Consider the following 52,718-nt stretch of genomic DNA (forward strand, 5'->3'; position numbering starts at 1 on the left):
GAAGTACTGACGGCCGAACGCGGCGCGCGGGGCTGTTGCTGTCCGGCTAAACCGCGCCCCGTCTCCCCTCGTCCTCTTCGCGATAGTTGCCCCCGAACCGGAGGAATACGTAGATGAGGCCGAGCACGGCGAGCATCGTCGAGACGAGCGCGATGCCGAGGGTCTTCGCGCTATCCGGAAGTATCGACTCGACCGGGCCCGCTGCGGCCGCACCTCCCTCCCGGACCTCGACCGACCCGACCATTCCGGCTCCCTCGTGCGGGATGCAGAAGTACTCGTACGTCCCGAGCTCCTCGAACGTGTGCTGGTAGCGTTCGCCGCTGGCGACCTCCCCTTTCGGGTAGTTGTTCCGTGCGGCAGCTTCGAACCTGAAGCCTCCGCTGGCGAAGTACACCGCCGTCTCCGGGATGCGTTTCTCGTAGGCGGTGACGCTGTGGCCGACGTTCCCGACGTTGACCCACCTGACGGTGTCTCTCGGTGCCACGACGAGCTCCTTCGGCTCGAACACGAGCGTATCGGTCATCTCCACGGTGTGGGTGGTCCCCTCTTGCGCGACGACGGGGCGGACGACCCCCGTTCCGGCGAGGCCGGCGCCTCCGAGCGCGATGCCGCGACAGAAGCCGCGTCGCGTCGGCTCCGTCCAGTAGTGCATACCCGAACAGAGGCGCCCGAGAAGATTCAGGCTCTCGCGCCGTCAGCGCGAGCCAGTGCCGAGGCTCGTCGCGTGTTCGTCGCGGATGTCTGCACGGTTCGCACCGCCGCCGAACGCCTTCTTCTCCGTCAGGAGCAACGCGGCCGCGACGAGGTTTGCCACGAGCGGAACGACCGCAGTCGCACCGCTGTCGATTGCCAGGAGGCCGTTCAGAGCCGCGGCCAGGAGGAACGTGAGGATGCCGACCGGTCTGGCCCAGGTGTGGAGCTGGAACAGTGCGCCCGCGAGGAACAGGCGGAACAGTCCGAACGCGACGGAGACCGTGACGAACGCGAGTCCGGCCGCCGACTGCGTGCTGACGACGAGCGCACCGAGCAGCCCACTCACGACGAGCCCCCACAGCCCCCCGACCGCGGCGATACAGGCGGCAACCGTCACTCCACCCGAGTGATGTGTACTTCGTCCCATGCGAGAATAGTCCGAACCGAGTACATTATAATTTTCCAACTAGTCCGGTTAATTCCCCTTTATGACTGGCTCGAAAGGAGGATTCCGCCCCTGGCCTCAGGGGCGCTCCGCTGCGACCCGCCGAATCGCTTCGGAGAGAACGTCGACGCCGATGGGGAGGCTCCGTTCGTCGACGTCGAAGGTGCTGGTGTGATGACCGCCGGGGTGGTCGGTGCCCACGCCGACGTAGCTGGCCAGTCCGCCGCGCTTCTGGACGGCCTGCATCAGGAACGTCGCGTCCTCGCTGCCGCCGAGAGCGTCGCGCTCGAGGAGCGAGTCGACGTCCACGTGCTCGTCGGCGATGGCACCGACGAGGTCGACGAGGTCCTGGTCGCTCGTGGCGCTCGGGGCTTCGCCGCCGACCTCGATGCTGGCCTCACAGCCGTGCATCTCGGCCGCGGAGTGGATGACCTGGGCTGCCCGTTCGTCCATGTAGTCCTTGAGCTGGGTCGTCTCGCCACGGACCTCACACTCCATGTGGGCGTGTTCGGGGACGATGTTCGAGGCGGTGCCCGCTTCGAGTTTTCCGGCGTTCACCCTTGTCGCCCCGTCGGAGTGACGCGAGATGCCGTAGAGGTTCTGGACGGCGGTCGCGAGCGCCTGCGCCGCGTTGCGGCCTTCCTCGGGCTTCGCACCCGCGTGGGCCGGGGCGCCGGTGATGTCGACGTCGAGGTGCTTGACCGCGAGGAAGTCGTCGATGCCGGCGACTATCTCGCCGGTCGGGTGGTCGAGACCGAGGTGGACGGCGAAGAGGTAGTCCACGTCGTTGAGGTGGCCAGATTCGGCTATCGCCTTGCCGCCGCCGACGACCTCCTCGGCTGGCTGGAAGAACACCTTGAGCGTCCCGGAGAAGTCGCTCTCCTTCACGGCGGCGAGCGTCCCGAGCCCCAGGGTCGCGTGTCCGTCGTGGCCACAGGCGTGCATGTAGCCCTCGTTCTCCGAAGCGAAGTCCTCCGCGGCGGGGTGATGGACGTCCGCGTCGTCGGATTCGAGGATGGGTAGCCCGTCGATGTCGACCCGGAGACCGACCGTCGGACCGGGGCCGCAGTCGACGACGGCGATAGCGCCGGTGTAACCACCTTCCAGCTGTTCGAGCACGTCCTCGCGGGCGCCAGCCTCGCGGGCCCGCTCGAACCACGTCTCCAGCTCGTCGTCGTCCGGCACCGCCATCCGGGCATCCGCCGCGAGGGCTTCCGGTCCTACGTACAGCTCGTCTACACCGAGTCGTTCCAGTTCATCGACGACGCGACACGTCGTCCAGAACTCTCGCCAGGCGGGCTCCGGACGGCGGTGGAACTCGCGTCGCAACTCGGTCAGCCAGTCGTGATCGACCATGCGCGGAACCACGTGCCGGATGCACTTAACCGACCCCAGAGCGGATGGACGGCGAGTCCTGCCGGTTACGGACACGGGCAGTGCTTATCGTGGCAGCAGTGCTAGAGATAGGGTGAACTCCAGCCGCCTTCGCTCGGTCGTCCGTGGCGTCCGCCACGAGATACGCGCCGAGAACCTCACGTTCATGGCGGGCAGCATCGCCTACCACGCGTTCATCTCGCTGCTCCCGTTCATGCTGGTCCTGCTGGCCGTCGTGACCGCCATCGGTGGGAAAGAGCTCGCCCTTGATGTGGTCGGGAGCATTGGCTCCTACCTCGCGCCCGATTCTGATAGACTGTTCACAGACATCGTCGAACGGGCGACGGCCAGTGCGAGCGTCTCGCTCGTCGGTATCGTCGCATTGGTCTGGGGTACCCTGAAGATATTCAGGAGCCTCGACACGGCGTTCTCCGACATCTACGAATCCGAAGCGGAGAACACGCTCACCGACCAGCTCTCCGACGGACTGGTCGTCTTCGTCGCCGTCGGACTCGCCGCCGCTATCGCAGCAGGGATGGGGACGCTCGTCTCGGTCGACGGGTCGTTGACCGGACAGATACTCGGGTTCGTCCTGCTCGTCGCCGGACTGACGCTCGTCTTCCTGCCGATGTATTACATCTTCCCGGACGAGGACGTGACGGTCCGTGAGGTGGTTCCGGGCGCTCTCTTCGCGGCGACCGGCTGGGCGACGCTCGAGTCGCTGTTCCAGTTCTACGTCGCACTCGCGGGCAAGTCCGACGCCTACGGTGTCGTCGGGACCATCCTCCTACTGGTCACGTGGCTCTACTTCTCCGGGCTCGTGATGCTCGTTGGAGCAGCACTGAACGCCGTACTCGCCGGTCGGTCGAGCGACGTGGAGGAGCTGGAATGGAACGTTCCGTTCGCCTCCGACGCCGAACTCGACGCTCTCGACGCCGACCTCGGGCGGCTGGACGAGGCCTTGAAATCTGGCGAGCCGGTGACCGTGACGGTCGGCGATACCGAGGTGACCCTGCCCTCTCCCGCCGTCGCGGAAGCGCAAAGCGACTACGTCAGCCGGCCCAGACTACTCGGCGGGTCGGAGCGAGGCGGGCACATCATCCTGCGCTGGCAACGGAAGAGTTGATGCGGCGCTCGTCGCGCCAGACCGACCGTCTGCGTGAGGTGGATAGGCCGGCGTTTTTCATCCACGGGATGCCGAGATAGCGCCATGTTCGGGTCCGGTGGACGTCTCGCCAGCGTCTGCCGAGGCGTCTATCGCGAGATTCGCGCCGAACGCGTCTCGTTCAAGGCCGGGAGCATCGCCTACCACGCCTTCATCTCGCTCGTGCCGTTCCTGCTCGTCGTCGTCAGCGTGTTCCACCACATCGGCCAGCCGACGTTCGGTCACACGGTCGTCACGACGGTCGCGTCGTACATCTCGCCGACGCAGGCGCACCTCCTCTCGCTCGCGGTGACGAACGCCACCGACGATACCGGAATCACGCTCCTCGGTTCGGTCACCCTCCTCTGGGGACTGTTCCAGGTGTTCAGCGTCCTCGATACCGTGTTCTCCGACGTCTACCACGATGAGGCCCAGAGCGGACTCGTCGGTCACGTCGTCGACGGGCTCACCGTCCTGTTGGCCGTTGGGCTCGCGGTCGTCGTGGCGGCAGCAGCGGGGGCCGTCATCCCGGCCGGGTCGGCCACCCGGTACGACCCTCTGGTCGACTACCTCGCGGTCGCCGGTGGCGTCTCGCTCGCGCTCTTCCCGATGTACTACGTCTTCCCCGACACCGACCTGACCGTCCGGGAGGTGTTGCCCGGCACGGTCTTCGCCGCCGTCGGCTGGGTCGTAGCCGAGGCCGTGTTCACCTACTACACCACCGTCGCAGCCTCGCGAGCCTACGGTATCGTCGGGAGCGTCCTCCTGTTACTCATCTGGCTGTACGTCTCGGGGCTGTTCCTGCTCGTCGGGGCGATACTCAACGCGGTGCTCGCGGGCCGTGCGGAGACGGCGAAGACGATCGTCTGGCAGGACTCCACGGTCCCGACGACGAACTGGGACCGTCTCGTCGACGAGCTGGAGACGCTCGACGGCGCCATCCAGGCGGAGACGCGACTGGTGGTCGAGACCGAGTCCGAGACCGTGACACTCCCGCCGCCAGGCGACGCGCGCATCCGGACTCGACACGTCTCGCGCCCCGGCCCACTCGGCGGTGAGAAACACGATGCCGTGGTTCAGCTTCGCTGGAAACGCCACGGTGACGGCGAGGCGCCGGCAAAAGAGGGAGAGAAGAGCCGGTAGCGGCGCAGACGACGCTGCTTCGATTACGAGCCCATCGAGCGGATCTGTTCGACCTCGACCTCGACGTGGATGGAGTCGGGGAACTCACGGTGCGCGATGGCGCTCGCCAGCTCGTCGTGCCCGACGATCTCTATCTCGCGGCTGTAGACCGGATAGCTCCAGTCGTCGAAGCTCTCCTCGTCGCCGGTGCCCGGGCGCTTGTAGCACGGGACACGCAGGCGTTCCGGGGGCGAGGAGTGCGGGCCCTTCATCTCGGCGCCTTTCCGCGAAACCGTGGCCTTGATGTCGTCTACCACCGAGTCGAGGACGGCTCGGTCCCCGCTCTGGAGTGTGAGGCGTGTTGTGAAACTCATGGTCGTTACTACGTTGTGTGGCTCTTGAGCGTCAAAAAGCCATTGAGATGCGTCTGAAGACTGGCGGTAGACGCGCCGGCCCATGGGGCCTGACGGACGCTCCGATATTCTCTTAACTGGGGATGCTTTACCAAGGGGTAATGGCAGTCGAAGCTACGAGCGCAGGTGCCATCCTCTTTCGGGACACGCGGGGCCGGCGCGAGTACTTACTGCTGAAAAGCCGCCCGGGCGACTGGGAGTTTCCGAAGGGCGGTGTCGAAGGGGACGAAGAACTCCAACAGACGGCGATCCGAGAAGTGAAAGAGGAAGCAGGCATCCACGACTTCCGTCTCATCGACGGATTCAGAGAGGACTACAACTACGTCTTCGAGGCGAACGGGAAGACCATCCACAAGACGGTCCACCTGTTCATCGCGAAGTCGTACGAGGCGTCTGCTGAACTATCGAAAGAACATCGCGACATGCAGTGGCGCGACTACGAACAGGCGATAAACACCGTCACGCAGGACGGCCCGCGCGAGATACTCGAAGACGCGCACCAGTTCCTAGACGAACTGGAGAAGAACGGCGGCATCTGAGCCGCCACCGGCCCCGCGGCCGTCTGTCAGTTTCGTTCCCCCTTTCTACACGTCACGGAGCGACGGTGCTACGATTTCTACACGATCACTCTGGCGCGCGCTGGCGGCAGTCCCGAGCAGTATCGAGGTTCGGAGCGAGCGTGAGCGAGTGAGAACCTCGAAGGCGAGGGGCTGTCGGTGAAAGCGCGCGAGGGATGAGCCGAACGAGCGGAGCGAGCGAGGCGAATCGGCTGGGGAGGAGAGCGAGGCGACGCAGTCGCCTCGTGAGCAGTGGTGGAGGAGCTGTAGCGGTCTCGCTTCAATCGCGATTCGGGAACTGCTACTTCGAAGTCTGGCCACAGACGATGGCCCGAACAGAGTGACCGGGAGATACCGACCACCGAAACTCCTTCAACGAACCCCCACCCACACACAGCCATGCTACCCGGCGAGGACACCGAGTTCGGCTTCGAGTTGCGTGTCTGCCGCTGGGCGGAGCGCGAGTGGCCGCCGGAGGGGTCTTCGAGCGACGGCGACACCACCATCCTCGTCGCGCGTCAGCTCGGCACCCGTCGCCGCCGCTGGGACACCATCGTCCTCGAGTGCGACCCCGACGGCCTGCGCCAGCGGGCGAACTTCGGCCTCGACGCGCTCGACTCCGACCTCCTCCACGTCGTCCGGAACGCGCCCGAGGACTGGACCTACTACCGGGACGCGCTTCCACATCCGGGCTATCCGTGGCGGTACGTCCGCGAGGCCATCCACCAGGCTGCGGACCGGGACGTCGTCGAGCAACGGAAGAACGGCAACCGCATCGAGATTCGCCGGAAGTGGGCCTACCCGGAGTGGGTCCGCCGGATTGTCGCCATTGAGAACAAACCGGACCTCGACGCGAGCGCCGCCCGCGAGCTCGTCCCGCAGGTCGAGTACGACGTAGCACTCTCGCTCGCCGACGAGGCCTGGGTCGCGACGCGCGAGACGGGCGCGCGAATCGAGCCGGTCCTGCTGGAGGGGATGCCCGTCCAGGCGGGTATCCTCACCGTCTCAGGCCCGGACGAGCGGGGGAACACGGCCGCGTCGGTCGCGTGGCACGCGGGTCGGCTCGCGGTCGACGACCCCGGGACGCGTATCCTCGACCGACCAGACGGCGGCGAGTTCGACGCCTCGGCGGCGAGCTTCGAGTACGCGGACCCCGAGTGGAAGGCGAGCAAGCGGCTCCAGATCGCGGAGCGTGCCTACGAGCGCGGCTGGCGGTCGTTCGCCGACACGATGCGGCCAGACTGTCGGCACTTCGAGCTGCGCGAAGACGGGCCGCTCCTTCCCTGGTGCGCGGCGAAGGGACGGTGCCAGACGGCGGGCGAGTGCTCGTACCGATGCTCGGCGTTCGAGCCGGAGCCCCCGGCGTGGCGGACGAAGGGCTGGCCCATCGAGGGGGGACCGGGGACACGGCTGAAGAAGCTGCTCGCGGCGAGGCGGGAGCGGCGACGGCCGGGGCTGGAGGAGTAGAAGTGACGGCCCGGTATTCGGCTCCTCGCCCGGTTGGTCGCGCCGTCAGTCCTCGACTAGCTCGCCGAACTCGTCGGCGGTCAGGTCGCAGACCACGGCCGGCTTTCGCGTCAGGCCCGCCTTGTCGGCCCGCGCGCCGCTGTCGGGGTCGTGCGCGGGCCGGACGACCCGGAATCGGCGCGCGAACTCGTCGTCGAGGTAGTAGCCCCGCCGGTCGCCGCCGAAAGCGGAGAAGACGCTCAGCCGAGGCCCTGCGCGGTCGAACAGGGCACCGTCGTCGCCGTCGACCATGACGATTCTGCGGCCGTTCCGGTACGGAACGCCGTCGACGGCCCGCTTCGCGTGGGCGTTCTCCGGATGCCTGGCGAGCTTCTCTCGTTTCGTCTCGGAATCGTCGTCGGGGTCGATAATCGTCTTCGTCGCCACGCGGAACCACCCGATGAGGTACCGGTGCAGTCGCCCGTCCTCGTCCTCCAGCCCGGTGTAGAAGCCGACGGCGTCCGTTCCGGGCGTCAGTTCGGCGAGCCGGGCGGTGTACGCGGGGCGGTGCTCGCCGTAGGTCGGCGCGTCGAAGTTCGGGTCGTGGTGGGGTGGGTAGCTCGCGATGGCGTCGGGGTCCGTCATCCGCCCGCCGTCGCCGTCCGGGTCGGGTGTCAGGCTGGCGATGGCGTCGGCCATCGACCCGTCGGTGTGGCGGAGCCGGAGGTCACCGTAGCTCTTCGATTCGGTCGTCTCCCGGGTCTTCTCCGGGATGGGGACATACTCGAAGCGGCCAGCGGCGTCGATTCGCGGGACCCGGGAGTCGTGGAAGGAGACGTTCGTGGTGTCCGCGCCGACTCCGCAGAGGACGACGGTCATCGGCCTGTATCGGTCATCTGCTCGCTACGAGGCGATGCTGACCTCGACCGAGTCCCGCTCGACGGCGAGCCGGAACGTCGGGACGGTCGTGTAGACGACCTCGACGACGCCCTTGCGCCGGAGGGACTGGAGCCCCGAGCGTACCTCGTCGGCGTCGGTCTCATCGCCGAACTCGTCGCGAACGGCGTGGAGGACGCTCACGACGCTCCTGCCGTCCTCTTCGGGCGCAGGGAGTACCGAGATGATGTGCGCCTGGAGCTCGGGAACGCTCACGGCACTGGGCGTCCCGTCGCCGTCCTCGTCGGCCTGGACACCGGGTTCGACGTCGACCAGTTCGGCGGCCTCGGCCGTGGCTCGGATGAGGCTGTTGTCGTCGCGGAAGTAGTACTCCTTGAGTTCGCTTTCGAGGTACTGGTGGACCTCGCTCCCGCTCTCCAGCCCCCACCGCTCCTGGAGTTCGCTGTTCTTCGTCGGCTGCAGTTCGACGATGTCTGCCAGCCGCTCGCGGGCCTCGTCCGAGAGAGTCATGAGCGGCGGATACGCACGACCGCTATTTGGTAGTTCTGTCTGACCGCGACGAGCGACGTGACCGATTTCGGGCACGACGCGCCACGCCAGTCAAGGTGACTGGCGACGTATAGTAGTCCATGACACAACAGGTCAAACTGAACGACCTCGAACGGGTGCTGTCGGGGCTCTCGTATCCGGTGTTCAGGGACGAAGCTGCCACCGAGCTGTCGGACGTCACACTGCAACTGGCCGACGGCGAGGCGAACCTCGGCGACATCGTCTCCCGCGCCGAGACCGAGTCGTTCGCCACGGCCGACGAACTTCACCTGGAGCTACAGGAGCACATGCCCATCGAGGCGGTCGGCGAGCCGGGCCAGTCGGAAGGCGAGGGGTAATCGCGAGATTGTGGCGCTGGACTCGACACCCACACCACGCCCGCGTGAGGTGAAGCGGGTACCTTAAGTTCACCGCGCAGGTTACTCAGGGCTAGTAATGGAGTTCTGTGACGAATGCGGTTCGATGATGAAGACCGAGGGGGATAACTGGGTCTGCGGCAGCTGTGGCTACGAGAAGGCCCGCGATGCCGTCTCCGAGGCGTCGATGACGACCACGCAGAAACAGGAGAAGAGCGAGATCGTCGACGTGAGCGACGCCGAGGACAAGGGCCTCGCCAAGACCAACACCATCTGCCCGAAGTGTGAGAACGACGAGGCGTACTGGTACATGCAACAGATTCGCTCCGCCGACGAGTCCGAGACGCGCTTCTTCATCTGCACGGAGTGCGAGCACAAGTGGCGCGAAGACGACCACTGAACTGACAGCCGTCTTTCTCTCGTTCTCGATTCACTCGACCGGTCGGTCCCGGTAGGCCACCCAGATGGCGGGGAGACCGGCGACGAACACCGACGCGAGCGCCAGCCCCGTCCAGCTGAACACGTCGAGGCCGAGTTCGAAGTTCGTCACCGGGCCGGCGACGAGCAGGACGACGCCCAGCAGCGCTGGTGCGACGGTCGCCAGTGCCCGCTGTCCGTGGCGGCCGACCCACGCGATAGCGAGGAGACAGAACCCGTAGCCCACGGCGGTCCCCTGGACGATTCGAGCGACGGGTGCGGCTCCCGGGTCCGCGGCCGCGGTCTGGAGGAGGAAGAGCGGACTGGCGACGAAGACGACGCCGAGCAGGCCCGACACCGCCGCGAAAACGCGCCCGACGGTCTGGAAATCGAGGTCAGGCGACCCGGGGTCGCGAGTTTCGCGAGAGCGGTCACTCATTGGCGAGTCGTCACTCCGTCGAAAGAAAGGCGTTTCCGTCCGCTACTGCGAGTGTGCCGCCCGCCACTCGCCGTGTTTGACGCCGATGGCGAGGCAGACGAGTCCGTAGACGAGCATCGACGGCGCGACCATCATCAGGATGGTGCTGGTCTCCATCGGGACTGGCGATGCGATGAGGCCGGCGACGCCCAGGACGACGAGTCCGACGAGTGCCGCGACGGTCTTCGGGAGGTCGAATTCCATGCGGACCTGTTGGGACTGCAACGAGAAAACGGCGACGGAGCCGGTAGGGGAGCGTCAGTCGGTCGGCCGGACGACCTCCGACAGCGACACGAGCACGCCGACCAGCCAGCCGAGCGGGACCGAGACGCCCAGCCACACCAGGATGTACGCGATTCCCGTCAGGTCGTACTGGGTGCGGAGGTAGTCGTTGATGCCGCCGACGGCGACGACGTTGTCGAGGAACCAGATGGCGAGCGACTCGCTCTCGGTGAAGACGACCTTCCCGAGAGTCGGCGAGTAGAACGCCGCGACGACGGGCGGGAGGAACACTGCCGTCATCGCGAGCGGGTAGGCGAGGAGTATCGAGGTTCCCCTGCCGCCGACGCGAGAGAACAGCACCGCGAGCCCTGCGGAGACGGTCGCCACGACGGCGGCCGCGGCGACTGCGAGAAAGCCAGCGAAGGAGAACTGGAACCGTGCCAGCGCCGACAGGGCACCCCACGCGAGCGCGACGAACAGGACCGAGCCCACGAGGCCGAGATACTCCGAGAAGTCGTCGAGATTGTACGCCACGTACCGGGCGACGACGCCCGTGAGCGCGAACGGGTAGAGCAGAGCGACGACGAGGACGCCGACTGCGCCCCAGCCGCGGTAGGCGACCTTTCCGCTCGCGGTCGACGGTTTCCACTTGCCGAGGACGGAGTTGCCGCCCAGCCGCTGTCTGGGGAACAGGAGCTCCATCCACGTCTCGTGCAGCCGCTGGAGGTCGAATCGTATCTCGCCGACGAGACCGGTCATTGCAGAAGACAGCGCGACGTCGGGGGAAAATCTCTTCGCCATCCGGTCGGGAGTGGGACGACCGGCGGAAGAATCGAGAAAGGAACTGTCAGCCTATCGGGAGGCGAAGTCGGTGCCGGCCTACCAGGGCGCGAAGTCGGGGTCGACCTGCCGCTCGGTCTCACCGATGCTGTCGATGGTCTCGACGTCCTCGTCGTCGAGGTCGACCTGGAGCGACTCCCAGTTGTCGCGGATGTGCTCCTCGCCAGTCGCCTTCGGGATGGCGGTCACACCCTTCTCGCGGAGCCAGGCGAGTGCGACCTGCGCCGGGGAAGCGTCGTGCTCGTCGGCGACCTCCTGTATCTCCGGCAGGTCGAAGACCTCGCCGCGAGCGAGCGGGGAGTAGCCGACTATCTGCACGTCGTGTTCCTCGCCGTACTCGCGGAGTTCGTCCTGCGGAAGTAGCGGGTGACACTCGACCTGGTTGGCGAAGACCGGCGCGTCGAGTACCTCACGTGCCTCGTCGAGGTGTTCCGGCTCGAAGTTCGAGACGCCGATGTGCTCGATGGTGCCTTCGTCGTACAGCTCTTCGAACGCGGGCAGGGTCTCTTCGGCGTCGTACTCGCCAGACGGCCAGTGGACGTAGAGCAGGTCGACGTAGTCGACGCCGAGCCGGTCGAGGCTCTCGCGTGTTGACTCCAGGACGTCGTCGTGACCGAGCTTGTCTATCCAGACCTTCGTGGCGAGGAAGATATCGTCGCGGTCGACGTCGGCTTGCTCGATGCCCTGGCCGACGGCCTCCTCGTTCTCGTAGACCTGTGCGGTGTCGATGTGACGGTAGCCCATCTCCAGCGCCGTGGCGACGCTCTCGGCACACTGTTCGGGGTCGTCGTTCTGCCACGTTCCGAGACCGAGGACTGGCATACCGTTCGCGAGCGGGGCGCTCTTCGGCGACTCCTGTTGCTGGTCAGACATCGTGGTTCGACGTTGGGGAGGGACGTGAAAATGGGTTGTGGATGCGGCGAGGCAGGACGGCGGCTCCTGGCGCGAGACGGGTGGCGAACCCGGTTCACGCCGACGCGCGTGTTCAGCTGATGAACTTGTTGTCGCGCCAGTTCACGCCGTTGCTGGCTGCCTTGCTCTCCTGACGACCCTCGACGACCTCGATGGTGGCGGGACGGTCCTCACCGTCGACGATGCGCGTCGCCTCCAGCTCGCCGTCACGCGCGGTGATGGCGGTGAGGGTACCCTTCTCCGCCTGCCGGGCGATGTTGCAGAGTACCTGGAACATCTCGTACTGCAGGAGCGAGTTCTGCAGCACGGTCTCTCGGTCGCCCTTGAACGCGGCGAACTCGACGAGTTCGGACGGAATCTCCTCTTCTTCCTCTTCGCCCCAGCGGGGCCCACGGCGGTCGTCGGGCTCTTCTTCGTAGACGCGGTTCTCCGTCACGCTCGCTTTCAGCTGTGCCGTCGGCGTGTACTTGCTGACGTTGCTGTTGGAGCCGACCGCCTTGAGAATCAGGGTGTTGTTACGTCGGGTCACGTCGACCGCATCGATTCCATCGGGAAGTTCTGGATCCCCATCGAGATAGTCTCGAACCGTCTCGAGGGGTAGTTCAAGTGTCGAATGCAACCGATAGACGTGGCCGGATTTATCTGCTGACATGGTGAAGGGGGTGTCACGGTGCGTGGAGTCGCCAGCCGCTTACCCCACAGTAGGGGCGTAGAGTTTAAATGACCTGCTGTTTATTTCGTAGGGAAAATGAATAAGAGCCGGTAACTCTCAGCCGTTGAGTGTCTCGTCGAGCTCGCCTCGCTCGTCGAGTTCGGCGAGGATGTCGCTCCCTCCGACGAACTCTCCCTTGACGTAGGTCTGGGGGATGGTCTCCCAGCCGCTGTACTCCTCGAGCGCCGCACGGAACTCGCCGAGCGACTGGAGCACGTCGACCGTCTCGTAGTCGTCCCGATACTGGCGGATGAGTCCCAGTGCGCGGTCGGAGTAGCCACACTGGGGCATCATCTCGGTCCCTTTCATGAACAGGACGACGTCGTTCGATTCGATGGTCTCGCGCACGAGGTCGTCGACCTCCTCTTGCGGGAGGCTCTGGTTGGGGTCGAACGTCATGGGACGGCGTAGGGTACCGTCGCAGAAAGGCGTTACGAGGGGTAGTGTCCGCCTATTCAGTCGTCCGACCCGACCGTGATGACCTGCAGGAGCGAGTAGACGGGGACGCCCTCGACCTCGTCGAGACCCTGCTTGTCGACGAGAACGCAGGCGGCGACCGGGTTACCGCCCTGGTCGCGGATGGCCTCGATGGTCTCGGTCATCGTCGTCCCGCTCGTGATGGTGTCGTCGACCACGAAGCAGTCGCGGCCGCGAATCTGCGCGAAGTTCCGGGAGAACGACCCGCCGAGGTCCTCCAGGTCGCCCTCGTCCCACTGGTGCTTGCGTGGGGCGTAGGTCGCGAGGTCGGTGTCGAGGTCGCGCGCGATGTGGGTCGCGATGGGTGCACCTGCCTTCTCGATGCCGATGGTGAGGTCGACGTCCTCGCCCTCGCTGTTCAACAGGTCGGCCATCGCGGAGGTGACGGCTTCGAGACGGAAGCTGTCGCGACCGATGGCGGACCAGTCGACGTGGATGTCGTGCGGGCCGCCGGCGGGGGCCGTCGTCGTTCCGGAGTCGCTCTCATCTGCAGCCGCACCGGACCGCTCTACCAGCCAGGAGGCGGTCTCGCGGGAGACGTTCAGCTCGTCAGCAATCTCGCCCTTGGAGAGCCCTCGCTGGGCCAGCTCCGCTGCACTCTCGATCAGGTCGTCGACGTTCTTCATATACGGTGGAATTCGACGGCCGTTTTTATAGTGCTATCGTCGTCGGCGAAGGCGGCGTCGAGTTCGTCCACGCCGTAGACGCCGGTGACCAGTTCGTCGAGGAACCACTCCGGAAGCGTCTCGAGCCGGTCGACGGCCGCCCGGAAGTGCCCGACGTTGGAGTTGACGCTCCCGACGAGCGCTTTGTTGTGCAGGACGAACTCGCGGTGTAGCCGCCCGCCGTCGACCTCGAACTCCCAGTCGCCGGGCACGCCGAGCAGCGCGCCGACCCCGTTCGGCGCGAGCGCCTCGATGGTGTCGAAGGCGTGTTTCGCGTAGCCGGTCGCCTCGTAGACGAAGTCCATGTCCTCGTAAGCGCCCGGAATCTCGGCGACGGGTGTCTCCCGCGAGTCGATGTACGTCCCGCCGAGCTCCTCGATGACGTCGATGCTCGGGTCCGGTCGACTCCGCCGACCGAGGCAGTAGAGCCGCTCGAAGGAGTCGCCGGCCGAGAGCATCGCGAGCGTGATGAGCCCGAGGCTCCCGTTCCCGAGGACCAGCGCGGACTCCGGTTCCCAGTCGAACGCGGAGCGCGAGGCGAACGCGTGCTCGAACGCCTTCTCGGAGATGCTGATGGGCTCGACCAGGAAGCCGAGGTGGGCACGCTCACGCGAGAGGGAGACCAGACAGTCGGCCGGGCTGGTGAAGTACTCGCTCATGAAGCCGTGTGCGCCGACGATGCCGCGCTCGACGTACTCGCCGTCCGGAGCCATGTCGGGCTCGCCGCGCTCGAAGTACTGGTTCGTTCCGTTCGGTGGGCGGCGGACGGTCGGGACGACCACGTCGCCTTCCTCCCACTCGGTCCCGTTCGGGTCCGTGACGACGCCGACCGCCTCGTGTCCGAGGACGATGTGGTCGTCGTCGTTCGGGAAGCGGCCGTGGCCGCCCGAGATGACTTCGTGGTCCGTGCCGTCGATGCCGACCCGAAGCGTCCGGACGAGTACCTCACCCTCGTCGGGTTCGGGCCGTGGCTTCTCGATGACCACGGGTTCGTCCTCGCCCCGACGGACTGCGATAGCGTTCATACACGTGTCGACGGCCCCCACCGACAAAAGATTTATTCTATTTCGAGTAAACGATTCTGTTGGCGGTGGCCCGTCGAGCTCGGGTCGTTCCTCGGCCACAAGGACCACTCGCTCGTCGTGGTGTCCACGCTCTCACCCGTGGGGTCGACACCAGCCACCGTTTTAGTCGCGGCGTGAGAACTGGTGACCAACATGGAACGATACGACCTCCTCTACCGACTGTACGACGACTTCGACACCGAGACGCTCCGCGACTACCAGGAGTTCGTGGACGTGTTCCCGCCCGTGGACTCCCGCGTCGCGCTCGAACACTGGCAGGGCGCGAGCGAGGAGCTGGAGACCCGGAAGGGTGAGGTGCGCGACGCCTTCGCCGCGGGGGAGACGTTCGCCGAGGTCGCCTCGCACGCCACCCGCGACCAGGCCTTCACTGCGCTCGACCTCTACTCGAAGTACGGCCGCGCCGTCAACGTCCTCGTCCTCGACGTCGACGAGACCCTCCGGTCGGCCGGGAACACGGACAACGAGATTCCGCGAGAGACGCTCCACCTGCTGACCGAGTTCTACGAGGACGGCGTTCCAATCGTCATATGCACCGGCCAGACCCTGGAGAACGTCAAGGGCTTCATGATCCAGGGGCTCGGCAGCGAGGTCGTCCACTCCGGCGAACTCAGTATCGTCTACGAGGCCGGTAACGGCGTCTTCACGCCGGGCCACGGCGCGGAGACGAAGCAGCTCCTGTACGAGGACCTCGACGAGTCGGTCAGAAGCGTGTTCGACGACGTTCGCGCACGCGTGCTCACGGACGCACCCGAGTCCATTCGGCACGGCTGTCACCTCCAGGGAAACGAGTTCAACGTGACGCTGAAGCCGAACTTCGAGACGGGGAGCAAGCGCGCCCGCGAGGTCATCGACGAGGGGCTGGTCTACCAGCTCGACCTCGTCGGCGAGGCGGTCGCCCGCGCGACCGACGAGGACGCCGCGGCGGCCGCCGAGTGGTCTCGTGCCTACTACGCGAAGGCCGACCCGGAGATCCGGGGGGTGCTCGAGCGCAAGGGGGGCTTCCCGGAGGTAGACCTGGAGGAGATTCCGACCCCCGTCCGCGAGACCTTCGACCGCATCGACGTCGCCTACTACGAGGCGGACGCGGCCGAGGTCACGAGCCTCGAGCTCGACAAGGTCGCAGGCGTCGAGGCCGCATTCGATGTGCTCGGCGTCGACGACCCGTTCTCGCTCGTGATGGGCGACTCGAAGTCCGACCTGCGGGTGATGCGCTGGGCCGCCGAAAACGACTCGGGTATCGGGGCCGCCCCGGAACACGCCTCCAGCGACGTGCTGGACCACGTCCTCTCGACGGACGAGCTGGTCTTCGACCGGGGAAAGAGCGCGGAGATGCTGCGGACGGTCTACGCCCTGAACCGGCTGGCGAGTCTGCAGTGAGGGGAGCCGTCCGACGGGTGGGCTGTACGGCGACGAATGCAACAGCCGGGACAAGAATTAACTCGGACCTGGGTAATCTCCACGTATGAGCGACAACGCACCCGCACCCGGCAGCGACGACCCGCTCGGCGTCCACGGCGTCGTCCCGCCGACGGTGACAGCGTTCCACGAGGACGAATCGGTCGACTACGAACAGACCGCGGCCCACGCCCGCTACGTCGTCGACCGCGGCGCACACGGGGTGTTCCCGCTCGGGACCAACGGCGAGTTCCCGCTGCTCTCGGCCGAGGAGCGCGACGGCGTCGTCGAGGCCGTCGTCGACGAGGTCGGCGGCGAGGTCCCCGTCATCGCCGGCGTCGGTTCGCCGAGCACGACGGAGACCATCGACCGAGCACGGGCGGCCGAGGACGCCGGTGCCGACGGCGCCGTCGTCGTCACGCCGTACTACTTCCCGCTCGACCACGACGCCGCGGTCCGGCACTACAGCCGGGTCTGTGACGCGGTCGACCTTCCGGTCTACGTCTACCACATCCCGTCGAAGACCGGCAACAGCCTCGCGCTGGAGACGGTCGACGAACTCGCAGCTATCGAGAATCTGGTGGGCCTCAAGGACTCGAGCAAGAACGTCCCGTGGCTCGGACAGGCCATCGATTCCCACCCTGAACTGACCTTCCTCGCCGGCTCCGACTCGCTACTGTTCCCCGGCCTCGAAGTGGGCTGTTCGGGCATGGTCTCGGCGGTCGCGAACGTCTTCCCGGAGCTCGTGGTCGACCTGTTCGACGCCTACGACGAGGGCGACGAGGAACGAGCACAGGAGCTCCAGAGCGAGGTGTACGACGTCCGCGACGCGCTCAAGCGCGGCCCGTACATGGCCGGGGTGAAGACGGCGCTCTCCCTGCGCGGTTTCGACGCGGGCGACCTCCGCGACCCGCTACGGACCATGGACGAGTCCGACCGCGACGCCCTCGAAGACGACCTGCGTGACCTGGACCTGCTGTAGGCGGTCGACTCCACGCTACGCAGCCACAGCCCGTCATTCAGCCGCACCTTTCCTACACAGCCGCACCTTCCCTACGCAGCCGCACCTTCCCTACGCAGCCGCAGTTGCGGAATCGACCCTCACGATCTCGATAGCGTTGACCATCGGGTGGTTCGCCGGGCCGTGGCGGAACTCCAGGTCGATGGTGTCGTCCGCCGGTGTGACCCTGAACGAGACCATCGCGGCGGTGTCGTCGCCGAACCGTTCGACGACGTCGAGGTCGGCGAGGACCACCTCCCCCTCGGCGAGCACGTCGAAGACGCGGTCGCCGGGCAGGCTGGTCCGGAAGTAGCTGTCGTAGACGTACAGTCGCACCTCGTAGGTCTCGCCTGCCTGGGCCGCGAAGCGCCACTGCATCTCCGGCGCGCTCCCCGGGTCCCAGCGCTCGCTCGTCCAGATGCCCGCGGGCGTCCCGTCCGGAACCGAACCGTGGACCGACCCGGGCAGGGGCTTGCCGGTGGAGGTGGACCCGCCCGCGACGAGGTGCGGGCTCGGCGACGCGGTCGTGTCGGCTCCCCACGCCGGGCCACCATCGTTCGCGGCGATCACCGGGCCGGCCGCGTTCACGCGAGAGAGTACCGTCTCCTGGCTCGGGGCGTCTGCGACCGTCACGACCTCGATGGCGTTGACCATCGGATGGTTCGCCGGACCGTGTCGGAACTCGATATCGAGACTGGCGTCGGCGGCCGTGACGGTGAACGAGACCATCGCGGCGGTGTCGTCGCCGAACCGTTCGACGACGTCGAGGTCGGCGAGGACCACCTCCCCCTCGGCGAGTACGTCGAAGACGCGGTCGCCGGGCAGGCTGGTCCGGAAGTAGCTGTCGTAGACGTAGAGTCTGACCTCGTAGGTCGTCCCTGCTTCGACCGGAAATTCGTAGCGCATCTCGGGGGCAGCGCCGGGGTCCCAGCGCTCGCTCGCCCAGATGTCAGCAGGCGTGCCAGCCGGGACCGAGCCGTCGGTAGCACTGGGCTGGCTGAGGCCGGTGGATGCGGAGCCGCCGGCAACGAGGTACTGGCTCGGCGCGTTCGCCGCGTCGGTGCTCCAGGCCGGACCGCCGTCGGTCGCGGCGACGGTGGGCCCGGCCGCGTTGACCCGGTGGACCACTTCGCCGTCGGTCGGCGCATCTGCGACCGTCACGACCTCGATGGCGTTGACCTGCGGGTGGTTCGCCGGGCCGTGGCGGAACTCGACGCCGAGACTGGCGTCGGTGGCCGTGACCGTGAACGACTCGACGGCACCGGTGTCGTCGCCGTGGGTCCCGATGAGGTCGAAGCCGGTGAGGACGGGCTGGCCCTCGGCGAGCACGTCGAAGACGCGGTCGCCGGGCAGGCTGGTCCGGAAGTAACTGTCGTAGACGTAGAGTCTGACCTCGTAGGTCGCGCCGGGCTGGACGGGGAACTCGTAGCGCATCTCGGGCGCGGCGCCGGGGTCCCAGCGCTCGCTCGCCCAGATGCCAGCAGGCGTCCCGGCCGGGACCGAGCCGTCGATGGTAGCCGGCTGGCTGAGGCCGGCGGAGACGGAGCCGCCGGCGGCCAGGTACTGGCTCGGCGCGTTCGCCGTGTCGGCGCTCCAGGCCGGGCCGCCGTCGGTCGCGGCAACGGTCGACCCACCGGCGTTGACCCGGTGGACGACCTCGCCGTCGCCTGGTGGTGCCGCCGCGACCGCCACGACCGACAGCCTGTCCCAGGAGGCCGAGAACGTCTCGGTGGCTCCGCTCGCGGTGCTGATGAGGCCGACCGCGGTTCCCTGCGTGGTACTGCTGAACCACGCTGCCGGCGCACCGAACGTCTGCCCGAAAGTGACGCGCTGGCCGCCGTCGATAGCGTACGAGGCGGTCACAGCCACGTGGTCGACGCCGTCGCCGGGCGTCGGGTCCGTCTTCGGGTCGACCGTCAGGAACAGGTCGATGGTCTGGCCGCTCCCGATGACGCCCGGTTCTGACAGCGTGGTCGTCTCCGCCACGCCGCCGACCTCGCGTACGACCTGTACCCCGCCGGTCGGGTTCCCCGCCGAGTCGGTCGCCGTCGCGGAGAGGCTGAGGTAGTTGTCCTGGTCACCCGCGCCCAGCTGGATGCCGACCGCCTGGCCGTTCTGGGGGGTCATGTCGTTCGAGAACGGCGTGACGACGGTCCCCCGAACCTCGAACGGTTCGTCCGGGGTGTCGACGCCGTACTGGAACGCGTACGTCAGCGAGTTCGCGGCCCCGAGGGCGGTCCCGAACGGGACCTCGTCGATGGACATCTTCTCCGCCGCACCGCCCGCCCGGACCTTCGAGCCGTCGTACAGTGCCGAGTAGGGCTGGTCCCCGTTCGTCATGACCCCTGTGAACCCGAGCCCGAACAGGGAGTCCGGGTGCTGTCCTGGCTGGAACTGGCGGTCGGCCGGGAGCGTGGTGCCGAGTCCGTTCTGGGGGTCGATGGCGAACGGGTCCACCGTGTCGTCGAGCCCGTCGTTGTCGTCGTCGTCGTCGAGCGAATCCGGCGAACCGTCCTGGTCCCGGTCCGCGGGCTTCGAGGCCTGCGAGCAGGGGTCCGTCCCGACGGCGTTCTCGTCCGCGTTGGTATAGCCGTCGCCATCGGCGTCGCCGAGGGGCTCGTAGGTCGGTGAGTCGGGGTCGGCCGTCGTGCAGTCGACGCCAGGGCCGCCGCCGTAGTCGTTCGGTTCGAACACGGTTATCTCGCTGCTCCCGTAGGTCGCCGCCCAGACGGTACCGGGGAAGACGTCGTCGTCGCCCTGTGCGGTGACGTCGAGGGGGTTCGCGCCGGTGTGTTCGAGGAGTGGTTCGGACGAGAGGACGGCCGTCCCGGTCACGTCGAGGTCGACGCGCTGGACGCTCCCCGTGTTCCACATCGCGAGCAGGAGGTCGCCCTGGAGCTTCCCGCCGAAGTTCGAGGCGGTGTAGACGGTCATCCCCTGCGGCGACGGACCGTACGTTTCGAGCGCGGCGCTCTCCGAGTCGCCGCCAGGTTCGCGGTAGTCGCAGTTGGCCGGGTCGTGTAGGCCGTTCTCGACTGCGGCACCGAACGTGCTGGCCGGGTTGCCACGGGTCGGGTTCGGGTGGCCGTAATAGCCACCCGCGTCGACGAGATACAGTCCCGGCGGCGAGAACTCGTCCTGTTCGTTCTGCTCGTTCGTACACGTGCCAGCGGGCCCCTCTCCGACGACGATGCCGCCCCAGCCGGGGTTGGCGCTGTTGTCTGTCGCGTAGAGCGTCCCGTCCGGTGCGAGTGCGACGTCGTACGGGTTCCGGAAACCGGAGGCGTAGACGTCGACCGGGCTACCGGCCGTCCACGTGGCCATGTTCGCGCCGTCCCGTCCGCCGAACGGTGTAGGGGTCCCGCCGAGGGTCGGAAGGTCGTACAGGTAGGTGGCGGTCGTGTGCGCGGCGTCCTTCTCGGCCATCGTGGCGAGCTGTCCGAGGTCGATACTGAGAATCGCGGCCGAGAGCGCGTACTCGGGCGTCAGCGCGAAGTTGTCGGACGGTGCGCCCTTGTTGGTGTGGCCACCCTGTCCGACGTAGAGGACGTCGTTCGCGGCGTCGTACACGAGGTCGTTGGTCGCGTGGTTCAGCTCCGAACGGGGGAGGCCACGCACGAGCATGACGTGGTCCCAGCTGCCGTCTGCCTGTCGGGTCAGTCGCGAGACGACCCCCGAGTTGGTGTCGAGGCCGCTGTCGGCCTGGCTCGAGCCGGCACCGACCCGCGAATCGCTCGACGTGACGTAGATGACGGGCGTCGAGGCGGTCCCCTCGACGGTGATTCCGGTCACCTGCCGGGTGGTGACGTTCGGATTGTACGAGCCGTCGTCGTCGTGGTTCGGAATCTCGTGGACGGCGGTGATGACCTCGGTGTCGGTCACGCTGTAGTCGTTCTCGCCGTTTCTGACGATGTCGAACGCCAGTATCTCTCCCGTCATCTGCGTGACGTACAGCCGACCGTCGGGGCCGAAGTCGAGCGACGTCGGGTTGCTGAGGGTGACGCCGGAGAGTCCGGCGGCACCGAAGCCAATCGGCGCGGTGAGCGACCCCGTCCCGGTCAGCCCGACGGACATCGGCGCATTGGAGCCGCTGTGTCCGATCTGGAGCGTCCCGGTGGCAGTGGTCGCGCTCGTCGGTGAGTAGGTCACCGGGACGTCGGTCGACTCACCTGGTGCGAGCGAGATGCCTCCTGCGAACCCGGTGGAGAACGCGGAATCGCCGGCGACGGTCGTACCGTCGACCGTGATGGCCGGGTCCCCTACCGTACCGAGGTTGGTGACGGTGAGCTGTCGCGTCTCGCTGTCGCCGGTGACGACCGTCCCGAAGTCGACGCTCGACCGACCGCCGAGTCTGTTCGGCTGCGGCTCGACCGACGCGACCTCGATGGCGGCGAGCTGGGGATTCTCGACGAGAGTCGAGAACCGGACGTCGACGGTGCCGTCGCTCGTGACGTCGAACGACAGCATCCCACCGGTCTGGTCACCGTAGCGTTCGATGATGTCGAAGCTCGGGACGGTCTGGTCCTCGACGTGAACGTCGAAGACGCGGTCACCGACCAGGCTCGTCCCGGAGTAGGAGTCGTAGAAGTAGAGCCGCACCTCGACGCGCTGGCCAGCCTGGACGTCGAACTCGTAGCGCATCTCCTCGCCGCCGGTCGGGTCCCAGCGCTGGTACTGCCAGATTCCCGCTGGAACCCAGCTCGGAACCGACGGGTGCAGCTGGGCCGGTGGACTGGGCGTGCTCGTCTGTTCGCCCCCTGCGACGAGGAACGGCGTATCCGGGTCCCACGCTGGACCGGTTCCCGTCGCCTCGATGGCCGGCCCGCCGACGTTCACACGGTACAGGACCGACCCTGCATCGTGTGCCGCGGCCGTGGCCGATGTCTCGGTCGACGCGGCGAGGCCGGGACCCGGAACACTGATCCCGTCGTCGAGAGCCGCGAACGCCGGCTGTGAAGCGGCGAACGGGCCGGCGAATCCCGACGCGACCAGTAGTACCGTCATCGTTACTGCACCGATTCGAACCGCTATCTGTCGTGTCATCTTCTGCGACCCGCCGGCTTCCTCCCAACAGGCAATAATTATCAATCATCGGTCACTGACGTAGCTATTATCCTGTTACAGGGGAGCGCAACTGTTTCACCGGGCCCGTTCGGGCGGTAACGAGTCGCTTCCCACCTGGTTCGTCTTCGATGGAGTTCTCGTCTCGCGGGGTCGCCCCGTTCCGTCGTGAACCGCGTCCGGGCCGTATTCGGGCTCTCTGGCCGCGTCCGGCGTCTCTGTGGCTGGTCGAACCGTCCTACCGCTGTCCGCAACCTTCTGCTCAGTGGGTCAGTCCGCAATCGCGTCACGAACCTGTGCGGCCGGTAGCTGGGAACCGGCGTGACGAGGACCCGAACAGTGATTTTCCCTCCTCACGACCCTCGAGTATGAGCGACCTCATCGGCCACCTCCTCGGGTTCAGAAAGCTCATCGGCCTCGTCGTCGGCTCCGGTCTCTGCCTCGCAGCGCTCCTCTCGACCGTCGCTCTCAACGAGACGGGGACCCTCCTCGTCTACCTGCTCGTCGGGTTCGTCGTCGTCTGCGGTGCAATCGGCTACATCTACCTCAGAATCATCACGAAAGAGAGCGAATCCGTGCGAGACCCTCCGTCGAACTGGGAACGGGAGCGCTGACCCGCCACCGAGGTTCCTCAATCCAGCGGCTCGACCACGTCACCGGGACGGATCGTCCCTCCTTCGACGATGTCCGCCCGAAGCCCGCCCCGATGCAACAACGCGTCCAGGACGCCGTCTTCGGTCTTGCGTTGGAGGTAGTCACATGGCTCACAGAGACGGTCGCCGCGGCAAACGACCTCGCCCACGCGAAAGCGCTTCCCGACGAGGTGGTTGAGGGCGACGTCTCGCGTCTCGACGTTCCGACGGTGCTCGCCGGGTTCCAGGGCGATGTCGGCCTCTCTCTCGATGGCGGCTACCGCCTCTGTCTCGATGAGCGTGAGGTCGTAGCCCGCGGGTCGTTCGTCCTCGTCGTCCCAGCTTGCGAACGTCCCGTCGCCGACGAAGTAGCGGTCCCCCCGGAGCCCGCGTCGCGCGACCGCTTCGGCGGCTTCGACCGCCTGGACCGGGTCGCCAGCCTCGCCGGCGATGTAGACCGCCTCGACCGTGCCAGTTCCCTGCATGGCGACCACTGCGGATGCTGACGATATAACTCCCTCCCTCGTCTTCGGCTCCTCGCAGAAACAGCGATGTCGGCCCGTTCGGCGCTGGTGTTTCGTGTCAGCGCAGTGCTCATTCAGTACTTGTTCAGTACTCGTTCAGTGCCCGTTCGTGATGCGCGTGTGCGCGCCGATGAGGGCGCCCGAGAGGTCGAGATTGTCGAGGTGCGTCTTCTCGTCGATGATGGAGTCGTGGATCTCCGTCTCGGTGATGGTCGCCTCGGGGAAGATGACGGAGTCCTCGATGTGGCTGTCGACGATCTCGGTGTTCGCCATCACGTGAACGTTGTCTCCCAGCGTGCTGTTCTCGACGGTCGCCGTCTCGTGGACGTAGTTCTCGCCGTCGAGGTGCCACGCGACCGCTTCGAGGTAGGACTCGGGCGTGCCGATGTCGAACCACGCGCCCTCGAAGGTGTAGGCGAACGTCGCCTCGCGGTTCTGGAGCCACTGGACGAACCAGCCGGGCTCGTCGGGATTGTTGTCGCCGGCGAGGTACTCTTCGAGCAGACCGACAGTGTCGGCGGTGAAGGCGTAGCAGGCGATGGAGACGAGCGTGCTGTTCGGGTCGTCGGGTTTCTCCTGGAAGTCGACGATGCGGTCCCCCTCGAGCTCGACGAGTCCGTAGGACTTCGCGAGCTGTCTCGACCCGACGTCGTACGCGGCCAACGTCGGCGCATCCTTGGCCTCGAAGAAGTCGATGAAGTCGGAGACGTCGAAGCTGATGAGGTTGTCACCCGCGATGACCAGGAGGTCCTCGTCGACGCCTTCGCGGTCGACGAGCTGGGCGAGCGCGCCGACGACGCCGAACTTCTCGTCCTCGGCGCTCGTGTCTTCGATGGAGAGCTTCGGCTTCTCGAACTCGCTCTCGGCGAGGTGGCGCTCGAACTCGGGGGCGAACTTCTCGTTCGTGCTGACGAAGACCTCGTCGATTCGGGCGTCCTCTTCCAGTTCCGCGAAGATCTGGTCGATGACTGTCGAGTCGCCGATGGGGAGAAACATCTTGGGCCGGTCCTTCGTAATCGGCCACAGACGGGTCGCATATCCTCCGGCGAGAACGACGGCTTTCATACTCGCGGGTTCAATACCCGATACTAAGTCCTTTATCCTTTATGTCGGCCAGATGCACAGCCCCCCGACCGTTCGGCCGAATACGATTTCGACCCGTTCGTCCCCGACAGACGTCGAAACCGTCGGAATCGTTTCCACGACCCTTCCGCTACCGTTCCGGTTCGCCACCAGTGTTCCGCTTCGCCACCAGTCTCGGTCGCGACACGTCTACCAGCCGGACTCGACCGGGGAGGGAACCACCCACTCACAGCTGGGAAGGCGGCTGTTCGCGGTCGAAACGAGTCACCCCGACCGGAACAAGAGGTTTACCCGTTCGCGTCCCACGTTCGACCATGCGCCAGGCAGACGAGACCACCCGCCAGCGTATCACCGAGCGACTCAGGGCAGGGGCGGAGACGCCCAGCGGACTGGCGTCCGAATTCGACGTGACCGCAGGAACCGCCCTCCGGCACGTCGAACACATCTCGCGGTCGCTCGACCCGACCGACGAGGAACTCCTCGTCGCACCGCCGGAGTGCCGCGAGTGCGGGTTCACGGACTTCGACGACCTCCTCAACCGGCCCTCGCGGTGTCCGGAGTGTAAGAGCGAGTCGGTCGAGGAGCCGGCGTTCGTCGTCGAGTGAGCGTGGGGGACGGCCTATCGCCGTCAGACGCCGTCGAACCCGATTCGGCCGCCGCCTGAGGACAGGTCGACGTCGCTCGCGGGACCGACGTGGTCGAACCGGTAGTCCTCGTCGGTGAGGTAGACGTCGCCGTCGTCGACGGTCACGTCGACAGCTTCCAGCACGGCGCCTTCACAAGGGCCGAACGTACAGACACCGTCGTCCTTCCGGAACGTCGCCGCGTGACGGGTGCAGACCAGCTCGCCGTCGCGAACCTCGGCACCGGAGCCCTTGTCGATGCGGACGTCCGTCCAGTGCTGACAGTAGTTGAGCCAGGCTGCGACGCTTCCGTCGTCGAGTCTCGTGAGGACGACCTCCTGCTCGTCGAATCCCTCCATCGCGGTGAAGAGGAAGGTTCCCTCCTCGGGGACCTCCTCGACGGCCGTGATGCGGCTTCCCTCGTCCATGGTCCGCGTTACGTGCCAGACGGTTTGAACGCCACGGTCGTTCGTCGCGAGCGAACCGTATGCCGCCTCGTCACCGGTGCCGGCTCGGAGACCGCCTCGTCACCGGTGCCGGCTCGGAGACCGCCTCGTGAGGACCTACGTTTATATCTCGTCCGTGAGGGGTCACAGACATGGCAAACCTCCTCGTCTATGGGTCCTACGGCTACACCGGTCGCCTCGTCGCAGAGAAGGCCGTCGCCGAGGGACTCGACCCGATCCTCGCCGGTCGGGACGCAGAAGCGGTCCTCGACCAGGCCGACGACCTCGACTGTCGGTCTCGCGTGTTCACCACGGAACACGCGAAGACCGTCGCCGACTTCCTCGAGGACGTCGACGTCGTCCTGAACTGTGCCGGTCCGTTCGCCCACACCGCCGACACGATGATCGACGGTTGCCTCGACGTCGGTACACACTACCTCGACGTGACAGGCGAGTGGCGGGTCTTCGACGCCATCCAGCAGCGTGGCGAGGCAGCTCGCGACGCCGGCGTCATGCTGCTCCCCGGCGTCGGTTTCGACGTGGTTCCCTCCGACTGCCTCGCGGCACACCTCCACGACCGTCTTCCGTCGGCCAACCACCTGCGGCTCGCGCTCTCCACTCCCGGGGGAATGTCCCGCGGCACCGCCCTGACGATGGTCGAGAATCTCGGGAAAGGTGGCGTGATTCGGGAGGACGGGGTCCTGGTCGACGTGCCGCTCGCGGCCCGCGAACGCGAGGTCGCCTTCAGCCACGGCGACCGGACCGTGATGAGCATCCCGTGGGGCGACGTCGTGACGGCGCATCGCTCGACCGGCATCCCCAACATCGAGGTCTACGCGGAGACGAATCCCAAGACCGTCTCGCGACTCCGCAAACTCAGGAAGCTCTCGCCCGTTCTCGGGAGCTCACCCGTACAGGCCATCCTCAAGAAGTACGTGAACTGGCGCATCTCCGGCCCAGACGAGGAGACGCTCGAGGCCGGCCGCGGCGAACTCTGGGGCGAGGTCTCGGACGGGGTGAGACGGAAGGTCTCGCGCCTGCACACCCCGAACCCATACGCCCTCACCAGGGACACGGCCGTCCTCACCGCGAAGAAGGCGCAGCGGGGCGACGTGACGCCGGGGTTCCAGACGCCGTCGACGGCGTACGGGACGGACCTGGTCCTCGAACTCGACGGGGTCGAGCGCGTCGACGTCGGTGGAGTTTAAGTAGGAATCCGCGGCCAGACGGGACGTGCACTGACCAGTGCCGCGTCCGGTCCAGCGGGTGTGCGACGCAGCCGGGTGCGGAGGGACGCGTCGCCTGTTCGCCATTCTCGTCCGAGCAACTGCGCTGATGACCCCATCACTCGTCGTCAGCTTTGCGCACGTCGTCGGCTCTGCGCACCGAGTCCGCGCCGTCATCTGCCTCCGACTCCAGTCGCTCCCCGTCGTAGTGGCGACGCTCGACGAGCTCGTCGAACCGGTTCTGGAGCAGTGCGGTCACGGGGCCGCCGCCGACTTCCAGTCCGTCGACTTTCGAGACCGGCCGGACCTCCCAGGTCGAGTTCGTCAGGAACGCCTCGTCCGCCGTCCGTACGTCCTCCGGGGAGTACCGCCCCTGCCACACGGGAATTCCCTCCTCGCGAGCGAGGTCGAGCACGACCGACCGGGTGATGCCCGGCAACAGCGGTAGCTCCGCAGTCGGCGTGTGCAGCCCGGACTCGTTCACGAAGAACACGTTGCTCGTCGCGCCCTCGCAGACGGTGCCCTCCTGGTCGCGAAGGAGTGCTTCGTCCGCGCCCGCGACGAGCTCGTTCTTCGCCAGGATTCCGTTCAGGTAGTTGTGGGTCTTCGCTCCCGGCGGGAGGGAGTTGGCCGGCGGCTTGCGGGTCTTCGTCGTCTGGAGGACGGCCGGGCCGTCCCAGACCCGATCGGCTCCCATCCCGCCGCGCGCGAGCGGTTTGACGATGACGACGACCGTCGGCGACACCTCGGGTGACGGGGTCAGTTTGCCCGGCTGGACCCCGCGGGTCACGGAGAGCTTGACGTAGGCGTCGTCGAGGTCGTTGGCAGCGAGCGTCTCGTCGATTCGCCGCTGGAGTTCGTCGTCGGAGAAGCCGTGCTCGAACCCGAGCGCGTCGCAGGAGCGGCGCAACCGGTCGGCGTGAGCTTGCCACTCGAACACCGAACCGCCGTAGGCTCGCATCGTCTCGAAGCAGGCGTCGCCGTACTGGAACCCGCGGTCCTCGACGCTGACGCGGGCCTCGTCGGCCGGCACCAGCTCGCCATCTACGTGGTACTGCATCCCTCGACGAAGTTCTGGACGAGGCGCTTGCCCACTCGGAGGGAGAGGTGTGCGCCGGACTCCGGTTCGCTCACGTCGCCCGTGAGGATGCTCTCGGGATGGAACTGCACGCCGATGTGTGGTTTCTCCCGATGGCGAACCGCCATCAGCACGTCGCGTTCGTCCGCCGTGGTCGCGGTCTCCTCGAGCGAGTCGGGGAGGGCCTCGCGCTCGACGGAGAGGGAGTGGTACCGCCCGACGCGGATGGTCGGCGGCAGGCCAGCGAAGATACCCTCGCCGTCGTGGTCGATGACGGATGGTTTGCCGTGGACGACGTCGGGCGCGTGGACCACGGGTGCGCCGTTGGCCAGGCAGAGCGCCTGGTGGCCGAGACAGACCCCGAGCGTCGGATAGTCGAGGTCGCGGAAGACGGGAACCGAGACGCCAGCCTCCCCTGGCGTGCCCGGCCCCGGCGAGACGACGATGCCGTCGGGGTCCAGCGTCCGAATCCCCGCGACGTCGATGGCGTCGTTCCGTCGGACGACGACCTCGTCCGCGTACTCTCCGAGGTACTGCACGAGGTTGTACGCGAAGGAGTCGTAGTTGTCGACGACCAGTATCTCAGTCATCGCTCACCTCCCCGACGGTCAGCCCGGCACGGTCCCCGAGTGCGTCGTCGACGGCGTTGACGAGGGCTCTCGCCTTGTCGAGTGTCTCCTCGTACTCCCGTTCGGGCACGGAGTCGTGGACGATGCCTGCACCGACGCGCAGGTGGTACTCGTCGCGGTACCGGACGAGGGTCCTGATGACGATGTTGAGGGTCGCCCGGTCGTCGAAGCCGAAGATACCAATACTGCCGGTGTAGGGGCCACGGCGGGTGGCTTCGAGCTCGTCGATGATCTCCATCGTCCGGGGCTTGGGGGCGCCGGTGATGGTCCCGCCGGGGAACACCGCCGCTATCGCGTCGGCCAGGGTCTCTCCGTCGCGGAGCCGCCCGGTAACGTCCGAGACGAGGTGCATCACTTCGGAGTAGCGGTCGACCCGACGGTACTCCGCGACCTCGACGCTCCCGTACTCGCTGACCTTCCCGAGGTCGTTCCGTTCGAGGTCGACGAGCATCGCGTGTTCTGCACGCTCTTTCTCGTCGCTGGTGAGGTCGGCGGCGAGCGCGTCGTCTTCCTCGGGTGTCTGCCCCCGGGGGCGGGTTCCGGCGATGGGTTCGGTCCGGATGTCGTGCCCGTTGCGGTCGAGCAGAAGCTCGGGACTCGCGCTGACGAGGTCGACACCCGGGAACTCCAGTAGCCCGGAGTACGGCGCTGGATTGACGGTTCGGAGGGCGTCGTACGCGGCGACCGGATGGACCGCTGCTGGTGCGACGAGCCGCTGCGAGATGTTCGCCTGGAAGGTGTCGCCGTCGCGAACGTACTCCTTGACCCTCCTGACGCGGTCGGCGTACGCCTCCGGACCGCAGTCGCTCTCGAACGTCGCGTCGTGCGTGTCGGCGGGGGGCGGCCCGATGGACGGGTCGCCGGTCTCGATACGGGTGACGAGGTCGAGCGCCCGTTCGACCCCACGGTCGTACGCTGCGGCGAGGTCGTCTCCGAGAATGGGGCACGCGACGATTCGGAGCGTCGTCCGGCCGTCGTCGGCCGGTGCCTCCCAGGCTGCAAGCCGGTCGAAGACGGCCGCCTGCAGGGTCGGGAGGGAACGGTCGTCGACCGCGTTCGCCGGGAGCGTCTCCAGCTCTCGTGCGATATCGTAGGAGAGCCAGCCGACCGCTCCGCACGGGTAGGGAACGTCACAGTCGCCGCGGACGAGCGTTCCCGAATCGACGACGGTTTGCAGGGCTTCCAGCGTTGGTGAACCCGAATCGGCTTCGAGCAGTTCCGAGTCGGCGTCGGCTTCGACGGTCAGTGTCTCGACGGGGTCGACGCCGAAGTAGCTCCAGCCCGGCTGTCCGCCGGTCGTTTCCAGGTAGGCGTTCCACTCGCCATCGCGAGCTCGGCGGTACGCCTCGAACGGGTCATCGACGGTGACGGTGACCTCGACGGGCACGCGGGCCCCCGCCGGCGCGTCCGACGCCGTCGCCTCGAATCGGCGGCGACTGGTCTCGACGCGGGGGTCTGTCATGCTCGGAGGGAGGAGAAGGGGACGTAACCGTTTTGCGGTTCTCTCGACTACCGGCGTGCTCGAGCGCGCTTGATCCAGCCGTCGATTCGGGTCTCCGCGATATCCGTTCCCTCGGCGACCTCCGCCGGGTCCGCATCCGCGAGGTCTGAGACGGTCGTGATGCCGAGGCCTTCCAGACGCTCGGCGTAGGCGGGACCGATACCCTTGATGTCCTGCACCGGCGTTCCCTCGTCCTCCGGTTCCGCCGCTTCAGAGGGTGCCGTCTCGTCTTCGTCGATCTCCGGCTCCTCGTCGGTCTCCGGTCTGTCAGAGGTGGCCGACTCCTCGGGCTCTGCCTCCTCGACGGCCGTCACGGTGTCGCTTTCCGTGCTGTCGTCTGGGGTGGCGCCGTCGTCGGCGCTCTCGTCCGCTTCGGCCTCGTCCGCTTCGGCCTCCACTATCTCGTCGGTGACCGACTCCTCGGCATCGTCTTCGACGCTCATCTCGGCCGACGTTTCGGCTGTCTCGCCCGTCTCGGTCTCGGATTCCGTTTCCACCGCACCCTCGCGCTTGGACGGCGACTCCGATTCTCGCCGCTCTTTCTCCACGGTGACACCCACGTCACGCGTGGACTGCGACTTCGAGTCGTCGCCGAGCCCAAGCAGCGACTTCAACTTCTTGAACAGTGCCATTACAGGGGGATATCGGGTGATGGCACTTAAACCCGCTACCTGTGGCTCCGGAGTCGTGCGCGCAGCGTGTCGTTCATCGCATCGATCGGGGCGTCCAACCCGGTCCAGCGCTCGAACGCCTCAGCACCCTGATAGAGAAGCATCCAGGCGCCGTCGACCGTGGTCGCGCCGGCGGCATCCGCGTCCCGCAACAGTCGCGTTTCGAGCGGCGCGTAGACGGCGTCGAGAACGACGAGTCCGTCGTGAAGGTCGTCCGCGGGAACGGGGGAGACGTCCTCTTCCATCCCGACGCTGGTCGCGTTGACGAGCACGTCCGCTGCCGGAACGAGCTCCGAGAGGGCGTCGAGCCCGTGTCCGGTGGCTCCCGGGACGGCCTCAGCGAGTTCCGCGGCTTTCGGCACGGTCCGGTTGACGACGTGGACGGTGCTTCCCGCGTCGGCGAGGGCGAACGCGACTGCCCGGCCGGCACCGCCCGCACCGACGACGACTGCGGTGGAACCGTGGAGGGTCGCGTTCCCCTGCTCCTCCAGGGCACGTCGGGCACCGCCGGCGTCTGTGTTGTGACCGGTCGGCCGGTCTCCGGAGAAGTCGACGGTGTTCACGGCACCGATTCGCTCGGCGAGGTCGTCTGGCTCGACCAGGTCGAGGACGTCCTGTTTGAACGGAATGGTGACGTTGAGCCCACGGATCCCGAGGGCGTCCGCGCCCTCGATTGCGGTTCGGAGAGCCTTCGGCTCGGGTTCGAAGGTTACGTACCGCGCATCCAGTTCGTGGGTTTCGTAGGCCGCCTCGTGCATCGGGGGCGAGAGCGAGTGTCCGACGGGATTGCCGACGAGTCCGTAGACCTGCATCACCCGAGTGATCGGTGGCACCGGTGAAAAGTCGTCCGCAGGCTGGGAATCTTGCGCCGGCCCGTGTCAGGACGCCGGGTGGACGACGAGGACGGGAGCTTCTGCGGTCCGGAGGACGCGGCTGGTGGTGCCTCCGAGTAGTTGTCCCGTGAGTCGGGATTCGCCCGTCGATGCCATCACGATGAGGTCGATGTCGTTCTCCTCGACGTACTTCCCGATACCTGCACTCGGAGCCCCCTTCTCCGTCGCGAGTTCGACGTCGAGTCCGTCCAGCCGTTCCGCGGACTCCTCGGCGAGTTCGACCAGCTCGTCGCGAGCCGCCCCGAGCAACGTCTGGACGTACTCCCGGTCGACGCCGCCGGCGCTGAATGGACCCGCTTCCCGACGAACGTCGACAACGGTCAGCAGGTGGACTCTCGCGCCGTAGCGTCTGGCTATCTCGAACGCCGGAGCGAGTGCCACGTCGGCCGAGGCGCTCTGGTCGGTCGGGACGAGGATCTGGCGGAACTCGCCGACCGGGATGTCGCCCTCGGGAACCGTCAGGACGTGACGTTCGGTGGTACGGAGGACGCGCCGGGTAACGCTACCGAAGACGCGCTTTCTCATCCCGGTGTGACCCTGCCGTCCCATGACCACCGTATCGGCGTCGACGCGGTCTGCGATATCGACGATGGCCGTCGCGGGGTGACCGGTGACCACGTGTTTCTCCACCGAGACGCCGGCCGCGTCGCCGAACGACTCGACCGTATCTAGGACGGTGGTCACATCGGCCTCGTCGAGTTCGGTCGAGACCGCCGTGACGGCCGTCACGTGCGAGCCGAACTTCGCGGCGATGGCCACGCCCAGCCTGGCAGCGCGGGTAGCACAGTCGCTCCCGTCCGCTGCGATGACGATGCGCTCGAACATACTATAAGTAGGGCGACACAGTAGAAAAGTGACGCGCGGTAATGTCTAGATTAGTACCTTTATGCGGGCGGTGCGTTCGTCGGTCAGTTCGCCTGGCGTGAGTGTCTCTGGCATTCTAGTCGTCGGTTACCTTCCCAAAATCACAAGCATTACGTTCGCGTTCGCGGTCGGTTGGGATATGTTGAAGCAACGGCTACAGCACCCGCTGGCCGCCCTGGTCCTCGCCGCGCTACTCACAGCTCCGTGGGTCGGTGTGGAGCTGCTGGGTGGCCCCGAGGCGCTCCATCTCTCGCACCTCGGAACAGTCGCAGTGAGTGGTCTCGCGGTCCTCGGCGCGTCGTTCATGCTCGCGTGGGGGGCCGAGACGGCTGAGAAAGACGTCCCCAGGGCGTTCGCCATCGCCGTGCTCGCGGTGCTGGCGGTCGCCCCGGAGTACGCTGTCGACGCCCTCTACGCCTTCGGCGCCGGTGACGGTGGCGCGACAGCGGAAGCGTGCGCCCAGTTCACCAAACAGCAGGTGGAGAACGCCGAACCGGGAACGGTCGCCGCCGCGTGTCACGATGCGAACCTGGCCGTGGCGAACATGACGGGTGCGAACCGCATCCTCATCGGCCTCGGCTGGTCCGGCATCGCCCTGTTCACGGTCTACCGGGCTGCCGCCGCGAAGGACCCGGCCGTGTCCCAGCGCAGTGGTTTCCTCAAGAGCAGCGTCTCGCTCGACCGCGACCTCGGGCTGGAGATAGTCTTCCTGCTCGTGGCGACCGTCTTCGCGTTCCTCGTCCCGCTGAACGGTGGTATCGGGGTCGCAGACACCGTGGTCCTCCTCGGTCTGTACATCACGTACATCCTCATCATCGTCCGCGGCGACGTCGAAGAGCACGAAGAACAGGTCGGCGTCCCGGCGTACCTGCAGGAGCTCCCCTTCGGCTACCGCGCCATGTCGTCCATCTCCCTGTTCCTCTACTCGGCCATCATGATATACACGGCCGTCCATCCGTTCGCGCACGGCCTCGAGTCCATCGGTGAGGCCGCCGGCGTCCCGCCGTTCTTCATGATCCAGTGGATCGCTCCGTTGGCCTCGGAGAGCCCCGAGCTCATCGTCGTCGCCTACCTGGTGAACAAAGCCCGCTCGACGGCCGGGTTCAACGCGCTCATCTCCTCGAAGCTCAACCAGTGGACCCTGCTCATCGGGACGCTGGCTATCGTCTACAGCTTCGCACTGGGCGAGATCGGCACGCTCCCGTTCGACGACAAACAGGCGGCAGAGGTCTGGATCACGGCCGCGCAAAGCCTGTTCGCCATCGGCATCATCACCAACTTCGAGATAAGCCTTCGCGAGGCGGTCGCACTGCTCGTCCTGTTCGTCTCGCAGGTGGTCGGCGAGTACGCCATCATCCTGACGACCTCCGGCGAAGCGGCGACGAGGCTCAGCATGGACCTGCTCCACGGCTACACCGTCCTCTATCTGATTCTCTCGGCGGTCCTGTTCTGGCGTCGCCGCCACGCACTCGTCGGTATCTTCCACTCCACGGCGGACCGAGTCGGCGGTGAGAGCCCCGCCGCAGACCACTCCGACTGAGAGGGAACCGCTGTCCCCGACCACCGGACGGCCATTCTCGCCGTCCGTCCCGACCCGACACCGACTTGTTTTCCGTTCTCCAACGGTCGCCCGTGATCGCAATCGTCGTCTCTCGCGCTGACTCGGCCTCCGAACACGTCGGCGAGCACCTGCTCCACCTCGCGGACTGGGAGACGAGCGAGGACGAGCGCCGCCCCGACGGCGAGGGCGGCGGGACCGTCTACCGGTCAACTGGGTTCGAACTTCGGGAGTTCGACGACCTGCACCTCGACCTCGACGACGTGGCGGCTGCCTTCGACGACCCGGACATGCTCGTGTTCGCCTCGCGTCACGCGGGCGATACGGGCGCCCTGCTCACGGCGCACTTCACGGGCAACTTCGGCCCGGCGGAGTACGGCGGCGAGGACGACGCACTCGCCGAGGCGTGTCCGAACGCCCAGAAGGCCCTCGTTGGGGCGTTCGACCGACATGCCCCCGGGTCGTACGACGTTGGCATGGAGTGTACGCACCACGGTCCGAGTTCGGTCGGCGTCCCCTCGATGTTCGTCGAACTTGGAAGTGGTGAGGAACAGTGGACGGACCCGGCAGGCGCGGAAGCAGTGGCCCGCGCGATTCTGGACATCGAGGGCGTCGACCCGCACCGCGAGCGAACCGTGGTCGGCTTCGGCGGGAACCACTACGTGCCGCGGTTCGAGCGCGTCGTTCGGGAGACCGAGTGGGCCGTCGGCCACATCGCCGCCGACTGGGGCATCGACGCGATGGGCCATCCGGCCGAGCATCGCGACGTACTCCGGCAGGCGTTCGAGAACAGCGGCGCCGAACACGCCCTCGTCGACGGAGACCATCCGGTGCTGTGCGAGGAACTCGAGTCGCTCGGCTATCGCGTCGTCTCCGAGACCTGGCTCCGCGAGGTCGACGGCCGCGACCTCGGCCTCGTCGCGGAACTGGAGTCGGCCATCTGCCCCGTCGAGGAGGGACTACGGTTCGGCGATGCCGGCGACGAGCCCACCAAAGACGAGCTGGAGGTCGGGGACGGTGCGTGGAGCGTCCGCGAGCTTCCGAAAGAACTGCTCGACGCGGCCCAGGGAATCGACCGCGAGCGAGTACTCGGCCTCGCCTCGGCTCACACGGTCGCCTACGAAACCGTCCAGAACGGCACCCGAGTCGAGGGCCGCGCTGCGGTCTCAGAAGCCGGGTTCGACGCCCTCGTGGACGGTCTGGTGGGGCTACTCGAGGAGAAGTACGATTCGGTGACCCGGGAGGAAGATGCGGTCGTCGCGACGACGAGTGCGTTCGACCCGGCACGCGCGGCCGAGATCGGTGTTCCGGAAGGACCCAGTTTCGGCCGACTGGCGAACGGCGAATCCGTCGACGTCGACGGTCGAACTGTCACACCCGAGGACGTCTCGACGGAACGGGTCGACCGGTTCGTTCTCTGAGCCGCCAGTTTGGTTGGTCGAACCGTCTCGGAAGCGCAACAATCGTCTGACGGCCGTCCGACAGTGGGGGAAAGGTAATTAACCTCCATAAAATAATGGGTGCTAAGGATGGATTCGATCGTTGAAGACGCTATCGACGAGGCCGAGGGAGAGTCGGAGTCGTCGAACTCCGACTTCGCCGGGGGAGCCGGGCAGGACGATGGCCCGACCCGAACGGGGACGATGACCGACGAGGAACTGCAAGACGTACTGCAGGAACTGCAGACCGACATCACCGTCGTCGGCTGCGGCGGTGGCGGCGGCAACACCATCGACCGGATGCACGAGGAAGGTATCCACGGCGCGAAGCTGGTCGCGGCGAACACCGACGTCCAGCATCTCGTCGAGATAGACGCCGACACGAAGATACTCATGGGCGAGCAGAAGACCGGCGGCCGCGGCGCCGGCTCGCTCCCACAGGTCGGCGAAGAAGCTGCACTCGAATCCCAGGACGAGATATACAAGGCCATCGAGGGCTCTGACATGGTCTTCGTCACCGCCGGTCTCGGCGGCGGTACCGGGACGGGCTCGGCGCCCGTGGTCGCGAAAGCCGCTCGCGAAACCGGTGCACTCACTATCTCTATCGTCACGACGCCGTTCACCGCGGAGGGCGAGGTTCGACGGACCAACGCGGAAGCCGGTCTCGAACGGCTCCGCGACGTGAGCGACACGGTCATCGTCGTCCCGAACGACCGACTGCTCGACTCCGTCGGTAAACTGCCGGTCCGCCAGGCGTTCAAGGTGAGCGACGAGGTCCTCATGCGCTCGGTCAAGGGCATCACCGAACTCATCACGAAGCCCGGGCTGGTCAACCTGGACTTCGCCGACGTCCGCACCGTGATGGAACGCGGTGGCGTCGCGATGATCGGCCTCGGCGAGTCCGACTCCGACGCGAAGTCGACGGACTCCGTGAAGGCCGCGCTCCGCTCGCCCCTGCTCGACGTGGACATCTCCGGCGCGTCTTCCGCACTCGTCAACGTCACGGGTGGCTCCGACATGAGCATCGAGGAGGCGGAGGGCGTCGTCGAGGAGATATACGACCGTATCGACCCCGACGCCCGCATCATCTGGGGGACCTCCATCGACGAGAGCCTCGACGGGAGCATGCGGACGATGATCGTCGTCACCGGCGTCGACTCCCCGCAGATATACGGGCGCACCGAGGAGACACAGCCCCAGCAGACCCAGCAGCCCCAGGGCGTCCAGCAGGACATCGACTTCGTCGACTGACGGCTTCGTTCGGCAAGGAGTTTTTTCGAGACGGCTGACAACGTTCAGGAGCCGTGCGCTTCCGCGGGGAGACCGCGTTGCGCCGCCCGTCACCTGGCCACTCGTCGCGTTTCCCGGACCGTCCTGCGAAAGGATAGATAGAAAAGTCCCGATGACGAACGCCCCGGCATGGACGTTCCCAAAGACCTCAGCTCCTACGTCAGGGTGCTCAAGATGGCGAGCACCCCCTCCTGGCAGGAGTTCTCGCAGATCGCCAAGATCGCCGGTGCAGGCGTGCTGTTCGTCGGCACGATGGGCTTTCTCATCGCCTTCGTGATGCAGTTCGTACCAGCCTAATATGCCTATCTACGCCGTCAAGACGACCGCGAGTCAGGAACGAACGGTCGCCGACATGATCATGAACCGCGAAGAGCCCACCATCCACGCAGCGCTCGCTCCCGATTCGCTGACGAGCTACGTGATGGTCGAGGCGGACGACTTCAACATCATCGAGCGCGTGCTCGACGACATCCCCCACGCCCGCAGCGTCATCCCGGGCGAGTCCGACATCGCCGAGGTCGAGCACTTCCTCTCGCCGACCCCGGACGTCGAGGGTATCGCGGAGGGCGACATCGTCGAGCTCATCGCTGGCCCGTTCAAGGGCGAGAAGGCGCAGGTCCAGCGTATCGACGAGGGCAAGGACCAGGTCACCGTGGAACTCTACGAGGCGACGGTCCCGATTCCGGTCACCGTGCGTGGTGACCAGATCCGGGTGCTGGACAGCGAGGAACGGTAGTTCCTCGATTATTCGAGCGGCGTAGCCGCGAGAAAGCGAAGAGTGGTAGCTCTTCGACCGTCGAATCGCCTCCGTGAGAACGGGCAGTGATTCCTACGCCGACGTCCCGCCGAGTCGCTCGACGATGGACTGGAGGTCGGCGACCTCCTCGACGAGGTCCTTAATCTCCTCGCGCTCTCTGACCTCCTGCGAGCTCGCCCCATAGGCGCGGACGTACTCGGCCCGCGAGTGTTCGCTGAAGGCGTGTCTGATGGCGAGGTAGCCGTCGGGGACGACCACGCCGCACACCTTGCACTCCTGCCGTTCGTGCTCTGCGCTCTGGTGGACCACCAGATCCTCGACCGTCCCATACCTCCCGTCACACCCGTCGATTCCGCATTCCCACGGCATCGGTTGGCGAGAGTACGAGAGTCGGCTATTTGACTGTTGTCCCCGATGCCGAAACGGAACCACTAACATGACGGTAGCGGAAGCAGTGAGCGTGACGGAGAGCGCCGGGTTCCGTGTCGATATGCACGTGAAAGTGCTAGACGAAGCCGTAGTCGAGCGTGCGAAAGCACGTGGATTGGACGCACTCGTCTACGCACCACACTTCGTTCGGCTGCCGGAGATTCGACGGCGAGCCGAGGCGTTCTCCGACGACGAGCTGCTCGTGGTCCCCGCCCGCGAGATATTCACCGGCGACTGGAAGAACCGCAAGCACATCCTCGCGGTCGGCCTCGAAGATCTGATACCCGACTTCATCACGCTGACAGGGGCGATGGAGGAACTCGAACGCCAGGACGCCGCCGTCCTGATACCGCACCCGGCGTTCCTCAACGTCAGCTTCAACCGCGGCGACATCCGCCGGTGGCGAGACCAGATACACGCGGTCGAATCGTACAACCCGAAGTTGCTGTTCGGAACCGACGAACGGGCCGAGGAGCTCGTCGACGAGAGCGAGCGGCCGGCGTTCGGTTCGTCGTACGCGCACATCCGTCCGAGCATCGGGGAGGTCTGGACCGAGTTCGACCGGGCGTTCGACTCCGTCTCCGGCCTCGTCGACGGGATTCGAGACGGTGCCCCGCGAGAGGTGGTCCAGCGAAACGGCCTGGGCCACCGAATCCGCTCGATGGCGGAGTTCGCACACCTCGGCTGGGAGAACTCCTGGCACAAGATAGACCGACTGTTCTTGCAGGGAACCGAGCCGACTCACCCGCGACACATCGCGTATCAGGGTCGGTTCGACGACGTCGCGGTGTACTGAGGAAGAGGGTGGATACGAGGGTTTGCTGTCTCGGCAACTACAGCCCGAGCGCCTGCACCGTCCGACCGAGTTCCAGCGACGCCCAAGGGACGTGGTAGACGAGCAGGTAGCAGACTACGAGCTCGAAGCCGGTGATGACGACGGTCACGAGGTCCGCATGGTCGCTCTTGACGGCGACGCCGACCGGCAGCCCGTACTCCTTCGAGTAGGGATAGAACAGCGCGATGCCGCGCTTGCTCCCCATCACGTCGAGCACGTAGTGCGTGAGGACGCCGAGCCAGACGAACTCCAGGTTACCGAAGACGTACGGGAACGCGACGAACAGCCCGAGGACGGGCAGGTTGTGCAGCGTCTTCCGGTGTTTGCCGAACTCCGTGTCGACGTCGGGGAACAGCGCCCCGAGCGTCACGGGAAGGCCGACCTCGACGATCTTGACGAAGGTCGCCTCCGTCCCTGCGGGTTCGAGGACGTACCCCAGGCCGATGCTCAGCAACACCGCGTTCATGACGTGTCCTTTCTTGTTCATTCCTGCCCTTCCAGCTCGTCGAGGACGTCCGACAGCGCCTGCTCGACCGTCTGTTCGCGGACCGACGCTCTGTCGCCGTCGAACTCGTACCGTTCGACGGTCGTGTACGACGATTCGGTTCCCCACGGCCCGGCGTACGCGACGCCGACGTAGACGGTCCCGACGGGCGTCTCTTCGCTGCCGCCCGACGGGCCGGCGATGCCGGTCGCCGAGACCCCCCAGGTCGCGTCCGCCGTGTCCCGCACACCCTGTGCCATCTGTCGAGCGACGGGTTCGGAGACCGCACCGTGCTCGTCGAGGTCCTCGCGGTTGACTCCCAGAAGTCGCTCCTTCGCGCCGTAGGCGTAGGTCACCACGCCCTGTTCGTAGTAGTCAGACGAGCCCGGAACCGACGTCAGTCGGGCTCCGACGAGCCCACCGGTACAGGACTCCGCCGTCGCGATGGTCTGCTCGCGCTCGCGTAACGCGTCGCCCAGTCGTTTCGCCACGTCCATGTGCGACCCGAAGCGAGCATCCGATTTGAAGGCAGTGACTCGCTCCCGAAAGAACGACAGCGGATGCGGTCGAGAGTCGCGGTATGGAGTACGAGAAGCCGCTGTTCTTCGAGATAATGTCACATGCGGCGGAGGCGGACCGCGACGTGGTCGACATGGTGAGCGGGAACCCCGACTGGGAGCCACCGAAATCCCTGCGGGACGCGCTTCACGAGTACGCGGACCTCGACTCGGACCAGTTCCAGTACCCGCCGTCGGAAGGCCTGCGCGAGCTTCGCGAGGAGATCGCCGCTCGACGGAACGTCGACGCCGCCCAGGTCGTCATCACGAACGGCGGTGGGGAGGCGAACTACCTCGCGATGGCGCGGGCGATGGAACGCGATGCGGGCTCCGAGATACTGCTCACAGACCCCGTCTACCCGTACTACCCCGGCAAGACGACGATGCTGGGCGGCACCCAGCGGTACGTCTCGGCCGACGACCGGGGTCGGCTCGACCCGGCAGACGTGCGCGAGGCTGCCAGCGAGGAGACGGCCTGCATCGTCGTCAACTCGCCGAACAACCCGACCGGCGCGGTCTACGGGGAGGAGACCGTCCGCGAGCTCGTCGCCATCGCCGAAGAGTACGACGCGCTTCTCGTCAGCGACGAGGTGTACGACCACTACGACCTCTCGGGGCGGTTCACGAGCGCGCTCTCCGTGGACTCCGACCACCGCATCGTGACCAACTCGTTCTCGAAGACGTTCGCCATCACCGGCTTCCGGGTCGGCTACGCGGTCTTCCCCGACCACCTCGTCGAGGCGGCGAAGTCGCGGCACATGCTGGTCAACGTCGCCGGTTCCCGGCCGTCTCAGTACGCCGTCTTGCACGCCCTCCGTGAGACCGACCCGGCGTACCACGAGGCGAACCGTGAGCTCCTTCGCGAGCGGGTCGATACGTTCACGGGCGCGCTCGACGAAGCCGGGGCCGAGTACACCCGCCCGGACGGTGCGTTCTACGTGATGGCCCGGTTCGACGGCACTCCCGGAAGCGTCGAGAACACGAAACGACTCATCGACGAGGCGGGCGTCGCCGGTATGCCTGGTGAGACGTTCGGCGACTCACGGGGCGACTGGTTCAGGTTCGCGCTCGTCACCCCGCGGGTCGAAGAAGCTGCGAGACGGCTCGCCCACTACTTCGACTGAACGGAAACCGACCACGTTCGAGACCTCCAGACCGGGAAGTACACAAGTCCTCGTCCGATACCTGCGGCCATGAGCGATATCACCGTCGAGCCGGTCGACGAGGTAGAAGAGTCGAGCCAATCGGGTGACCGCGACGGTCCCGGAAACGTCGACGTGAACGTCACGGACGACTCCCAGCGAACGTCGACCGACGACGTGTCGCTCGACGGAATCGACGCCCCGGACTACGTCCTCTACGGCGGCAAGGGTGGCGTCGGGAAGACGACGATGGCCGCCGCGACGTCCCTCGCGAGCGCCGAAGACGGCACGGCGACGCTGGTCGTCTCGACCGACCCGGCCCACTCGCTGTCGGACACCTTCGAGACCGAGATTCCGGCGGAGCCGACGCGTATCCGCGGCGACGTTCCGCTGTACGCGGCCGAGATAGACCCCGAGGTCGCCATCGAACGAGGAACCGCGATGTTCGGTGGCGGTGCAGACGCCGGTGGCGACGGTTCCGGCGCGGGAGCAGGCGGACCGATGGGCGGTATGGGTGGGCTGGGCGACCTGCTCGGCGGCGACGGCGGCCCCATGGAACAGCTGATGGGCGGTGCGATGCCCGGCGCCGACGAGGCTGCCGCGATGCAGCTGTTCCTCCAGTACCTCGACGACCCTCGATTCGAGCGCGTCGTCGTCGACACGGCACCGACGGGACACACCCTCCGGCTGCTCGAACTCCCCGAGGTGATGGACACGATGCTCGGGCGGATGCTGAAGCTTCGCCAGCAGTTCAGCGGCATGATGGACGGGCTGAAGGGGATGTTCGGCGACGCGCCACAGCAGGACGACGGGATGCCGGACGACCTCGAAGCGATGCAGGAGCGGATCGTGCGCTTGCGCGAGATACTTCGCGACCCGGCGAAGACAGACTTCCGCGTCGTCATGGTCCCCGAGGAGATGAGCGTCTTCGAGTCCAAACGGTTGCTCGCCCAGCTCGACGAGTACGGCATCCCGGTCGGGACCGTCGTGGTCAACAAGGTGATGGAGGACCTGGCCGACGTGACGGACAAACTCGACGCCAGCGAGTTCGTCAAGCCGAACCTCGACTCGTGTGAGTTCTGTCAGCGGCGCTGGGACGTCCAGCAAAGCGCCCTCGCTGAGGCTCAGGACGTCTTCCGCGGGCACGACATCAAGCGCGTCCCGCTGTTCGCAGAAGAGGTGTGTGGCGAGCGGATGCTTCGGACCGTCGCCGCCTGCCTGGACTGAGCTTTTATACCAGGACGCGGCCAGACCGTCCGTGCATCACTGAGCCGCCACGCGCCCGGTCAGCGGTTGTACGGTACACCGGCGCGTGGGTAGTCGTACCGTCTGTTCGCCATCTATCCGACCCACGCGTGGAGTCGTCCGGAGGTCCGGCGTCTTGTGGTTACGTCGCGAACCGGCGGAACAGCTTGAAGGCCGTGTCTCGCCACCGGTCTGGGACGAACCGCGCGAGCATGAAGTACTTCGCCATCGCGCCGACCGGATAGCGCGGGTCGGGGTCCGTACTGCTCGCCGCGTTGAGGATGACGGAGGCGACGTCCTCGGGCTGGACCGCCATCGGCCCGCCACCACCGAAGGCGCTCGCCCCGTCGAACATCTCGTAGAGGTCCGCGTAGGCATCGGAGCGGGGGAGTCCTTCGAGCTCGTCGTCCGCACGGTCGTAGAACTCCGTCTCGACCGGCCCGGGCTCGACGAGGACGACGTCGACGTCGAACGCCGCGGTCTCCATCCGCATCGCGTCGCTCATCCCCTCCAGAGCGTACTTCGAAGCGGAGTAAACACCAGCCCCGGGGAACGTGATCCGACCGAGGGCACTGGAGACGTTGATGATGCTCCCGCGTTCCGCATCGCGCATGTGCGGGAGCGCGGCGCGGGCGAGCCGGTGGGGACCGTAGAGGTTGACGTCCATCTGCTCGTGGAACCGGTCGGTCGGGATGTCCTCGACCGGTCCCATCTGTGCGAAGCCGGCGTTGTTGACCACGCAGTCGAGTCGGCCTGCCTCGTCGACGACGCGGTCCACGACGCGTTCGACCTGTCCACGGTCAGTCACGTCGAGTTCGGCGGTCTCACAGCCACGCTTCGCGAGGTCCGTGATGTCATCGGTGTCGCGAGCGGTCGCGTACACCAGCCAGTCCTCCTCGAGGAACGCCTTCGCGGTTTCGCGGCCGATGCCGGACGAACAGCCTGTGATGAGCACCGTCTCGAGCGTGGGCTCTGGCCTGTTCGAGCCGTCTCCGGAGGCCTCCGACGTATCTGCGGCGTCTGTCATGTCCCGGCGTTCTCACGCGGGGCACCTAAGTGTCGATGGTTCGTTTCGCCTCGTCCGCGTACGCGTCGGCCAGCCGCGTCGGCTCCGGGAGCTTGTAGTCCGTCGAGAGGTTCGCGACGAGGTCGGCGGCCGTCTCGGCCCCGACTCTATGTCCAGGACTGACGATGAGCGGGTTGATGTGCCGGTTGGGACTGTCGTACTGGCGTGTCTGGACCGCGTAACCGACGACGGTTCCGGAGGGCGCATCCATCCTGCCGTTCGCCTCGATGGGGACACGGGCGCCTTCGGGGAGGTTCTCGGTGTCCTCCGTCGGGGAGCCACAGAGCAGGCTCTTCGCGACACCGATGCTAGGCACGTCGAAGATGACGCCCATGTGCGTCGCGATTCCTGCCTGCCGGAAGTGTATTCGGCCGCTGCCGTCGAACAGGACGAGGTCCGGGTCCGTCTCCAGCGTCTCGAAGGCGTCGATGATTGGGCCGCCCTCGCGGAACGAGAGCAGGCCCGGGATGTAGGGAATCGAGAGGTCGGTGACGGCGAAGGTCCGTTCGACGACGGACTCGCCCCGGGTGACGACGATGGCGCTGACCGCCTTCTCGTCGAGAAACGCCTGGTCGACACCGGCGACCAACGGTCCCGTCTCCGTTCCGACCAGCCCGGGGTCGAAGTCGAAGTCATCGTGGAAGATCGCTTCGGCGGCGACTTCGCGCTGCTGGGCTTCCATCTCGCCCCGACTCGCGCCGGGGTCGGGGACGAACCGTTCACCCATGTCAGAAGGGTCCACGTCGACGGCCGCCGCCACCTCTCCCGCCGCCAAGGCTGGTCTCTCGCGGGAGGTGTATCTCGTCTTTGACCTGCTGGCCGTAGATGATACCGATGACGAGCCCGACGAGGTGCGCCTCGTGCGAGATGCCGCCGCCGAGCCCGCCGGCGAGGATGCCGGTCACGCTGAGCAGCGCGTACAGGCCGGTGATGAGCCAGATCGGTGCGGGGATGATGAAGTAGATGAGCACCGTGAGGTTCGGCCGGATGATGGTCAGCACGCCCATGATGGCGAGCGCGGCACCGCTCGCCCCGAGCAGGATGGTGTTCCCGCTCTGGATGAGAGAGAACCCGATAGCGCCGAGTCCGGCGAGTGCGCCGCTTCCCAGGAACAACAGCGTGTAGTCCCGGGAGCCGATGTACTGCTCGACCAGTCGGCCGAAGAAGAATATCACGATGCTGTTGCCGGCGATGTGCATCAAGCCGTTGCCGTGGGCGAAGATGGAGGTAAACCAGGCCCAGACGTACTCCGGATGTGCGCTCTGGAGCGTGAAGATGTCTACCCAGGTCTGGGTGTAGGGGTCGATGTTCGTCAGGGTCGGCAGGATGAGCCACTGCATCGCCCACGTCGTCCACATCAGCGCCAGGAAGACGAAGGTCATGTTGCCCTTGAAGTAGCTCATCAGTCCACCGGTGCCGAACCCGAGACTGGACAGGGCGCCACCGCTCTTCGCAGTGCTCTCGCTCGAATCTCCACCGCCCCAGACGCCCTGCGGGTCGTTCCACTGCAAGCCGGGGCAGTCGTGGTTCTCCGGCAGGCGATGCTTCCCACAGAACTTCTCGCCGCACCGGTTGCACGTGTACGGCATACTGGTGTGGTCACCGCACTCGTCGCATTCGGCCATTGGCTCACCGTAAGAAGGGGACACGCAAATGCGTTTGGGAACGGCTCCTGTCGCGTATTTTCGGGGGTTCTGGTCGGGAAACTATCCTGCCCGGGCGCTGGTGACCTGACAGGAGTACTATCGAACCGGTTCGGGTGACGTGTCGTCGTCGCAGGAAAGGGTGTCTCCGACGGGCGGCGCTGTGAACCGCCCGCCGATGCCCGTAACGGATTCGGGATTTGAGATCAGATTGTCGTCGGTCGAAGGTACTGACCGACCGCCATGCCGGCTATGAACGAACGCATCGGACGGCCAGACCGCTGTCCGGGGATGGACGTGGTCCGTCGTCGGACGCAGGGTCGTGTGGTCGACATGGCTGCCTGGGAACGTGTGTTCCCTACCAGGTGCGATGGGCGGTACGACGGTAAAGGTATCAACGAGCACGAACGTCGTATCGGCGCTCGACTCGCGAGCTGAGCCGTGCGGGTACGACGTGCTGGCCGTCGACGACTCGAACGGGGTCGAGGGGCGGCCCTGACAGACGGCGAGGATTTTTGCTCCGGCGGCCCGGAGCACCGGGTGTGAAAGCGTACGAGCAGAAACAGCTCCTCGCGCGCCTCGACCGCGAGGGGGCGACCGTCGGCGCGGACATCCCGGACCGCATCGAGGTGCAGGGCGAGGAGATAGACCTCCGGGAGTTCGTCTTCGAGATAAAGCGCCGGGACACGATTCCGGCGGGCGAACGCGATCGCGTCGACCAGGCCAAGCGGAACCTCCGGCGCGAGCGCCTCCAGCGCAAACAGCGACTCGAGGACGAGTGGGAGGAGATGACACGGGAGGAGGGCGAGGAGCTCGTCCTCGCGGTCGTCGGTATCGACCGGGCCCTCAACGCGCTGGAGAGTCTCGGGCCAACGAGCCTCGAGCGCGAGGCGAAGGCGCAGGAGGCGGCCGACCAGAAGCGGTGGATGAGTTTCCTGAAGAAGGCACTGGGCCGAGATAGCGGCCCGCGGCAGTGAGTTCGATACGATGACGCTCAAAGACGACGTTGCGACACGACTGGAGGAGTTCGCGAACCTGCTCGACGCGCAGGGGGTCGAGTACAAGCCGAACGCGTACCGCCGGGCTGCCGAGAGCATCCGCGAGTACCAGGGTTCGTTCGACGACCTCGTTGCCGAGGGACAGGACGCGGTCGAGGAACTGAACCACGTCGGAGAGGCCATCGCCTCGAAGGTGGTCGAGTACGCAGAGACCGGTTCCATCGAGGAGCTGGAGGACCTTCGGGCGGAGCTCCCCGTGGACATGACGGCACTGCTCCGCGTCGAGGGCGTCGGCCCGAAGACGGTCGGGACGCTCTACGAAGAGCTCGGTATCGAGACGCTGGAGGACCTCGAGTCGGCCGCACGCGCCGAACAGATACGCGAGGTGAAGGGCTTCGGCCCGAAGACCGAACAGAACATCCTCGACAACATCGAGTTCGCGAAGTCGGCCGGCGAACGGACCCTGCTCGGGGACGCCAGACCGGTCGCGGACGCCATCGTCGACTACCTCGAGGGCGTGGACGCGGTGGACTCGGTCGAGGTGGCGGGTTCACTGCGACGCTGGAAGGCGACCATCGGCGACGTCGACGTCCTCGTCGGAACCGAGTCGGGTGAGGCGGTCGTCGAGGCGTTCACCGACTGGGACCAGGCCGACCGCGTCATCGAGGCTGGCTCCGAGAAGGCGGCCGTCCGTGCCGAGGGCATGCGTATCGACCTGCGGGTCGTCGTCGACGAGGAGTTCGGTTCGGCGCTCCAGTACTTCACCGGCTCCAAGGAGCACAACGTCCGGCTCCGGAACTACGCCATCGACCGCGACGTCAAGCTGAACGAGTACGGCGCGTTCGCGGTCGACGATGTCGACGACCCCGACGCCGGCCAGCGCGTCGGGACGAGAATCGGGGGAGACACGGAGGAGTCGATGTACGAGGCCCTGGACCTACCGTGGATTCCGCCGGAACTCCGCGAGGACCGCGGGGAGATATCGGCGGCCGCCGCCGGCGACTTGCCCGAATTGCTCACGGCGGACGACATCCGCGGCGACCTGCACACCCACACCGACTGGTCGGACGGGAAGAACACCATCGAAGAGATGGTCGCGGGCGCGGCAGACTTCGGCCACGACTACCTCTGCATCGCCGACCACGCGACCGGTCCAGGCGTGGTCGGTGGTGTCGGTCTCTCGGACGAAGAGCTCCTCGACCAGCTCGAAGAGATCCGCGCGGCGAGCGACGACGCCGACATCGAGGTGTTCGCCGGCGTCGAGGCCAACATCGACGCAGAGGGCGGTATCTCCGTGGGCGACGACGTGCTCGACGAACTCGACGTCGTCGTGGCCTCGCCGCACGCGGCTCTCGACGGAGACGGCACCGACCGACTCGTCGCGGCCATGAAGCATCCCTCGGTCGACATCCTGGGCCATCCGACCGGCCGGCTGCTCAACCAGCGCTCGGGCCTCGAGGTGAACGTCGACCGGCTCGCCGAGGCGGCCGTCGACAACGGCGTCGCGCTCGAGGTGAACAGTAACCCGCACCGGCTGGACCTCTCCGGTGGACCGGTGAAGGCGGCCGTCGACGCCGGGGCGACCATCGTCGTCAACACGGACGCGCACCGCCCGGAGACGTTCGAGTACGTCCGGTACGGGGTCCACACCGCTCGCCGCGGCTGGGCCGAACCCGAAAACGTGCTCAACGCGTGGGACGCCGAGGACGTCCGCGACTTCTGTCACTGAGCCGGAGACGGACCGTGACGAGATTCCTCCTCGACGTGATGCTCGGAAGTCTCGCCACCTACCTGCGGCTCTGTGGCCACGACACCGTCTACGCCCTGGACCGGGACGTCGAGGACGACGACCGGCTGCTCGCCATCGCCCGCGAGGAGGACCGGACGCTCGTCAGCCGTGACGTCCACCTGACGAACCGTGCCGACCGTGCGATCCTCCTGACGACCCGTGGGACCGAGCCCCAGCTCCGCGAGCTCGCGGCGGCGGGCGTCTCGCTCGTCCCGACCGACGACCCGGTCTTCTGCGGTCGGTGCAACGGTCGGCTCGAGCCAGTTCCCGCGGACGCGCCGGTCCCCGAGTACGTCCCTGACGACGCGGACGACCAGAGACAGGTCAGCGTGTGTACAGAGTGCGGCCAGCACTTCTGGAAGGGTAGTCACTGGGAGCGGATGGTGAGGACGCTCGAGAACGTTCGTTGACCGAGTGAACGCCGAGACGGCTCAGTTGTTCGGCTCCCACGCCGAACAGGCCTCCATGTCCGACATGGTCTCGTCGTGCTTGCGGCAGTAGGGCTGCATCCCGCGGTTGGTCCGGACGTAGTCGAAGTGGGCGCAGTTGCCGCAGTAGCGGTCCGCGAGGTTCTTCGGTTCCGGTTCGGGCTCCGGTTCCGACCGGAGGACCTCCGCGCCCTCGTCGAACTGGTCGAGGGGAGACCGGATGTCGTTCGTCGTCGCGCCGCCGTCGCTCGCGGTGCGGGACTTCACGGCAGGGTGCGTGGGTGTCCGGTTCGTCTCCTGCGTGCTGGTCGGGTTGGGGCTGCGCCGCCGGCCGGGTCGGTTGGTCTGGGTCTCGACGTTACCGTCCGGCTGGGCGCCGAACAGCCCGACGCCACCGTACCGGGCTGCGTCGGCGACGCTTCCCTCACCGCTGGTGACCTCTTCCACCTTCTCCTCTGGCACTTCCACGAACCGGGTCTCGCCCTCGCGAGTGACCTGCATGGTGATGGTGCCGCCGGGGTCGTTTCGGGTCTTGAACGTGACGACTGCGCTGAACAGACAGCCGATGGCGGTGAACACCCCGAGGAAGTAGACCCCGGAGACCAGGAGCGTCAGGCCGACGTTCGCGGTCGCCGAACCGACCCACTCGCCCGGGTAGACCCGGCTGAACAGCGCGACGCCGAGGATGCAGACGCTCGAGCCGATGGCGGCCGCGGCCCGGATGCGTCGGCTCGCCGGCAGGACCGTGAAGACGCCGACGAGGACGGCCGGGATGCCCAGTCCTCCCATCACGCCGGCGATCTCGCGGGAGCCGTAGATACCGACGCCGACCGCGCCGAGCACCTCCGTCGCGCCCACGAGGATACCGAGCACCGTCAACAGCGCGCCGGCGACGAAGAGGCCGACGCCGAGGTAGAACCGGCGGAGGTCCTCGACCTCCCCCACGTTGTCCTCGTACACGTCCGCGAGGCTAGTCATGACAACTCATTCCCGTTCATCACACAAAACAGTACGTCAGACAATCGGGTTCGACTCGGAAGCCGTGGCCGAAGGCGAGCACCAGTGGTGTGCCAAGGGGGATTCTCGAACGCCAACCGAAGCGAAAGGTTGAATCGGGGGGATTGCCAACCCGAGGACATGGCTGACGACGAGGAAGCGGAAGAAGCACCTGCCGTGGAACTCGGCGAGGGCGAATCCGTCGAGGGTGCGCCGCTCGCACGAGTCACCTCCCGACTCACGTGGCCCATCCAGAAGAGCCGGCTCGACGCTCTCGAAGGCGAGTCGACCATCCGGACGCCCGAGGGCCCGACCACCATCGGTGAGATACTCGAGTCCATCGACATCACCTACTTCGCGACGCGCCAGGAGTTCGAAGAGGCCGTCCGCGACGAGATCGGGCGCGGCCCGGTCGCGACCGCTGACGAGTAATCGACGTGTTCTCGACGGTCGCCCGCAGCGTCGGCGACTCGCTTTCGCGACTCCGTGAGCGCCTCGCCCAGGCGACGATCGACGACGTTCGGCCGTCGAACCTCAGCTGGACGCAGAAGTCGCTCCTGCTCGGTGCGATTCTGTCCATCCTCTGGATGCGCTTTACCACCTACCCACTCGACGAGCGCATCGTCACGGACACGCTCATCTTCTTCGTCGGTCCGGTCGTGCTCGCGTGGACCCACGGGAAGAACATCGGCTTCCGGGTGGACAGGAGGGCGCTCCGGAACACCCTCCTCCTCGCAGCATTCGTCCTCCCGTTCTACATCGTCGGCTCCTCCATCCCGGGAATACGGAACTTCTACCCGATGTGGCCGACGAGCGCCGCCCCGAGCGAGTTCGCCGTCCACGCACTCAAGCAGTTCTGGCTCGTCGTCGCGGTGGAGACGTACTACCGCGGACTGCTCTGTGTCGGCGTCGGCGAGCGATTCGGCGTGAAGGCTGCGTTCATCAGTCCGGTCGTCTACGCGCTCCACCACGTCGGGAAACACCCGCTGGAGATGCTGCTCTCGGGGCCGACCGACGTGCTGTTCGGTGCGGTCGACTACAAGAGCGATTCTCTGCTTCCCTCTATCGTCGCTCACGGCGCGGGGCTGGTCCTGCTGGACTGGCTCGTCCTGCACGACCCGCTCATCCCGCCGGAGACGGTCGTGCGCTGGCTTCGCTGGCTACCCGTCCCGCTGTTCTGAGGGTGCGTGTCGAACCACAGTCAGGGCCACACTTTTGTGCGACGCGCACAATTCTCTACGTGATGACCCTCACTATCGACCCGAGTAAACTGTCCGACGAGGACATCGGCCGAGAACGTGCGACACTGGAGATGAGCCACGAGGAGGCCATCGAACACGTTCGCGAGTCCTTCGCCGACGCTGGCTTCGGCGTCCCGGTCGAGTTCTCACCCTCGGAACTCATCCGGGAGAAGACCGGCTCGGAGCACCAGCCGTACTACGTCCTCGGTGCGTGCCACCCGGAGATGGCCGACCGCGCCATGGACATCTCACCCGAGATAGGCGGCCTGATGCCGTGTAACGTCGTCATCTGGGAGGAGGGACCGGACGAACAGCAGGTCTACCACGTCTCCATCATGAAGATCGCGCGCCTGCTCGGGATGGCACCCGACGACGACGCGTGGTCGTCACTCGTGGACGATACCGGCGACCTCGTGCAGCAGGCGTTCGCGAACGTCCGGGACGTCTAGGCGCGGCCGGCGGCCGACCGGTCTTTCCGGTCGCTCAGGCTCGACCCGTGCGGTAGTAGTAATCGAGAACGAACGAGACGACGACGAGCGCGACGAATCCTGCAACTGCGGGCGTCTGCCCACCGAACCATAGCACCATCGGAGCCACAGCCATGTCAGATAGTATCAGGCGACGTTCGGTCATAAATACAGACCCTACCGGAACCAGCAATGTCCGGTTCTCCGGCGGACGGTGACTCGGCCGCTCAGAAGTCCGTCAGGGAAGCCTGGATACCCGACACCATCGTCGACTTCCGGCGCAGCCGACCGAGCGAGACCGGGAGGCGGTCGGTCACGGTTCGGACCGCCTCGTGGAACGTCTCGGCCGTGCCGCGGTCACCGTCGAACGCGTTCCGGACGCTCTCTCTGACCTGCCAGACGCCGACGGGCGCCCAGTAGTCGTCGCTGACCTCGCGGAGGACGAGACACTTCGCCTGTCGCCCGCGGTCCGCCAGGTGCTCGAGCACGCCGAGTCGGCTCGCGTAGTACGCGCCCGCCGTCTCGTCGACGTAACCGGACCGTCCCTCGTAGCCCTCCGAGGCGCTGCCCATCCATACCTCGCCGGTCTGGTCTGGGTTCCAGATACTGCCCGGTGCCTTCATCTCGACGAGCTCGAACTCCCAGTTGCCCGGTGTCATGACGACCCAGTAGCGGTTGCCCATGAACTCGTTCGCCCACACCTCCGTCTGGTCGATGCTCGGCGCGTGGCGGATCTGGCCACGGAGGTACTGCCCGATGGTGTCGTCGACCGCCGTGATGGACCAGCGCGTCGGGACGAGCCGGCGGTTCTCGCCCTGCCCCAGCGCGCCCGCCGAGAGGACCCGGTTCACGTCGTAGACGTCGAGTCCACGCCGGTAGAGGTAGGTCATCGCGCCCTGGGCCTGCCAGTCGTCGTCCTCGAGCGTCTTCTTCACCGGCTTCGGGACGTACGGGTTCTCGGTGAGGTCGACCGAGGTCGCCTTCGCACGCGGGCCGCGCGGGGTGGCGACACCACCGTCCACGTCGAGGTCGAGTTCCGGCTTCCCGTCGAGACCGATCTCGAGGTCGACCGGGTCCCTGGCGATGGCGACCTCGCGCTGGACGCCGACGAAGCCGTCCCAGACGTCGTGGACGTCGACGTTCGCTCGCCGGGTCGAGTTGAGCAGCCCCGAGCGTCGCTGGACAACGTCGCCGACACCGAGACCCTGCTGGTACCAGTTCCCGTCGGTGACGAACGACTCCGGGTCACCGTCCGCGACGGGCGATAGCAGGCCGGTCGAGACCCGCGGGTAGTTCGTGCGGCCGACGAAGATGGAGGGTGCGGTCGCGCCGAAGAGCGAGTCGCCCTGGACGGTCTCCTCGAACTGGGACTCGAAGTCCTCGAGGTAGTCCGTGACCGCGTACGACTTCTCCTTCGCGAGCTGCCGACGCCGTGCGTCCTCGTCGGGCTCCAGGCTCTCGATGTAGTCGTCGAGCCGCATTCACGCGGGATACGGGAGGCGCGGGCATCAATCTGGCGAACAGGCGACAGCCGCCCGCCCGTCGGGTTTCAGAGTCCGACCATCGACCGGGGCGCGGCGGGGACACGACCGACCTCGAGCCAGCCCGTCTGGGTTCGGCGGAGCACGCGTCCCTCCGCGGTGGGTTCGATACCCTCGTCGCGCTCGACCTCGCCGGTCGCGCGCATCGTTCCGGCGAAGAGCCGGCCCTCGTCCACCACCCACGAGACCACGAACGAGTCGTTCTCACCCGGATAGGGGAGTCGGTGCGGGACGGCGGCGTCGGCCTCCCACTCCAGCAGCGCTCCCTTTCCTTCGGCGGGACCGAGTCCCGTCGCCGCAGTGTAGAGGGTCGACCCGTGCTCGGCGGACTCCCGGAAGTGTGTGAACCAGTGGTCGCGGTAGTCCGTGTCCTGTCGCACCCA

General features: G+C 66.7%; 59 protein-coding genes (2 of these 59 only partly in view). 26 read left to right on the forward strand and 33 right to left on the reverse strand.

Going from position 1 to position 52,718, the window contains the following annotated elements:
- Positions 1-10 carry the 3' portion of a geranylgeranyl reductase family protein gene (locus tag ACSC1Y_RS12560; RefSeq protein WP_435335222.1) on the forward strand. 1,361 nt of this gene lie to the left of the window's left edge, so only the last 10 of its 1,371 coding nucleotides appear in the window; its start codon lies beyond the left edge, outside the window; the stop codon is at positions 8-10.
- 36 nt (positions 11-46) lie between these two features.
- Here the strand turns inward: ACSC1Y_RS12560 and ACSC1Y_RS12565 are convergent, their stop codons facing one another.
- The 3 genes from ACSC1Y_RS12565 to ACSC1Y_RS12575 form a co-directional block, all read right to left on the reverse strand.
- Positions 47-652 carry a plastocyanin/azurin family copper-binding protein gene (locus tag ACSC1Y_RS12565; protein ID WP_435335224.1) on the reverse strand — a complete coding sequence of 202 codons (606 nt, stop codon included), beginning with the start codon at positions 650-652 and terminating at the stop codon, positions 47-49.
- Between the two features lie 42 nt (positions 653-694).
- Positions 695-1,120: a hypothetical protein gene (locus ACSC1Y_RS12570; protein WP_435335225.1), complete on the reverse strand. Its 426-nt coding sequence runs from the start codon at positions 1,118-1,120 to the stop codon at positions 695-697.
- 96 nt (positions 1,121-1,216) lie between these two features.
- A complete protein-coding gene (locus ACSC1Y_RS12575; RefSeq protein WP_435335226.1) occupies positions 1,217-2,494 on the reverse strand; it encodes an amidohydrolase in 1,278 nt (425 codons plus the stop codon).
- Between the two features lie 112 nt (positions 2,495-2,606).
- Here ACSC1Y_RS12575 and ACSC1Y_RS12580 point away from each other — a divergent pair, with 112 nt between their 5' ends.
- Both ACSC1Y_RS12580 and ACSC1Y_RS12585 read left to right on the forward strand, forming a co-directional pair.
- Complete coding sequence (locus tag ACSC1Y_RS12580; RefSeq protein WP_435335227.1) at positions 2,607-3,638, forward strand: YihY/virulence factor BrkB family protein; 1,032 nt, start codon at positions 2,607-2,609, stop codon at positions 3,636-3,638.
- Positions 3,639-3,722: 84 nt separating this feature from the next.
- Positions 3,723-4,799 carry a YihY/virulence factor BrkB family protein gene (locus tag ACSC1Y_RS12585; RefSeq protein ID WP_435335228.1) on the forward strand — a complete coding sequence of 359 codons (1,077 nt, stop codon included), beginning with the start codon at positions 3,723-3,725 and terminating at the stop codon, positions 4,797-4,799.
- 23 nt (positions 4,800-4,822) lie between these two features.
- Here the strand turns inward: ACSC1Y_RS12585 and ACSC1Y_RS12590 are convergent, their stop codons facing one another.
- Complete coding sequence (locus tag ACSC1Y_RS12590; protein ID WP_435335229.1) at positions 4,823-5,152, reverse strand: 30S ribosomal protein S10; 330 nt, start codon at positions 5,150-5,152, stop codon at positions 4,823-4,825.
- A 140-nt stretch (positions 5,153-5,292) separates the two neighbouring features.
- Here ACSC1Y_RS12590 and ACSC1Y_RS12595 point away from each other — a divergent pair, with 140 nt between their 5' ends.
- A complete protein-coding gene (locus ACSC1Y_RS12595) occupies positions 5,293-5,730 on the forward strand; it encodes a bis(5'-nucleosyl)-tetraphosphatase (RefSeq protein WP_435335230.1) in 438 nt (145 codons plus the stop codon).
- A 417-nt stretch (positions 5,731-6,147) separates the two neighbouring features.
- On the forward strand, positions 6,148-7,215 hold the full coding sequence (locus ACSC1Y_RS12600) for a DUF5787 family protein (RefSeq protein ID WP_435335231.1): 1,068 nt from the start codon (positions 6,148-6,150) through the stop codon (positions 7,213-7,215).
- A gap of 45 nt (positions 7,216-7,260) precedes the next feature.
- On the opposite strand, the gene ACSC1Y_RS12605 is transcribed toward ACSC1Y_RS12600, so the two are convergent.
- Positions 7,261-8,073 carry an Nmad3 family putative nucleotide modification protein gene (locus ACSC1Y_RS12605; RefSeq protein ID WP_435335232.1) on the reverse strand — a complete coding sequence of 271 codons (813 nt, stop codon included), beginning with the start codon at positions 8,071-8,073 and terminating at the stop codon, positions 7,261-7,263.
- Between the two features lie 24 nt (positions 8,074-8,097).
- A complete protein-coding gene (locus ACSC1Y_RS12610) occupies positions 8,098-8,601 on the reverse strand; it encodes a DUF5797 family protein (protein WP_435335234.1) in 504 nt (167 codons plus the stop codon).
- A gap of 119 nt (positions 8,602-8,720) precedes the next feature.
- Here ACSC1Y_RS12610 and ACSC1Y_RS12615 point away from each other — a divergent pair, with 119 nt between their 5' ends.
- Together ACSC1Y_RS12615 and ACSC1Y_RS12620 are read left to right on the forward strand one after the other, a co-directional pair.
- Entirely contained in the window at positions 8,721-8,978 is a 258-nt protein-coding gene (locus tag ACSC1Y_RS12615; protein WP_435335235.1) for a DUF5789 family protein, read from the forward strand.
- A gap of 97 nt (positions 8,979-9,075) precedes the next feature.
- A complete protein-coding gene (locus tag ACSC1Y_RS12620) occupies positions 9,076-9,396 on the forward strand; it encodes a transcription factor S (RefSeq protein WP_435335236.1) in 321 nt (106 codons plus the stop codon).
- Between the two features lie 30 nt (positions 9,397-9,426).
- Here the strand turns inward: ACSC1Y_RS12620 and ACSC1Y_RS12625 are convergent, their stop codons facing one another.
- From ACSC1Y_RS12625 to ACSC1Y_RS12660, 8 genes are all read right to left on the reverse strand, one after another.
- Entirely contained in the window at positions 9,427-9,852 is a 426-nt protein-coding gene (locus ACSC1Y_RS12625) for a hypothetical protein (protein WP_435335237.1), read from the reverse strand.
- Between the two features lie 42 nt (positions 9,853-9,894).
- Entirely contained in the window at positions 9,895-10,095 is a 201-nt protein-coding gene (locus tag ACSC1Y_RS12630) for a DUF7333 family protein (RefSeq protein ID WP_435335238.1), read from the reverse strand.
- A 54-nt stretch (positions 10,096-10,149) separates the two neighbouring features.
- Positions 10,150-10,884 carry a hypothetical protein gene (locus tag ACSC1Y_RS12635; protein ID WP_435335782.1) on the reverse strand — a complete coding sequence of 245 codons (735 nt, stop codon included), beginning with the start codon at positions 10,882-10,884 and terminating at the stop codon, positions 10,150-10,152.
- Positions 10,885-10,992: 108 nt separating this feature from the next.
- Complete coding sequence (locus ACSC1Y_RS12640) at positions 10,993-11,826, reverse strand: aldo/keto reductase (protein WP_435335239.1); 834 nt, start codon at positions 11,824-11,826, stop codon at positions 10,993-10,995.
- A gap of 112 nt (positions 11,827-11,938) precedes the next feature.
- On the reverse strand, positions 11,939-12,517 hold the full coding sequence (locus tag ACSC1Y_RS12645) for a DUF7110 family protein (protein WP_435335240.1): 579 nt from the start codon (positions 12,515-12,517) through the stop codon (positions 11,939-11,941).
- Positions 12,518-12,634: 117 nt separating this feature from the next.
- Complete coding sequence (locus tag ACSC1Y_RS12650; protein WP_435335242.1) at positions 12,635-12,976, reverse strand: glutaredoxin family protein; 342 nt, start codon at positions 12,974-12,976, stop codon at positions 12,635-12,637.
- Between the two features lie 56 nt (positions 12,977-13,032).
- Positions 13,033-13,680 (reverse strand): transcriptional regulator GfcR, encoded by a 648-nt coding sequence (gfcR, locus tag ACSC1Y_RS12655; RefSeq protein ID WP_435335244.1) that lies wholly within the window; start codon positions 13,678-13,680, stop codon positions 13,033-13,035.
- Positions 13,677-14,744, reverse strand: coding sequence for a glucose 1-dehydrogenase (locus ACSC1Y_RS12660; RefSeq protein ID WP_435335245.1), 1,068 nt, complete (start codon positions 14,742-14,744; stop codon positions 13,677-13,679). Before ACSC1Y_RS12660 ends, gfcR begins: the two co-directional genes overlap by 4 nt.
- A gap of 192 nt (positions 14,745-14,936) precedes the next feature.
- Here ACSC1Y_RS12660 and ACSC1Y_RS12665 point away from each other — a divergent pair, with 192 nt between their 5' ends.
- Together ACSC1Y_RS12665 and ACSC1Y_RS12670 are read left to right on the forward strand one after the other, a co-directional pair.
- Complete coding sequence (locus ACSC1Y_RS12665) at positions 14,937-16,181, forward strand: HAD family hydrolase (protein ID WP_435335246.1); 1,245 nt, start codon at positions 14,937-14,939, stop codon at positions 16,179-16,181.
- Between the two features lie 85 nt (positions 16,182-16,266).
- Positions 16,267-17,181: a dihydrodipicolinate synthase family protein gene (locus ACSC1Y_RS12670; protein WP_435335247.1), complete on the forward strand. Its 915-nt coding sequence runs from the start codon at positions 16,267-16,269 to the stop codon at positions 17,179-17,181.
- 90 nt (positions 17,182-17,271) lie between these two features.
- Here the strand turns inward: ACSC1Y_RS12670 and ACSC1Y_RS12675 are convergent, their stop codons facing one another.
- Positions 17,272-22,242 carry a malectin domain-containing carbohydrate-binding protein gene (locus ACSC1Y_RS12675; RefSeq protein ID WP_435335248.1) on the reverse strand — a complete coding sequence of 1,657 codons (4,971 nt, stop codon included), beginning with the start codon at positions 22,240-22,242 and terminating at the stop codon, positions 17,272-17,274.
- Between the two features lie 386 nt (positions 22,243-22,628).
- Between ACSC1Y_RS12675 and ACSC1Y_RS12680 the strand changes: the two genes are divergently transcribed.
- Positions 22,629-22,874: a hypothetical protein gene (locus ACSC1Y_RS12680; RefSeq protein WP_435335249.1), complete on the forward strand. Its 246-nt coding sequence runs from the start codon at positions 22,629-22,631 to the stop codon at positions 22,872-22,874.
- Positions 22,875-22,891: 17 nt separating this feature from the next.
- On the opposite strand, the gene ACSC1Y_RS12685 is transcribed toward ACSC1Y_RS12680, so the two are convergent.
- On the reverse strand, positions 22,892-23,377 hold the full coding sequence (locus ACSC1Y_RS12685; protein ID WP_435335250.1) for an MOSC domain-containing protein: 486 nt from the start codon (positions 23,375-23,377) through the stop codon (positions 22,892-22,894).
- Positions 23,378-23,512: 135 nt separating this feature from the next.
- Complete coding sequence (locus ACSC1Y_RS12690; protein WP_435335251.1) at positions 23,513-24,481, reverse strand: nucleotidyltransferase family protein; 969 nt, start codon at positions 24,479-24,481, stop codon at positions 23,513-23,515.
- A 332-nt stretch (positions 24,482-24,813) separates the two neighbouring features.
- Between ACSC1Y_RS12690 and ACSC1Y_RS12695 the strand changes: the two genes are divergently transcribed.
- Positions 24,814-25,104, forward strand: coding sequence for a transcriptional regulator (locus ACSC1Y_RS12695; RefSeq protein WP_435335252.1), 291 nt, complete (start codon positions 24,814-24,816; stop codon positions 25,102-25,104).
- Positions 25,105-25,127: 23 nt separating this feature from the next.
- Here ACSC1Y_RS12695 and ACSC1Y_RS12700 read toward each other — a convergent pair whose 3' ends face one another.
- Positions 25,128-25,550 carry a Rieske (2Fe-2S) protein gene (locus ACSC1Y_RS12700; protein WP_435335254.1) on the reverse strand — a complete coding sequence of 141 codons (423 nt, stop codon included), beginning with the start codon at positions 25,548-25,550 and terminating at the stop codon, positions 25,128-25,130.
- A 170-nt stretch (positions 25,551-25,720) separates the two neighbouring features.
- Between ACSC1Y_RS12700 and ACSC1Y_RS12705 the strand changes: the two genes are divergently transcribed.
- Positions 25,721-26,776, forward strand: coding sequence for a saccharopine dehydrogenase family protein (locus tag ACSC1Y_RS12705; RefSeq protein ID WP_435335255.1), 1,056 nt, complete (start codon positions 25,721-25,723; stop codon positions 26,774-26,776).
- Between the two features lie 136 nt (positions 26,777-26,912).
- On the opposite strand, the gene ACSC1Y_RS12710 is transcribed toward ACSC1Y_RS12705, so the two are convergent.
- The 6 genes from ACSC1Y_RS12710 to ACSC1Y_RS12735 all read right to left on the reverse strand — a co-directional run bounded on the left by ACSC1Y_RS12710 (position 26,913) and on the right by ACSC1Y_RS12735 (position 32,391).
- On the reverse strand, positions 26,913-27,854 hold the full coding sequence (locus tag ACSC1Y_RS12710) for an aminotransferase class IV (protein ID WP_435335256.1): 942 nt from the start codon (positions 27,852-27,854) through the stop codon (positions 26,913-26,915).
- A complete protein-coding gene (locus ACSC1Y_RS12715; RefSeq protein WP_435335257.1) occupies positions 27,839-28,462 on the reverse strand; it encodes an anthranilate synthase component II in 624 nt (207 codons plus the stop codon). Before ACSC1Y_RS12715 ends, ACSC1Y_RS12710 begins: the two co-directional genes overlap by 16 nt.
- Positions 28,455-29,963, reverse strand: a complete 1,509-nt coding sequence (gene pabB, locus ACSC1Y_RS12720; protein WP_435335258.1) for an aminodeoxychorismate synthase, component I — start codon at positions 29,961-29,963, stop codon at positions 28,455-28,457. Before pabB ends, ACSC1Y_RS12715 begins: the two co-directional genes overlap by 8 nt.
- A gap of 47 nt (positions 29,964-30,010) precedes the next feature.
- Positions 30,011-30,634: a helix-hairpin-helix domain-containing protein gene (locus tag ACSC1Y_RS12725; RefSeq protein ID WP_435335259.1), complete on the reverse strand. Its 624-nt coding sequence runs from the start codon at positions 30,632-30,634 to the stop codon at positions 30,011-30,013.
- 35 nt (positions 30,635-30,669) lie between these two features.
- A complete protein-coding gene (locus ACSC1Y_RS12730) occupies positions 30,670-31,485 on the reverse strand; it encodes a shikimate dehydrogenase (protein ID WP_435335260.1) in 816 nt (271 codons plus the stop codon).
- Between the two features lie 66 nt (positions 31,486-31,551).
- Entirely contained in the window at positions 31,552-32,391 is an 840-nt protein-coding gene (locus ACSC1Y_RS12735) for a universal stress protein (RefSeq protein WP_435335261.1), read from the reverse strand.
- A gap of 181 nt (positions 32,392-32,572) precedes the next feature.
- Here ACSC1Y_RS12735 and ACSC1Y_RS12740 point away from each other — a divergent pair, with 181 nt between their 5' ends.
- The 5 genes from ACSC1Y_RS12740 to ACSC1Y_RS12760 all read left to right on the forward strand — a co-directional run bounded on the left by ACSC1Y_RS12740 (position 32,573) and on the right by ACSC1Y_RS12760 (position 37,453).
- The gene (locus ACSC1Y_RS12740) at positions 32,573-33,970 is read left to right on the forward strand and encodes a calcium:cation antiporter family protein (RefSeq protein ID WP_492772535.1); all 1,398 of its coding nucleotides are present in this window, start codon (positions 32,573-32,575) and stop codon (positions 33,968-33,970) included.
- A gap of 92 nt (positions 33,971-34,062) precedes the next feature.
- Entirely contained in the window at positions 34,063-35,409 is a 1,347-nt protein-coding gene (locus tag ACSC1Y_RS12745) for a D-aminoacyl-tRNA deacylase (RefSeq protein WP_435335263.1), read from the forward strand.
- 108 nt (positions 35,410-35,517) lie between these two features.
- Positions 35,518-36,678, forward strand: a complete 1,161-nt coding sequence (gene ftsZ / locus ACSC1Y_RS12750) for a cell division protein FtsZ (protein WP_435335264.1) — start codon at positions 35,518-35,520, stop codon at positions 36,676-36,678.
- Positions 36,679-36,846: 168 nt separating this feature from the next.
- On the forward strand, positions 36,847-37,014 hold the full coding sequence (locus ACSC1Y_RS12755; RefSeq protein WP_435335265.1) for a protein translocase SEC61 complex subunit gamma: 168 nt from the start codon (positions 36,847-36,849) through the stop codon (positions 37,012-37,014).
- Between the two features lies 1 nt (position 37,015).
- The gene (locus tag ACSC1Y_RS12760; protein ID WP_435335267.1) at positions 37,016-37,453 is read left to right on the forward strand and encodes a transcription elongation factor Spt5; all 438 of its coding nucleotides are present in this window, start codon (positions 37,016-37,018) and stop codon (positions 37,451-37,453) included.
- A 93-nt stretch (positions 37,454-37,546) separates the two neighbouring features.
- On the opposite strand, the gene ACSC1Y_RS12765 is transcribed toward ACSC1Y_RS12760, so the two are convergent.
- Complete coding sequence (locus ACSC1Y_RS12765) at positions 37,547-37,843, reverse strand: DUF7565 family protein (RefSeq protein WP_435335268.1); 297 nt, start codon at positions 37,841-37,843, stop codon at positions 37,547-37,549.
- A gap of 121 nt (positions 37,844-37,964) precedes the next feature.
- On the opposite strand from ACSC1Y_RS12765, the gene ACSC1Y_RS12770 reads away from it, so the two are divergent.
- The gene (locus ACSC1Y_RS12770; protein WP_435335783.1) at positions 37,965-38,699 is read left to right on the forward strand and encodes a PHP-associated domain-containing protein; all 735 of its coding nucleotides are present in this window, start codon (positions 37,965-37,967) and stop codon (positions 38,697-38,699) included.
- A gap of 37 nt (positions 38,700-38,736) precedes the next feature.
- Here ACSC1Y_RS12770 and ACSC1Y_RS12775 read toward each other — a convergent pair whose 3' ends face one another.
- Entirely contained in the window at positions 38,737-39,225 is a 489-nt protein-coding gene (locus tag ACSC1Y_RS12775) for a metal-dependent hydrolase (RefSeq protein WP_435335270.1), read from the reverse strand.
- A complete protein-coding gene (locus ACSC1Y_RS12780) occupies positions 39,222-39,719 on the reverse strand; it encodes a CinA family protein (RefSeq protein ID WP_435335271.1) in 498 nt (165 codons plus the stop codon). Before ACSC1Y_RS12780 ends, ACSC1Y_RS12775 begins: the two co-directional genes overlap by 4 nt.
- 83 nt (positions 39,720-39,802) lie before the next feature.
- On the opposite strand from ACSC1Y_RS12780, the gene ACSC1Y_RS12785 reads away from it, so the two are divergent.
- Together ACSC1Y_RS12785 and ACSC1Y_RS12790 are read left to right on the forward strand one after the other, a co-directional pair.
- Positions 39,803-40,903, forward strand: coding sequence for a pyridoxal phosphate-dependent aminotransferase (locus ACSC1Y_RS12785; RefSeq protein WP_435335272.1), 1,101 nt, complete (start codon positions 39,803-39,805; stop codon positions 40,901-40,903).
- Positions 40,904-40,972: 69 nt separating this feature from the next.
- Complete coding sequence (locus ACSC1Y_RS12790) at positions 40,973-42,148, forward strand: ArsA family ATPase (RefSeq protein ID WP_435335273.1); 1,176 nt, start codon at positions 40,973-40,975, stop codon at positions 42,146-42,148.
- A 160-nt stretch (positions 42,149-42,308) separates the two neighbouring features.
- Here ACSC1Y_RS12790 and ACSC1Y_RS12795 read toward each other — a convergent pair whose 3' ends face one another.
- From ACSC1Y_RS12795 to ACSC1Y_RS12805, 3 genes are read right to left on the reverse strand one after another with little or no spacing between them, the layout of a single operon-like run.
- Positions 42,309-43,193 carry an SDR family oxidoreductase gene (locus tag ACSC1Y_RS12795; protein WP_435335274.1) on the reverse strand — a complete coding sequence of 295 codons (885 nt, stop codon included), beginning with the start codon at positions 43,191-43,193 and terminating at the stop codon, positions 42,309-42,311.
- 25 nt (positions 43,194-43,218) lie between these two features.
- Positions 43,219-43,959: an endonuclease V gene (locus ACSC1Y_RS12800; protein WP_435335275.1), complete on the reverse strand. Its 741-nt coding sequence runs from the start codon at positions 43,957-43,959 to the stop codon at positions 43,219-43,221.
- A 1-nt stretch (position 43,960) separates the two neighbouring features.
- Positions 43,961-44,857: a rhomboid family intramembrane serine protease gene (locus ACSC1Y_RS12805; protein ID WP_435335276.1), complete on the reverse strand. Its 897-nt coding sequence runs from the start codon at positions 44,855-44,857 to the stop codon at positions 43,961-43,963.
- 560 nt (positions 44,858-45,417) lie between these two features.
- Here ACSC1Y_RS12805 and ACSC1Y_RS12810 point away from each other — a divergent pair.
- From ACSC1Y_RS12810 to ACSC1Y_RS12820, 3 genes are read left to right on the forward strand one after another with little or no spacing between them, the layout of a single operon-like run.
- Positions 45,418-45,852, forward strand: coding sequence for a DUF5788 family protein (locus ACSC1Y_RS12810; RefSeq protein WP_435335278.1), 435 nt, complete (start codon positions 45,418-45,420; stop codon positions 45,850-45,852).
- A 10-nt stretch (positions 45,853-45,862) separates the two neighbouring features.
- Positions 45,863-47,602, forward strand: a complete 1,740-nt coding sequence (gene polX, locus ACSC1Y_RS12815) for a DNA polymerase/3'-5' exonuclease PolX (protein ID WP_435335279.1) — start codon at positions 45,863-45,865, stop codon at positions 47,600-47,602.
- 14 nt (positions 47,603-47,616) lie between these two features.
- Positions 47,617-48,072 carry a Mut7-C RNAse domain-containing protein gene (locus ACSC1Y_RS12820; RefSeq protein ID WP_435335280.1) on the forward strand — a complete coding sequence of 152 codons (456 nt, stop codon included), beginning with the start codon at positions 47,617-47,619 and terminating at the stop codon, positions 48,070-48,072.
- Positions 48,073-48,093: 21 nt separating this feature from the next.
- Here the strand turns inward: ACSC1Y_RS12820 and ACSC1Y_RS12825 are convergent, their stop codons facing one another.
- Positions 48,094-49,068, reverse strand: a complete 975-nt coding sequence (locus ACSC1Y_RS12825) for a cell division protein CdpA domain-containing protein (RefSeq protein ID WP_435335281.1) — start codon at positions 49,066-49,068, stop codon at positions 48,094-48,096.
- A gap of 159 nt (positions 49,069-49,227) precedes the next feature.
- Here ACSC1Y_RS12825 and ACSC1Y_RS12830 point away from each other — a divergent pair, with 159 nt between their 5' ends.
- The 3 genes from ACSC1Y_RS12830 (at position 49,228) to ACSC1Y_RS12840 (ending at position 50,776) form a co-directional block, all read left to right on the forward strand.
- Positions 49,228-49,518 (forward strand): DUF5789 family protein, encoded by a 291-nt coding sequence (locus tag ACSC1Y_RS12830; RefSeq protein ID WP_435335282.1) that lies wholly within the window; start codon positions 49,228-49,230, stop codon positions 49,516-49,518.
- A 155-nt stretch (positions 49,519-49,673) separates the two neighbouring features.
- The gene (locus ACSC1Y_RS12835) at positions 49,674-50,267 is read left to right on the forward strand and encodes a CPBP family glutamic-type intramembrane protease (protein WP_435335784.1); all 594 of its coding nucleotides are present in this window, start codon (positions 49,674-49,676) and stop codon (positions 50,265-50,267) included.
- Between the two features lie 62 nt (positions 50,268-50,329).
- Positions 50,330-50,776: a DUF302 domain-containing protein gene (locus ACSC1Y_RS12840; RefSeq protein ID WP_435335283.1), complete on the forward strand. Its 447-nt coding sequence runs from the start codon at positions 50,330-50,332 to the stop codon at positions 50,774-50,776.
- A gap of 245 nt (positions 50,777-51,021) precedes the next feature.
- On the opposite strand, the gene nreA is transcribed toward ACSC1Y_RS12840, so the two are convergent.
- Positions 51,022-52,275, reverse strand: coding sequence for a DNA repair protein NreA (nreA, locus tag ACSC1Y_RS12845; protein WP_435335284.1), 1,254 nt, complete (start codon positions 52,273-52,275; stop codon positions 51,022-51,024).
- 68 nt (positions 52,276-52,343) lie between these two features.
- Positions 52,344-52,718, reverse strand: partial view of a WD40/YVTN/BNR-like repeat-containing protein gene (locus ACSC1Y_RS12850; protein ID WP_435335285.1) — the 3' end only. It continues 582 nt past the right edge of the window; the window shows 375 of its 957 coding nt (coding positions 583-957); its start codon lies off the right edge, out of view; its stop codon occupies positions 52,344-52,346.

Origin of the sequence: Haloarchaeobius lipolyticus, from assembly GCF_051208015.1 — an archaeon.
Classification (GTDB): Archaea; Halobacteriota; Halobacteria; order Halobacteriales; family Natrialbaceae; genus Haloarchaeobius.

Bases quoted from the DNA above. Each gene is read 5' to 3' on its own strand.
- ACSC1Y_RS12640 (WP_435335239.1), bottom strand. From the start codon at position 11,826: ATGTCTGACCAGCAACAGGAGTCGCCGAAGAGCGCCCCGCTCGCGAAC.
- ACSC1Y_RS12790 (WP_435335273.1), top strand. From the start codon at position 40,973: ATGAGCGATATCACCGTCGAGCCGGTCGACGAGGTAGAAGAGTCGAGC.
- ACSC1Y_RS12715 (WP_435335257.1), bottom strand. From the start codon at position 28,462: ATGACTGAGATACTGGTCGTCGACAACTACGACTCCTTCGCGTACAAC.
- ACSC1Y_RS12610 (WP_435335234.1), bottom strand. From the start codon at position 8,601: ATGACTCTCTCGGACGAGGCCCGCGAGCGGCTGGCAGACATCGTCGAA.
- pabB (WP_435335258.1), bottom strand. From the start codon at position 29,963: ATGACAGACCCCCGCGTCGAGACCAGTCGCCGCCGATTCGAGGCGACG.
- ACSC1Y_RS12680 (WP_435335249.1), top strand. From the start codon at position 22,629: ATGAGCGACCTCATCGGCCACCTCCTCGGGTTCAGAAAGCTCATCGGC.
- ACSC1Y_RS12765 (WP_435335268.1), bottom strand. From the start codon at position 37,843: ATGCCGTGGGAATGCGGAATCGACGGGTGTGACGGGAGGTATGGGACG.
- ACSC1Y_RS12665 (WP_435335246.1), top strand. From the start codon at position 14,937: ATGGAACGATACGACCTCCTCTACCGACTGTACGACGACTTCGACACC.
- nreA (WP_435335284.1), bottom strand. From the start codon at position 52,275: ATGCGGCTCGACGACTACATCGAGAGCCTGGAGCCCGACGAGGACGCA.
- ACSC1Y_RS12760 (WP_435335267.1), top strand. From the start codon at position 37,016: ATGCCTATCTACGCCGTCAAGACGACCGCGAGTCAGGAACGAACGGTC.
- gfcR (WP_435335244.1), bottom strand. From the start codon at position 13,680: ATGAAGAACGTCGACGACCTGATCGAGAGTGCAGCGGAGCTGGCCCAG.
- ACSC1Y_RS12595 (WP_435335230.1), top strand. From the start codon at position 5,293: ATGGCAGTCGAAGCTACGAGCGCAGGTGCCATCCTCTTTCGGGACACG.
- ACSC1Y_RS12730 (WP_435335260.1), bottom strand. From the start codon at position 31,485: ATGCAGGTCTACGGACTCGTCGGCAATCCCGTCGGACACTCGCTCTCG.
- ACSC1Y_RS12605 (WP_435335232.1), bottom strand. From the start codon at position 8,073: ATGACCGTCGTCCTCTGCGGAGTCGGCGCGGACACCACGAACGTCTCC.
- ACSC1Y_RS12755 (WP_435335265.1), top strand. From the start codon at position 36,847: ATGGACGTTCCCAAAGACCTCAGCTCCTACGTCAGGGTGCTCAAGATG.
- ACSC1Y_RS12785 (WP_435335272.1), top strand. From the start codon at position 39,803: ATGGAGTACGAGAAGCCGCTGTTCTTCGAGATAATGTCACATGCGGCG.
- ACSC1Y_RS12650 (WP_435335242.1), bottom strand. From the start codon at position 12,976: ATGACGTTCGACCCCAACCAGAGCCTCCCGCAAGAGGAGGTCGACGAC.
- ACSC1Y_RS12710 (WP_435335256.1), bottom strand. From the start codon at position 27,854: ATGCAGTACCACGTAGATGGCGAGCTGGTGCCGGCCGACGAGGCCCGC.
- ACSC1Y_RS12600 (WP_435335231.1), top strand. From the start codon at position 6,148: ATGCTACCCGGCGAGGACACCGAGTTCGGCTTCGAGTTGCGTGTCTGC.
- ACSC1Y_RS12735 (WP_435335261.1), bottom strand. From the start codon at position 32,391: ATGTTCGAGCGCATCGTCATCGCAGCGGACGGGAGCGACTGTGCTACC.
- ACSC1Y_RS12825 (WP_435335281.1), bottom strand. From the start codon at position 49,068: ATGACTAGCCTCGCGGACGTGTACGAGGACAACGTGGGGGAGGTCGAG.
- ACSC1Y_RS12575 (WP_435335226.1), bottom strand. From the start codon at position 2,494: ATGGTCGATCACGACTGGCTGACCGAGTTGCGACGCGAGTTCCACCGC.
- ACSC1Y_RS12630 (WP_435335238.1), bottom strand. From the start codon at position 10,095: ATGGAATTCGACCTCCCGAAGACCGTCGCGGCACTCGTCGGACTCGTC.
- ACSC1Y_RS12585 (WP_435335228.1), top strand. From the start codon at position 3,723: ATGTTCGGGTCCGGTGGACGTCTCGCCAGCGTCTGCCGAGGCGTCTAT.
- ACSC1Y_RS12840 (WP_435335283.1), top strand. From the start codon at position 50,330: ATGACCCTCACTATCGACCCGAGTAAACTGTCCGACGAGGACATCGGC.
- polX (WP_435335279.1), top strand. From the start codon at position 45,863: ATGACGCTCAAAGACGACGTTGCGACACGACTGGAGGAGTTCGCGAAC.
- ACSC1Y_RS12780 (WP_435335271.1), bottom strand. From the start codon at position 39,719: ATGGACGTGGCGAAACGACTGGGCGACGCGTTACGCGAGCGCGAGCAG.
- ACSC1Y_RS12835 (WP_435335784.1), top strand. From the start codon at position 49,674: ATGCGCTTTACCACCTACCCACTCGACGAGCGCATCGTCACGGACACG.
- ACSC1Y_RS12565 (WP_435335224.1), bottom strand. From the start codon at position 652: ATGCACTACTGGACGGAGCCGACGCGACGCGGCTTCTGTCGCGGCATC.
- ACSC1Y_RS12805 (WP_435335276.1), bottom strand. From the start codon at position 44,857: ATGGCCGAATGCGACGAGTGCGGTGACCACACCAGTATGCCGTACACG.
- ACSC1Y_RS12675 (WP_435335248.1), bottom strand. From the start codon at position 22,242: ATGACACGACAGATAGCGGTTCGAATCGGTGCAGTAACGATGACGGTA.
- ACSC1Y_RS12645 (WP_435335240.1), bottom strand. From the start codon at position 12,517: ATGTCAGCAGATAAATCCGGCCACGTCTATCGGTTGCATTCGACACTT.
- ACSC1Y_RS12615 (WP_435335235.1), top strand. From the start codon at position 8,721: ATGACACAACAGGTCAAACTGAACGACCTCGAACGGGTGCTGTCGGGG.
- ACSC1Y_RS12725 (WP_435335259.1), bottom strand. From the start codon at position 30,634: ATGGCACTGTTCAAGAAGTTGAAGTCGCTGCTTGGGCTCGGCGACGAC.
- ACSC1Y_RS12670 (WP_435335247.1), top strand. From the start codon at position 16,267: ATGAGCGACAACGCACCCGCACCCGGCAGCGACGACCCGCTCGGCGTC.
- ACSC1Y_RS12690 (WP_435335251.1), bottom strand. From the start codon at position 24,481: ATGAAAGCCGTCGTTCTCGCCGGAGGATATGCGACCCGTCTGTGGCCG.
- ACSC1Y_RS12770 (WP_435335783.1), top strand. From the start codon at position 37,965: ATGCACGTGAAAGTGCTAGACGAAGCCGTAGTCGAGCGTGCGAAAGCA.
- ACSC1Y_RS12705 (WP_435335255.1), top strand. From the start codon at position 25,721: ATGGCAAACCTCCTCGTCTATGGGTCCTACGGCTACACCGGTCGCCTC.
- ACSC1Y_RS12695 (WP_435335252.1), top strand. From the start codon at position 24,814: ATGCGCCAGGCAGACGAGACCACCCGCCAGCGTATCACCGAGCGACTC.
- ACSC1Y_RS12625 (WP_435335237.1), bottom strand. From the start codon at position 9,852: ATGAGTGACCGCTCTCGCGAAACTCGCGACCCCGGGTCGCCTGACCTC.
- ACSC1Y_RS12685 (WP_435335250.1), bottom strand. From the start codon at position 23,377: ATGCAGGGAACTGGCACGGTCGAGGCGGTCTACATCGCCGGCGAGGCT.
- ACSC1Y_RS12830 (WP_435335282.1), top strand. From the start codon at position 49,228: ATGGCTGACGACGAGGAAGCGGAAGAAGCACCTGCCGTGGAACTCGGC.
- ACSC1Y_RS12620 (WP_435335236.1), top strand. From the start codon at position 9,076: ATGGAGTTCTGTGACGAATGCGGTTCGATGATGAAGACCGAGGGGGAT.
- ACSC1Y_RS12590 (WP_435335229.1), bottom strand. From the start codon at position 5,152: ATGAGTTTCACAACACGCCTCACACTCCAGAGCGGGGACCGAGCCGTC.
- ftsZ (WP_435335264.1), top strand. From the start codon at position 35,518: ATGGATTCGATCGTTGAAGACGCTATCGACGAGGCCGAGGGAGAGTCG.
- ACSC1Y_RS12700 (WP_435335254.1), bottom strand. From the start codon at position 25,550: ATGGACGAGGGAAGCCGCATCACGGCCGTCGAGGAGGTCCCCGAGGAG.
- ACSC1Y_RS12775 (WP_435335270.1), bottom strand. From the start codon at position 39,225: ATGAACAAGAAAGGACACGTCATGAACGCGGTGTTGCTGAGCATCGGC.
- ACSC1Y_RS12570 (WP_435335225.1), bottom strand. From the start codon at position 1,120: ATGGGACGAAGTACACATCACTCGGGTGGAGTGACGGTTGCCGCCTGT.
- ACSC1Y_RS12660 (WP_435335245.1), bottom strand. From the start codon at position 14,744: ATGAACGCTATCGCAGTCCGTCGGGGCGAGGACGAACCCGTGGTCATC.
- ACSC1Y_RS12800 (WP_435335275.1), bottom strand. From the start codon at position 43,959: ATGGGTGAACGGTTCGTCCCCGACCCCGGCGCGAGTCGGGGCGAGATG.
- ACSC1Y_RS12795 (WP_435335274.1), bottom strand. From the start codon at position 43,193: ATGACAGACGCCGCAGATACGTCGGAGGCCTCCGGAGACGGCTCGAAC.